The organism is Brevibacterium sp. (assembly GCF_031179145.1).
Classification (GTDB): Bacteria; Actinomycetota; Actinomycetes; order Actinomycetales; family Brevibacteriaceae; genus Brevibacterium.
Window position 1 is genome coordinate 114,355 of the sequence record NZ_JAPSIB010000007.1, and the last position, 43,726, is coordinate 158,080.

General features: G+C 66.8%; 38 protein-coding genes and 1 tRNA gene (1 of these 39 cut by a window edge). 9 read left to right on the forward strand and 30 right to left on the reverse strand.

Translation table 11 applies throughout. The annotated features are described in order from the left end of the window. From RIT73_RS07325 to RIT73_RS07345, 5 genes are all read right to left on the reverse strand, one after another. A protein-coding gene (locus RIT73_RS07325) for a HAMP domain-containing sensor histidine kinase (RefSeq protein ID WP_309131411.1) crosses the window boundary here: on the reverse strand, positions 1 to 205 show its 5' portion. 1,268 nt of this gene lie to the left of the window's left edge; 205 of the gene's 1,473 nt are visible here — the first part of the coding sequence; it begins with the start codon at positions 203 to 205; the stop codon falls past the left edge of the window. After that, positions 138 to 515 carry a hypothetical protein gene (locus tag RIT73_RS07330; protein WP_309131412.1) on the reverse strand — a complete coding sequence of 126 codons (378 nt, stop codon included), beginning with the start codon at positions 513 to 515 and terminating at the stop codon, positions 138 to 140. The genes RIT73_RS07325 and RIT73_RS07330 overlap by 68 nt, the downstream gene beginning before the upstream one ends. 79 nt (positions 516 to 594) lie before the next feature. Beyond that, on the reverse strand, positions 595 to 1,443 hold the full coding sequence (locus tag RIT73_RS07335; protein ID WP_309131413.1) for a shikimate dehydrogenase: 849 nt from the start codon (positions 1,441 to 1,443) through the stop codon (positions 595 to 597). A 2-nt stretch (positions 1,444 to 1,445) separates the two neighbouring features. Further along, on the reverse strand, positions 1,446 to 1,946 hold the full coding sequence (gene aroQ / locus RIT73_RS07340) for a type II 3-dehydroquinate dehydratase (protein ID WP_309131451.1): 501 nt from the start codon (positions 1,944 to 1,946) through the stop codon (positions 1,446 to 1,448). A 2-nt stretch (positions 1,947 to 1,948) separates the two neighbouring features. Beyond that, positions 1,949 to 2,698 carry an IclR family transcriptional regulator gene (locus RIT73_RS07345; RefSeq protein ID WP_309131414.1) on the reverse strand — a complete coding sequence of 250 codons (750 nt, stop codon included), beginning with the start codon at positions 2,696 to 2,698 and terminating at the stop codon, positions 1,949 to 1,951. 142 nt (positions 2,699 to 2,840) lie between these two features. Here RIT73_RS07345 and RIT73_RS07350 point away from each other — a divergent pair, with 142 nt between their 5' ends. Both RIT73_RS07350 and RIT73_RS07355 read left to right on the forward strand, forming a co-directional pair. Further along, on the forward strand, positions 2,841 to 4,208 hold the full coding sequence (locus tag RIT73_RS07350) for an MFS transporter (RefSeq protein ID WP_309131415.1): 1,368 nt from the start codon (positions 2,841 to 2,843) through the stop codon (positions 4,206 to 4,208). Positions 4,209 to 4,249: 41 nt separating this feature from the next. Further along, the gene (locus tag RIT73_RS07355; RefSeq protein ID WP_309131452.1) at positions 4,250 to 6,145 is read left to right on the forward strand and encodes a TIM barrel protein; all 1,896 of its coding nucleotides are present in this window, start codon (positions 4,250 to 4,252) and stop codon (positions 6,143 to 6,145) included. Between the two features lie 48 nt (positions 6,146 to 6,193). On the opposite strand, the gene RIT73_RS07360 is transcribed toward RIT73_RS07355, so the two are convergent. The 4 genes from RIT73_RS07360 to RIT73_RS07375 form a co-directional block, all read right to left on the reverse strand. Continuing rightward, a complete protein-coding gene (locus RIT73_RS07360) occupies positions 6,194 to 8,479 on the reverse strand; it encodes a heavy metal translocating P-type ATPase (RefSeq protein ID WP_309131416.1) in 2,286 nt (761 codons plus the stop codon). A gap of 190 nt (positions 8,480 to 8,669) precedes the next feature. Then, the gene (gene gap, locus RIT73_RS07365) at positions 8,670 to 9,665 is read right to left on the reverse strand and encodes a type I glyceraldehyde-3-phosphate dehydrogenase (RefSeq protein WP_309131417.1); all 996 of its coding nucleotides are present in this window, start codon (positions 9,663 to 9,665) and stop codon (positions 8,670 to 8,672) included. Positions 9,666 to 9,810: 145 nt separating this feature from the next. Then, positions 9,811 to 10,860 carry a helix-turn-helix domain-containing protein gene (locus RIT73_RS07370; RefSeq protein WP_309131418.1) on the reverse strand — a complete coding sequence of 350 codons (1,050 nt, stop codon included), beginning with the start codon at positions 10,858 to 10,860 and terminating at the stop codon, positions 9,811 to 9,813. Between the two features lie 39 nt (positions 10,861 to 10,899). After that, positions 10,900 to 12,450, reverse strand: a complete 1,551-nt coding sequence (locus tag RIT73_RS07375; protein WP_309131419.1) for a serine hydrolase — start codon at positions 12,448 to 12,450, stop codon at positions 10,900 to 10,902. Positions 12,451 to 12,960: 510 nt separating this feature from the next. Here RIT73_RS07375 and RIT73_RS07380 point away from each other — a divergent pair. Beyond that, positions 12,961 to 14,391: a YfcC family protein gene (locus RIT73_RS07380; RefSeq protein WP_309131420.1), complete on the forward strand. Its 1,431-nt coding sequence runs from the start codon at positions 12,961 to 12,963 to the stop codon at positions 14,389 to 14,391. 68 nt (positions 14,392 to 14,459) lie between these two features. Here RIT73_RS07380 and RIT73_RS07385 read toward each other — a convergent pair whose 3' ends face one another. Then, the gene (locus RIT73_RS07385) at positions 14,460 to 14,654 is read right to left on the reverse strand and encodes a hypothetical protein (RefSeq protein WP_309131421.1); all 195 of its coding nucleotides are present in this window, start codon (positions 14,652 to 14,654) and stop codon (positions 14,460 to 14,462) included. A gap of 23 nt (positions 14,655 to 14,677) precedes the next feature. Between RIT73_RS07385 and RIT73_RS07390 the strand changes: the two genes are divergently transcribed. Beyond that, the gene (locus RIT73_RS07390; RefSeq protein ID WP_309131422.1) at positions 14,678 to 15,178 is read left to right on the forward strand and encodes a helix-turn-helix domain-containing protein; all 501 of its coding nucleotides are present in this window, start codon (positions 14,678 to 14,680) and stop codon (positions 15,176 to 15,178) included. A 34-nt stretch (positions 15,179 to 15,212) separates the two neighbouring features. On the opposite strand, the gene RIT73_RS07395 is transcribed toward RIT73_RS07390, so the two are convergent. The 3 genes from RIT73_RS07395 to RIT73_RS07405 all read right to left on the reverse strand — a co-directional run bounded on the left by RIT73_RS07395 (position 15,213) and on the right by RIT73_RS07405 (position 17,591). Continuing rightward, positions 15,213 to 15,779, reverse strand: coding sequence for an isochorismatase family protein (locus RIT73_RS07395; protein ID WP_309131423.1), 567 nt, complete (start codon positions 15,777 to 15,779; stop codon positions 15,213 to 15,215). A gap of 21 nt (positions 15,780 to 15,800) precedes the next feature. After that, positions 15,801 to 16,265 (reverse strand): DoxX family membrane protein, encoded by a 465-nt coding sequence (locus RIT73_RS07400; RefSeq protein WP_309131424.1) that lies wholly within the window; start codon positions 16,263 to 16,265, stop codon positions 15,801 to 15,803. A 114-nt stretch (positions 16,266 to 16,379) separates the two neighbouring features. After that, positions 16,380 to 17,591, reverse strand: coding sequence for a CPBP family intramembrane glutamic endopeptidase (locus RIT73_RS07405; protein WP_309131425.1), 1,212 nt, complete (start codon positions 17,589 to 17,591; stop codon positions 16,380 to 16,382). A gap of 187 nt (positions 17,592 to 17,778) precedes the next feature. Here RIT73_RS07405 and RIT73_RS07410 point away from each other — a divergent pair, with 187 nt between their 5' ends. The 3 genes from RIT73_RS07410 (at position 17,779) to RIT73_RS07420 (ending at position 21,742) form a co-directional block, all read left to right on the forward strand. After that, positions 17,779 to 19,338, forward strand: a complete 1,560-nt coding sequence (locus tag RIT73_RS07410) for an APC family permease (protein WP_309131426.1) — start codon at positions 17,779 to 17,781, stop codon at positions 19,336 to 19,338. Between the two features lie 126 nt (positions 19,339 to 19,464). Beyond that, positions 19,465 to 20,886 carry an argininosuccinate synthase gene (gene argG / locus RIT73_RS07415; RefSeq protein ID WP_309131427.1) on the forward strand — a complete coding sequence of 474 codons (1,422 nt, stop codon included), beginning with the start codon at positions 19,465 to 19,467 and terminating at the stop codon, positions 20,884 to 20,886. Positions 20,887 to 20,995: 109 nt separating this feature from the next. Then, positions 20,996 to 21,742 (forward strand): DNA alkylation repair protein, encoded by a 747-nt coding sequence (locus tag RIT73_RS07420; protein ID WP_309131428.1) that lies wholly within the window; start codon positions 20,996 to 20,998, stop codon positions 21,740 to 21,742. A 54-nt stretch (positions 21,743 to 21,796) separates the two neighbouring features. On the opposite strand, the gene RIT73_RS07425 is transcribed toward RIT73_RS07420, so the two are convergent. From RIT73_RS07425 to RIT73_RS07455, 7 genes are all read right to left on the reverse strand, one after another. After that, positions 21,797 to 22,939 carry a cysteine desulfurase family protein gene (locus tag RIT73_RS07425; RefSeq protein WP_309131429.1) on the reverse strand — a complete coding sequence of 381 codons (1,143 nt, stop codon included), beginning with the start codon at positions 22,937 to 22,939 and terminating at the stop codon, positions 21,797 to 21,799. A gap of 36 nt (positions 22,940 to 22,975) precedes the next feature. Next, entirely contained in the window at positions 22,976 to 23,632 is a 657-nt protein-coding gene (locus tag RIT73_RS07430) for a TetR/AcrR family transcriptional regulator C-terminal ligand-binding domain-containing protein (protein ID WP_309131430.1), read from the reverse strand. A gap of 8 nt (positions 23,633 to 23,640) precedes the next feature. Continuing rightward, positions 23,641 to 24,435, reverse strand: coding sequence for a tyrosine-protein phosphatase (locus RIT73_RS07435; RefSeq protein WP_309131431.1), 795 nt, complete (start codon positions 24,433 to 24,435; stop codon positions 23,641 to 23,643). Further along, positions 24,432 to 25,268: a phosphonate ABC transporter, permease protein PhnE gene (gene phnE, locus RIT73_RS07440; RefSeq protein ID WP_309131432.1), complete on the reverse strand. Its 837-nt coding sequence runs from the start codon at positions 25,266 to 25,268 to the stop codon at positions 24,432 to 24,434. Before phnE ends, RIT73_RS07435 begins: the two co-directional genes overlap by 4 nt. Further along, complete coding sequence (phnC, locus tag RIT73_RS07445; protein WP_309131433.1) at positions 25,261 to 26,139, reverse strand: phosphonate ABC transporter ATP-binding protein; 879 nt, start codon at positions 26,137 to 26,139, stop codon at positions 25,261 to 25,263. Before phnC ends, phnE begins: the two co-directional genes overlap by 8 nt. 15 nt (positions 26,140 to 26,154) lie before the next feature. Beyond that, positions 26,155 to 27,078 carry a phosphate/phosphite/phosphonate ABC transporter substrate-binding protein gene (gene phnD, locus RIT73_RS07450; RefSeq protein WP_309131434.1) on the reverse strand — a complete coding sequence of 308 codons (924 nt, stop codon included), beginning with the start codon at positions 27,076 to 27,078 and terminating at the stop codon, positions 26,155 to 26,157. A gap of 216 nt (positions 27,079 to 27,294) precedes the next feature. Continuing rightward, positions 27,295 to 27,367, reverse strand: a tRNA-Arg gene (locus tag RIT73_RS07455). Positions 27,368 to 27,724: 357 nt separating this feature from the next. Here RIT73_RS07455 and RIT73_RS07460 point away from each other — a divergent pair. Further along, entirely contained in the window at positions 27,725 to 29,557 is a 1,833-nt protein-coding gene (locus RIT73_RS07460) for a phosphoenolpyruvate carboxykinase (GTP) (protein ID WP_309131435.1), read from the forward strand. A 444-nt stretch (positions 29,558 to 30,001) separates the two neighbouring features. Here the strand turns inward: RIT73_RS07460 and RIT73_RS07465 are convergent, their stop codons facing one another. The 4 genes from RIT73_RS07465 to RIT73_RS07480 all read right to left on the reverse strand — a co-directional run bounded on the left by RIT73_RS07465 (position 30,002) and on the right by RIT73_RS07480 (position 34,881). Continuing rightward, the gene (locus RIT73_RS07465; protein WP_309131436.1) at positions 30,002 to 30,238 is read right to left on the reverse strand and encodes a hypothetical protein; all 237 of its coding nucleotides are present in this window, start codon (positions 30,236 to 30,238) and stop codon (positions 30,002 to 30,004) included. Continuing rightward, entirely contained in the window at positions 30,235 to 31,632 is a 1,398-nt protein-coding gene (locus RIT73_RS07470) for an anion permease (protein WP_309131437.1), read from the reverse strand. Before RIT73_RS07470 ends, RIT73_RS07465 begins: the two co-directional genes overlap by 4 nt. 266 nt (positions 31,633 to 31,898) lie before the next feature. Continuing rightward, positions 31,899 to 33,356 (reverse strand): aspartate aminotransferase family protein, encoded by a 1,458-nt coding sequence (locus tag RIT73_RS07475; protein WP_309131438.1) that lies wholly within the window; start codon positions 33,354 to 33,356, stop codon positions 31,899 to 31,901. Between the two features lie 31 nt (positions 33,357 to 33,387). Next, positions 33,388 to 34,881 (reverse strand): CoA-acylating methylmalonate-semialdehyde dehydrogenase, encoded by a 1,494-nt coding sequence (locus RIT73_RS07480; RefSeq protein WP_309131439.1) that lies wholly within the window; start codon positions 34,879 to 34,881, stop codon positions 33,388 to 33,390. A gap of 95 nt (positions 34,882 to 34,976) precedes the next feature. Between RIT73_RS07480 and RIT73_RS07485 the strand changes: the two genes are divergently transcribed. Then, a complete protein-coding gene (locus tag RIT73_RS07485; protein WP_309131440.1) occupies positions 34,977 to 36,599 on the forward strand; it encodes a PucR family transcriptional regulator ligand-binding domain-containing protein in 1,623 nt (540 codons plus the stop codon). 102 nt (positions 36,600 to 36,701) lie between these two features. On the opposite strand, the gene RIT73_RS07490 is transcribed toward RIT73_RS07485, so the two are convergent. The 6 genes from RIT73_RS07490 to RIT73_RS07515 form a co-directional block, all read right to left on the reverse strand. Further along, positions 36,702 to 38,192, reverse strand: coding sequence for a gamma-aminobutyraldehyde dehydrogenase (locus RIT73_RS07490; protein ID WP_309131441.1), 1,491 nt, complete (start codon positions 38,190 to 38,192; stop codon positions 36,702 to 36,704). Continuing rightward, complete coding sequence (locus tag RIT73_RS07495; RefSeq protein WP_309131442.1) at positions 38,189 to 39,316, reverse strand: proline racemase family protein; 1,128 nt, start codon at positions 39,314 to 39,316, stop codon at positions 38,189 to 38,191. Before RIT73_RS07495 ends, RIT73_RS07490 begins: the two co-directional genes overlap by 4 nt. Then, positions 39,316 to 40,215 carry a dihydrodipicolinate synthase family protein gene (locus RIT73_RS07500; protein WP_309131443.1) on the reverse strand — a complete coding sequence of 300 codons (900 nt, stop codon included), beginning with the start codon at positions 40,213 to 40,215 and terminating at the stop codon, positions 39,316 to 39,318. Before RIT73_RS07500 ends, RIT73_RS07495 begins: the two co-directional genes overlap by 1 nt. A gap of 109 nt (positions 40,216 to 40,324) precedes the next feature. Next, positions 40,325 to 41,572 (reverse strand): FAD-dependent oxidoreductase, encoded by a 1,248-nt coding sequence (locus RIT73_RS07505; protein WP_309131444.1) that lies wholly within the window; start codon positions 41,570 to 41,572, stop codon positions 40,325 to 40,327. A gap of 285 nt (positions 41,573 to 41,857) precedes the next feature. Continuing rightward, the gene (locus RIT73_RS07510; protein WP_309131445.1) at positions 41,858 to 42,562 is read right to left on the reverse strand and encodes a GntR family transcriptional regulator; all 705 of its coding nucleotides are present in this window, start codon (positions 42,560 to 42,562) and stop codon (positions 41,858 to 41,860) included. Between the two features lie 211 nt (positions 42,563 to 42,773). After that, a complete protein-coding gene (locus RIT73_RS07515; RefSeq protein ID WP_309131446.1) occupies positions 42,774 to 43,367 on the reverse strand; it encodes a short chain dehydrogenase in 594 nt (197 codons plus the stop codon). Positions 43,368 to 43,726: the final 359 nt, after the last annotated feature.

Sequence of the window (43,726 nt, forward strand, 5' to 3'; positions counted from 1 at the left end):
TCGTCGAGATGTTGCGGCTTTCGACGTTGTTCGACTCGACGGTGTAGAGGACGAAGCCGACGATCGTCAGCGTGAGGACCGACAGGATGGCGACAGCGATGGTGAGCCGGTTCTGAACGGTCAGCCTGATGCGCCGTTCAGTCGTCATCATCGTCTCCGGCGTCCTCGACTTCTTCGCCGTCACCCACGTCGTCGTCATCGTCATCGCCGTCCGGAATCTCCCGCGGCGGGTTGGGCGCCGGTTCGTAGGACCGTTCGATCCTCCTCGGGGGCGTGCCCTCGGCGTCAGCGGAGCCCTGGGAATCACTGCCAGCCGAGGAGTCGGCGCCTGTGGGCTCGCCTCCGGGCCCCGGAGACTGCGGAGGGGTGGTTGAAGGGTGCGGAGGGGCGGACGAGGAGTGCGGGGTGACCTCGACCGGCGTGAGATCGGGAGGCTCGGGCTGGGCGGTGCTTCTGACGATGACGAAGGTCAGGGCTGCGAGCACGACGACTAAGCCGGTCACGATCCAGCCCATCGCCTGCGATTGTCCCCCCACTCCTCTCACACTGCCCAACCCGCTCTCCTTTGTCGAGCGAAAACGAATGAGAGTCTTCTTAGGCGCCGAAGGAGAGGAAGGTCTCGCGCATCCGCTCGGGCGAGGCGCTGACCCCGCTGAACAGCTCGAAGGCGTCGACCGCTTGGTTGACCGCCATCCCTGAGCCGTCGAGGGTCCGGCAGCCCTTGTCCCGGGCCTCCCGGAGCAGCTGGGTCTCGAGCGGGAAGTAGACGACGTCCGCCACCCACTTCCGCGGGTCGAGGAGGCCGGTGTCGCAGGGGGTCCCGGGGAAGGCCGCCATTCCGACCGGGGTCGCATTGACGATTCCGTCCGCCGAGGTGACCGCCTCCTCGAGCTCGTCCATCGAGATTGCACGGACGCCGGCCCCGATGTCGGAGGCGAGGCCCTCGGCCCGCTCGGCGCTGACATCGGCGATGACGAGTTCGCCGACTCCCAGCCCCGCCAGCGCGAAGGCGACGGCCCGTCCGGCCCCTCCGGCTCCGATCTGCACGACCCGCGCGGTGGCGGCCCCGGCGAGTCCCTCGGAGAACCCGCGGGCGAACCCGGTGACGTCGGTGTTGAAGCCGGTCGTCGTTCCGTCGTCGCCGATGACCACGGTGTTGACGGAGCCGATGCGCTGCGCGCCCGGGTCCACCGCGTCGAGGAGATCGAGCACCCGCTGCTTGAACGGGTGGGTGACGTTGAGTCCGTTGAAGCCCATTCTCACCGCGGCCGTGACCAGCTCGCCGAGGTCGACGCCCCGACGCGTGGGGGCGGTGACGTCGAGGATCCGGTAGGTGGTCCTGATTCCGTGGAACTCGCCTTCGGCTTCATGCATCCGCGGAGTGCGGGATGCGGAGATCCCCTCGCCGATCAGGCCCAGCAGCATTGACTCTCGGGTGGTCATCGTCACTCCCCCGTCCTCGCGGATTCGGATGGTGCGGTGATTGCGGTCGGCTGCGTCTCAGCTCTCGGCTCGTCCAGCGCCTCGGCGAGGATCCTGATCGCATGGGCGTACCCGGCTGCGCCCGCTCCCGCGACGATCACGTCGGCGACGAGCGAGACGTACGAGTGGTGGCGGAACGTTTCGCGCGCGTGGGGGTTGCTCAGATGCACCTCGACGATGCGGTGGTGATAGGACTTCAGCGCATCGTGGATGGCGAGCGACGTGTGCGTGTAGGCGGCGGCGTTGACCACGGCACCGACCGTCGTGTCCCTGGCGGCGTGGATCGCGTCGACCAACTCGCCCTCATGGTTGGACTGGAGGCAGCGGACCTCAAGCCCCACTTCGGCGGCCGTCGCGGCGCAGAGGTCGTCGATGTCGGCCAGGGAGGTGCGGCCGTAGATCTCGGGTTCGCGGGTGCCGAGCAGGTTGAGGTTGGGTCCGTTGAGGACGAGGATCTGGTTCATCATCACCTGGGCAATCTGGCCGCGACCTGCGTCGCGGTCTCCGTGAGTTGGGGGACGAGTTCGATGAGCTCGTCGAGGGAGCGGCGGAACACCGGGGCCGCCAGCGCCAGCGCCGCCAGAAGGCGTCCGTCGAGGTCGAGCACGGGCACAGCCAGAGCGTTCATGCCGATGTCGTTCTCCTCCGATTGTCCGGCCCAGCCGAGCTCCCTGATCCGAGCGACCTTTTCGCGCAGCCGCGCGGGATCGGTGATGGAGTTCGGCGTCCGAGGTGTCAGATCGAGTGCGTCGATGACCGCGTCGTGCTCGGGGTCGAACGCGAGGAGGACCTGCCCCAGTGCCGAGGTGTGCAGCGGCGCCTGGTCTCCCGGATCGGTGGTCGTCCGGTACTGCGGACCATCGACGGTCAGCACGGTCAGCGACGCGTTCCCCTGGCGGACGGAGAGAATGCTCGACTCCCCCGTCGTCCGGGTCAGGGTCCGCAGCAGTTCCTTCGCCGCCCCAGTGAAGCCGCGGCGATGGGCGACCTTCTGGCTCAGCCGGAAGACTTCGAGACCCAGTGTGTAGAGCTTGCTCACCGGGTCGAAGTCGGCGTATCCGGATTCGACGAGTCCGCCCAGCAGCCGGTAGCCGGTGCTGAACGGATGACCGGTGGCCTCTGCGGCGGCGGCGGCACTGATGCCCTCGGGGTGCTCACCGAGGAGTTCGAGCATCTGGAATGCCTTGGCCACCGTGTTCGATCCCTTCGCCGGCATCGGCATCTCCTTCCTCGGCTGTCGCCTGTTCGCCGGCCGGTTCGGTACCGGCGACGTTGACAGGTTATGTCATCTGCCTCACACTGTAAACCATAATGTAACAGTAATTGCCATATTATGGCAATTGAAGATTCGAGGAACCATGACTCAAGCGATCGACGACGCTCGCCCCGCGAAGACGCCGCTGCGTGCGGCTCTGTCGAGCTGGACGGGCTCCGCACTCGAGTACTACGACTTCGCGGTCTACGGCACAGCAGCCGCCCTGGTGCTCAACATTCTGTTCTTCCCGGAGACCACCGCACCCGGAATCGCCATTCTGCTGGCGATGGGCACAGTGGGAGTCGCCTACGTCGTCCGCCCACTCGGCGCCCTGATCATGGGACCGCTCGGCGACCGCTTCGGGCGCAAGTTCGTCCTCATGCTCACCCTGTTCATGATGGGCATCTCGACGTTCGTCGTCGGCTACCTGCCGACCTACGATCAGATCGGAGTCTGGGCGCCGCTGCTCCTCGTCCTGTGCCGCATCATCCAGGGGCTGTCCGCATCGGGCGAGCAGGCGAGCGCCATCAGCGTCTCGCTCGAGCACTCGGCCGAGCGCAAGCGCGCCTGGACGACCAGCTGGACGTTGCACGGCACCCAGTTCGGCACCCTGCTGGCCACCGCCGTCTTCATCCCCTTCACCGTCTTCCTCCCCGAGGACCAGCTGTTCAGCTGGGGCTGGCGGGTGCCGTTCTGGCTCTCCGCCCTCGTCGTGCTCACCGCATGGCTGATCCGTCGCGGGCTGGAGGAGCCGCCGGCGTTCAAGGAGGCCCGCGCCGAGGCGCCCCCTCTGATGACAGTGTTCCGCTGGCACAAGGCAGCCGTGCTGCGGGTCGCGGCCTGCGCGATGATCAACACCGTCAATATGGTCTTCACCGTCTGGTCTCTGTCCTTCGGCACCTCGATCGTCGGCCTCGAACGCTCGACCATGCTCCTGGTCTCAGTGGTCGCCAATGCGGTGGCGTTGCTCGCCATTCCGGCCGCCGCCCTGCTCGCCGATCGCATCGGCCGCAAGCCGGTCTTCATCACCGGCGCCCTGCTGGCCGGCGGAATGATGTTCCCCTACCTGGGTGCGGTCTCCAGCGGGAACTGGACCCTCATCTTCCTCTGCGGCGCGATCATGTCCGGCGGCTTCTACTCGATGGCGAATGCGATCTGGCCCTCGTTCTACGCGGAGATGTTCCCGACCAGCGTCCGGGTCACCGGCTTGGCGTTGGGCACCCAGATCGGCTTCGCCGTCTCCGGCGGCGTGGCTCCCGCCCTTGCCTCGGCTGTGGCCGGCAAGTCCGGCGAGAACTGGGTCTCGGTGGCTGCCTTCACCGCCGGCGTCTGCGTCTTCGTGGCGTTGGCGGCGCTGGCCGCGAAGGAGACGAAGCCGCTGGATCTCGACGAGATCGACGGCCTCCACGCGGACCGGTCGAAGTCGCCGTCGGACGCCGCCACGGTTCGCCCGCCCGCTTCGTCGAGCTGAACACCGAGCGACCTGACACCCGACCCCATGAAGGAGAAATGATGCGGACATCGATCGCCACCGTATGCCTGTCGGGCACGTTGGAGGAGAAGCTCCGGGCAGCCTCGGCGGCCGGCTTCGACGGGGTCGAGATCTTCGAACAGGATCTCGTCGTCTCCCCGCAGACTCCGGAGGACATCGCCGAGCTGGCACAGGAGCTGGGGCTGACCCTCGATCTCTACCAGCCCTTCCGCGACCTCGAGGGCGTCGACGAGGCCCTGTTCGCGAAGAACCTGCGGCGGGCCGAGGCCAAGTTCGCCCTCATGCGCCGGCTCGGGATGACGACCATGCTGCTGTGCTCCAACGTGGGAACGGCGACCATCGATGACGACGGTCTGGTCGCGGACCAGCTGCGCCGCCTCGGCGACCTCGCCGCGCGCTACGACGTCGCCGTCGCCTACGAAGCCCTGGCCTGGGGACGGTTCGTCTCGGAATACGACCACGCCTGGGATCTCGTGGCGGCCGCTGACCATCCGCGAATCGGGACCTGCCTCGACAGCTTCCATATCCTCTCTCGACGCACGGATCTCGAGACGATCGCGGGGATTCCCGGCGACAAGATCTTCTTCCTCCAGCTGGCCGACGCCCCGGCCCTGACCATGGACGTGCTCAGCTGGTCCCGTCACCATCGCGTCTTCCCCGGCGAAGGGTCATGGGACCTCACCGACTTCCTGAGCCGGGTCGTCGCCACCGGCTACTCCGGGCCGGTCTCCCTCGAAGTGTTCAACGACTCATTCCGCCAGGCCGACACCTACCGCACCGCGGTCGACGGACTGCGGTCGCTGAGGTGGCTCGAGTCCCGCGTCGCCGCACAGCTGAGCGCCGCGGGAGAGGATCCGGCCGCGGAGGGTGCCAGCGGCACCGCCCTCGACCTCCGACCTCTGCCCGAGGTGGCCGAGCCGCGCGCCGTCGACTTCGTCGAGCTGAGCACCGAGGACCTCGGCACCCTCACGCGGCAGCTCCACCAGCTGGGGTTCGACTTCACCGGCTTCCACCGCAGCAAACCGCACGTGCGGCTGTGGACCCGTGGACAGGCGAGGATCGTCATCAGCGAGATCGACTCCGCTGCCCTGGAGGCCGTTCGACCCCGATCACCGGGCACCTACCTGCGCGGCATCGGGTTCGACGTCGACGACGCCGATGCGGCGATGCACCGCGCCACCCTGCTCCACGCCATCGAGGTTCCGCGGGAGCAGTCCCACGACGAGGAGGTGCTGCGCGGCGTCTTCGCCCCGGACGGCTCCGAAGTGTTCTTCCACCGGATCACCGGGACGGCGCCGGCCTGGATCCGCGAGTTCGGCACCGACACCTCTGCGCAGACTTCACGCATCGACCATGTGAACCTCGCCCAGCCGGCCAGCCACTACGACGAATCGGTGCTCTTCTACACCTCGCTGCTCAATCTGCATGCCCAGCCCGCCCAGGACGTCCCCAGCCCGTCGGGACTGGTGCGGTCCCAGGTGATGTCCTCAGCCGACCGGTCCATCCGGATGCCGCTCAACGTCGCCCCCGTCCATTCGGAGCTCATCGGCGACAAGGCCCGAGCCCAGACCTCGGCCGATCCCTACCCCGAGCACGTGGCCATCAGCTGCGACGACATCTTCGAAGCGGCCGCCACCGCCCGTGCCCGCGGCCTCGAATTCCTCGCCGTGCCGCAGAATTACTACGAGGACCTCGACAGCCGCTTCGACCTCGACCCGGACTTCCTGGGCCGACTGCAGGAGCACCACGTTCTCTACGACGCCGATGCCTCCGGCGAGTTCCTCCACTTCTACACATCGACGATCGGTTCCGTGTTCTTCGAGATGGTCGAACGCCGAGGTGACTACCGGGGATTCGGCGCCCCCGACGCCCCCGTCCGGCTGGCCGCGCAGTACCGCCGCAACCTGCAGCTGTGACCGTCCTCCTGCAGTCGGATGTTCCTCGGCTGCAGGAAGACGTCCGAATCAGCGCTTCCGGGCGGCCAGCGCCTCCGGGCGGAGGTCGAGCCGACGCAGCAGCTGCGCATTGAGCGCGACCACGATGGTCGACACCGACATCAGCACAGCGCCGACGCTCATCGGCAGGATGAAGCCGATCGGGGCCAGGATCCCGGCAGCCAATGGAACCGAGATGAGGTTGTAACCGGCCGCCCACCACAGGTTCTGCTTCATCTTGCGATAGGACGCGAGGGAGAGCTCGATCACCGACAGGACCGCACGCGGATCGTCGGAGGCGAGGATCACTCCGGCCGAGCCGATGGCCACGTCAGTGCCGGCGCCGATCGCGATTCCGACGTCGGCCTGAGCGAGTGCCGGAGCGTCGTTGACGCCGTCGCCGACCATCGCGACTCTCCGCCCTTCGTCCTGCAGCTCCTTCACCTTCGCAGCCTTGTCTGCCGGCTTCACCCCGGCGAAGACCCGGTCGATGCCGAGTTCGGCGGCCACGGTCCGGGCCACCGCCTCGGCGTCTCCCGTGATCATCACGACCTGGGAGCCTGCGGCATGGAGGGCGTCGACGGCCTCGCGGGACTCGGACCGGATCTCATCGGCCAGGCGCAGAGCACCGATCACCTCCGAGTCCCGGAGCACGTGCAGGATGATCGCTCCCTGCTCCCGCCAGTCTTCGGCGATCGCCAGCTCCGACACCTCATGGGAGGCCAGCAGGTGAGGTCCGCCGACCTCCACCTCGGCGCCGTCAATCGTCGCGCTCACACCGACCGCCGGGGAGGACGAGAAGTCCGCAGCCCGCGGGACGTCGAGGTTCCGGGCGGCGGCGGCGCGGACGATGGCGCTGGCCAGGGGATGCTCACTGTCGGCCTCCGCGGCCGCTGCGAGGACGAGGACCGCATCGGCGGACAGGGATTCGGCGTCGGCCGCTTCCACCGCGGTCACGGTTGGCTCTCCCCTGGTCAGGGTGCCGGTCTTGTCGAAGAGGATCGCGTCGACGGTGCGCATCGTCTCGAGTGCGAGCCTGTCCTTGACGAGGACACCGGCGCGGGCGGCGCGCTCGGTGGCGATGGAGACGACGAGCGGGATCGCGAGTCCGAGCGCGTGGGGGCAGGCGATGACGAGCACCGTGATCGTGCGGATCACGGCCAGGTCCGGCAGCCCGAGGACGCTCCAGACGAACGCGGTGATGATGCCCGCGCCGAGTGCGAACCAGAACAGCCAGGCCGCGGCGGTGTCCGCGATGCGCTGGGCGCGTGAGGACGAGGACTGGGCGTCGGCGACGAGCTTCTGGATGCCGGCCAGCGCCGTGTTCTCTCCGGTGGCGGTGACCTCGACGCGCACACCGGAGTCCGTGGCGACTGTGCCGGCGACGACGGGGTCGCCGACGCTCCGGCGCACGGTCCTCGATTCGCCGGTGATCATGGACTCGTCCATGCTCGCCGCACCATCGACGATGCGGCCGTCGGCGGGCACGGCGGATCCGGGCCGGACGATGACGACGTCACCGATCGCGAGCTCGGCCGGAGATACGGTGACGATCTCGTCTCCGACGACCTTGTCCGCCTCGTCGGGCAGGAGGGCGGCCAGGGAGTCGAGCGCCGAGGTGGTCTGCGCCAGGGAGCGCATCTCGATCCAGTGCCCGGCCAGCATGATGACGATGAGGAGCGCCAGCTCCCACCAGAAGTCGAGCTCAGGATGGAGCAGCCCCAGCGACGCGCCCCAGGAGGCGATGAACGCGACCGTGATCGCCAGCGAGATGAGGAGCATCATCCCGGGTTGACGGGACCTGACCTCGCTCAGTCCGCCGGTCAGGAACGGCTTGCCGCCCCAGACGTACATTACGGTGCCGAGGACCGGTGAGACCCAGTTCAGCCACGCAAGTCCTGAGTCCTCTGCTCCATGGCCGCCACCCGAACCCGGAAGCTCGTACCCGACGAGATGGGCGAACATCGGGCTGAGCGCGACAACGGGAATCGCGATGACGAACATGATCCAGAACAACCTGCGGAACTGTCCGACGTGATCCCCGTGGCCGGCATGGCCCATGTGACCGGAGTGGTCTCCATGGTTCGCATGACCGGAGTGGTCTTCGTGGTGGTCTTCATGAGGGCCGGCACTCTCATCGTGATCGAGACCGGAATGGCCCTCGTGGCGCCGATGCTCGGCATGGTGCTCGTGCCGATGCTCGGCATGGTGCTCGTGCCGATGCTCGGAGTCGTGCGAATGCTCAGCATGGTCGGGGCGATCGGCTCGGACCGGCGTCGGCGAGTGGTTGTCATTGCGGGCGGGTTGTGTGCTCATGCCGCCACCATATACCCCCTAGGGGTATCATTCAAGGGGTCTTCGGCAGATTCTCGGAAGCCGGGCCCGCAACCTCGACGATGTGCGCTGACTGCGGGGCTTCTCAGCCCCGCAGTCACGCCGAAGGGCCGCTCGGCAACGTCTGCAGACGTTTCCGAACGACCCTTCCTCGACGCTTCGCTCTGCGCGGTCAGCCCTTCGCGATCAGCTCCAGATTGTCCACGACGCGGTTGGAGAAACCCCACTCGTTGTCATACCAGGCCACGACCTTGACGTGCCTGCCCTCGACTCGGGTCAGTTCCGCGTCGAAGATCGACGACGCGGGCTGACCGGCGATGTCACTGGAGACAACCGGTTCGGTTTCATAGACGAGGATCTCCTTGAGCGGACCCTCCGCGGCGTCACGGTAGGCGGCGAGCACCTCGTCGCGGGTGACCTCGCGGGAGACAGCCGCGTTGATCTCGACGATCGAGCCGACCGGCACCGGCACCCGGATCGCGTCGCCGCTGAGCTTTCCGTCAAGCTGCGGCAGCACGAGGCCGATCGCCTTCGCCGCGCCGGTCGAGGTGGGAATGATGTTGACCGCGGCGGCTCGCGCACGACGCGGATCCCTGTGCGGCCCGTCCTGGAGGTTCTGATCCCCGGTGTAGGCGTGCACGGTGGTCATGAAGCCCTGCTCGATCCCGGCCAGATCGTCGAGGACCATGGCCAGCGGGGCCAGGGCATTCGTCGTGCAGGAGGCGTTGGAGATGATCGTGTGCTCGGGCTTGTACGCCTCGGTGTTCACGCCATACGCGAGGGTGACGTCCGCACCCTTGGACGGCGCGCTGACGAGGACCTTCCTGGCCCCCGCCGCGATGTGGGCCCGCGCCTTGTCGGCCTGGGTGAACCGGCCGGTCGCCTCCAGGACGACGTCGACTCCCAACTCACCCCACGGCAGGTCGGCCGGGTCCTTCTCGGCGAGCACCTTGATCGGGTTCCCATTGACGACCAGGCCATCCGCAGATACCTCTACGGGGTATTGGAATCGACCCAGGGTCGTGTCGAACTTGAGAAGTCGAGCCAGTTCGTCGAGAGCGCCGAGGTCATTGATGGCAACCACCTCGAGGTCGCTGCCCCGTTCGATCAGCGCGCGCAGGGTGCTGCGACCGATGCGACCGAAACCGTTGATGGCGATGCGAGTCAATGTCACTCCTTGTGAAGGGGATTTCCGTGGGTACATCTCTATTCTCGGCAATAATGCGCCCCAACGACAGTGGCCTGACTGCCAGTCATCGAAAGTATCTCGCCAGTGTTAATGCCAGAAGTCGCAAGGTTCCGGCCAACCGGAATCAGGCTCGTGCGGCGGAGAAGATGTGTCGGTATTCGTTGGGCGTCGTCGAGAGGATCCGCTGGAAGTGCATGCGGAGATTGGCGCCGGTTCCGAGGCCCACCTGGTCCGCTATCTGCTCGATCCCCAGGTCCGTGTTCTCGAGCAGCTCCCGGGCGAGGTCGACGCGGGCCCGGAGAACCCATTGCATCGGGGTGTACCCGGTGTCTTCGACGAACCGGCGGGAGAAGGTCCGGACCGAGACTCCGGCGTTCGCGGCGAGATCCTTGAGCGTCAGCTCCTCCCCGATGTGCTCGAGCGCCCACTGCCGGGTGTCGGCGAAGACCTCCCCGAGGGGCTCGGGAACGCTGCGCGGCACATACTGGGCCTGGCCCGCGCTGCGGTAGGCGGCGGCGACGAGCCGCCTGGCCACCTGGTTCGACAGGCCGACCCCGTGATCCTGCCGGATGAGGTGGAGGCAGAGGTCGATCGTCGAGGCGGCTCCGGCCGACGTCAGCACCCTCCCCTCCGCGACGAAGAGGACGTTCTCGTCGACTCGGATCGCCGGATAGCGCTGCGACAGCTCCTTCGCGTATGACCAGTGAGTCGTGGCACGCGATCCGTCGAGCAGGCCGGTGCGGGCCAGCACGAAGGCCCCCGTCGAGATCGCCACGAGACGGGCACCGCGTTCGAACGCGGACAGCAGTCCGCCGATGACGGCTCCGGACGGTTCGGACTCCACCGCCGAGGCGGCACCCGGGATGAGGATCGTGTCGGCCCGGTCGAGCGCATCCAACCCGCTGCCGATCGAGTAGTCGAGGCCATCGGCGCCGGCGACGACTCCGGGACTGGGAGTGCAGACCTCGACGTCATAGGGCCAGCCCCCGGGGACCACGCCCCGCCCATCGGTCATCTCGGCACTGGCCACCAGGGTCGGGCTCGTTCCGGGTCCGAAGATCTGCGCCGGGGTCCCGAGGTCCATCGCGGACACCCCGGCAAGGGCCAGGACGACGATGCGGTGGGGCATCGGCTTGGCTCGCTCACGGGCGCCGGTCCGGGTGTCCATACTCATGCTGACGTCGAGTCCAGGCAATCGCTGCTGGGCCCAGGGTCAGGCGACGACCCGCGACGCCTGCGGGACCGCCTGCGCGGGAACCGCCTCGGCGATCGCTTCGAACATGGCCAGGGTGCCGTGCTGGGCGGCGAGCCGCACCGGCTCGGGATCGCTGGAGAACTTGACGCCCACGGTCTGGGTCGCACGGTCGATGTAGAGCATCTGCCCGTGGATGCCGATGCCGACGACGACGTCGCGGCCGGCGGATGGCACCCAGAACTGGCTGCGGTACATTCCGCCCGGGTAGGACGGTCCGGAGGCGGACTGGGCGAACGCCTCGGCGGAGTCGGGTCCGCCGGTGAAGATGTCATCGATCCAGGCCTGGCTCAGGACTCTCTGCCCGGTGGCGGTGACTCCTCCGCGGGCGATGACCTCACCGAAGCGGGCGAGGTCGCGCAGGGTGGCGCTGATGGCGCCATCGACGATCGAACCGCCCCAATGGTCCTGGCAGACCTGCGCGGAGTGCGCTGCGCCGATCTTCGACCATACGAACTCGCTAGCCACGACCGCGAACGGGCGCCCGGTCACGGCTTCGCAGATCCATCCCAGCACGTCCGTCTCGCAGCTGCGGTAGAGGAAGGGACCGCCGTGCTCGCGTTCGCTCGTGAGGCCGGTGAGGAACTCCTTGATCCCGTTCGCCGCCACGGGAGTGCGTGGCACCATGTCGACGGCCTCGAACAGGGCACGGATCTCGGATCCTTCGACGAGGTACTCCTCGGAGAACCTCACTCCCGAGCGCATGTCGAGGACGTCGCGGACGGTGGCACCGGCATAGCCGCTGTCGGCCAACCTCGGCAGGTAGGTGGTGACGAGTTCGCCCGGGCAGATCAGTCCGGCATCGGTGAGGCTGCCGACGACGGTGGAGACGACGGACTTGCTCACCGAGAACAGCATGTGGCGACGGGCCGGCTTCATCGGCCAGGCGTATTCCTCGGCCAGCGCCACGCCATCACGGGTGACGAGCCAGGCGTCCGTGTAGGTGCTGCTGAGCACGTCCCCGACACTCGTCCAGGAGTCGTCGATCCCGGGCCACTTCTCGCGATCGAGCGCGAGGGAGCGGAAGTCGTTCTCCTCGGTGACGAAGGTGCGGACCGGGCCGACCCCGCGCGGGATCCCTCCCGTGGGAAAGAGCTCTTCGATCCGGGTCAGGGAGAAGGCGAAGTAGGCCGGCCATTTCCAGGAGTTGAGGTCGATGTGTTCGAGCACCTGCTCGGAGGGGTCGACGATGGCGTCTTCGCTCGCCGAGGTGAGCGCCCCGATCTCCGGCAATGGCAGTTGCGCGGTCGAGTCGGATTCGCCCGACGAGCCGGATCCATCAGGGTCGGTCGGTGCGGACTGGTCGGTCACCGAAGTCTCTTCGGGTGCCGACGTCTCCTCGGTCGTCGCTTCGACGAGGTCGGAGACCCTCGGTCGTGCCGGTTTCGCGATTGTGGATTCCATGGAGTCGAAGGTGCCTTTGATCCCTTTCATATTGCCCGACAGGGCTCCGAGCCGGCGCATCGAAGGGTTGCCGGTCAGGTTGCGCAGGAATTTCCGCACGTCCGCCATGCTCCTCCTCCAAGGGACTCGATCAGAGGTCGAGCCTACCCTGCAGAAGTGAACTCGGACAGCAGGAATCCGTCGCCGCGGCCCCGTTCCGACAGGACGACTCGTCTCCACACCGGCCACCACCTGGCGCGAAGCAGTATACGGTTACCCGACAGTTATATGGGTTACACCGAGCGTCGGTGAGGATATTTCAGCGGCTTCGTTCGCACCAGCCGTCAGCTCCAGCGATCAGCGCTCAACCACGGCCCACAGTACCGCTCAATCCAAAGGGTCATCAGGGAAGCCGCTGAGCACCTCCGAAGCTGGTCCCTGGGCATCATCCGCATCAGTGCCGAAGCCGAAAGCCCCCACTGTCGAAGGCGGCTGCCTGCGGGTTTACGGGACAGCCGATTCACGCTACTGTTACGGAATTGCGGAAAGCACCTTCCGCAATACGGAATCGCCGCGGCTGGGTCGATGATGACCTCAGCCCCACCTCGGCTCAATGACGACCGAAGAGGAACCACCGATATGAGCGTTGCCGATCAGCCCCGGACCACACGCCGACGCCGCTTCGAGATGCCGCACATCTACATCATCCTCCTGTCCTTCATCGCCCTGGCCGCTGTCGCCACCTACCTGGTTCCCGGCGGCCGCTATGAGCGCGTCGAAGGCCCCGAAGGCCGCACCACCATCGACCCGAACAGCTTTGAGTTCATCGAGGCGAACCGCACCACCCTGACAGATTTCATGCTCGCCATCCCACAAGGGCTGATAAGCGCCGGTGAAGTCGTCTTCTTCACCCTGATGATCGGGGGCGTATTCATGGTTCTGCACGCGACCGGAATCATCGAATTGGCGGTCGCGCGACTGTCGCGACGGTTCGCCCGCAGAGGTCTGCTGATGCTAGGGATCCTGATGACGATCTTCGCGCTGATCGCGACGCTGATCGGCACCCAGGAATTGTCCCTGGTCTACGTTCCGGTCATCCTCCCCCTCATCATCGCGTTGAAATACGATTCCGTCGTCGCCGCCGCCGTTGCACTGTGTGCAACTACAGTCGGATTCGCAGCCGGCGTGCTCAACCCCATCAACACCGGACTCGCGCAAACACTCTCCGACGTCCCCCTGTTCTCCGGAGCGCTGATGCGAATCGCCGTGCTGGTGGCGGCGCTGGCCGTGGCCATGTTCTTCGTCATGCGCTATGCGACGAAGATCCGCCGGGACCCCTCGCGCAGTCTGCTCGCCGACGACGAGGCCGAAGCGATCAAACGGGAGGAGTACCAGAAGGACTCGAGCACGTTGCCGATCCCCGTCGCCACCGGACGACAGAAGGCCGCCTCTGTGGCTTCGCTGCTCTTCCTGGCACTTCTCGTCTACGGCGTCCTCGCCCAAGGGTGGTTCATGCTTGAGATGGCTGGACTGTTCATCGTCATGGGCGCAGTGGTGGGCGTCATCGCCGGACTCAACGGCACTGAGATCTGCGAAGCCTTCAACAAGGGATTCCGCGACGTTCTCGTCGGCGCCCTCATCGCCGGCGTGGCCCGCGGTGTGGCCGTCGTGCTGGAGAACGGCCAGATCCTCGACACCATCGTCCACAGCCTCGGCGTTGTCGTCGGCGGCCTGCCAGCGGCCCTTGCCGCCATCGGCATGTTCGTCATGCAGCTGCTGTTCAACTTCGTCGTTCCCTCCGGCAGCGGCCAGGCCCTGGTCACCATGCCGATCATGGCTCCGCTCGCAGACCTGCTCGACGTCACCCGGCAGACGGCCGTGCTCGCGTTCCAGCTCGGCGACGGATTCGGCAACATCCTCTATCCGACCTCCGGCTACTTCATGGCAACCCTCGCCCTGGCCGGGGTCCCCTGGCAGAAGTGGGTCAAGTTCTTCCTGCCGATGTTCGCCGGCTTCATTGTGGTCTCTCTCATCGCCCTGCTGGTCGCTCAGCTGATCGGCTGGAGCTGAGCGCGATCTACCGGGACTGAGCGCGAGCCCCTTGCTCGGCCGAGTTCCGAGAAGGCGGGTCCTCTCACTCACTTGCGGTTCCACAGCTGACGAGTCAGACCGTCGCCGGCGCTGGTGGTCTCAATGGCGAAGCGGTCCTCGAGTCCCTGCACTGCCGCACTGTCGTCGGTCCAGTCTCCGGTCTGCGGGCCGAATCTCCGTCGGCCCATCATGCACCGCCCCGGGTAGCCTTCTCCGATGAAGCAGTTGTAGAATGCAATCACCAAACCAGGCGGGAGGTGCTTCGGTGTCAAGGAGATCGGGTCAACCACGGTCCGGGTGTGCGATCAATGCGGCCGTCGAGGCCTTGGGCGACCACTGGTCGTTCCTCGTCTTGCGCGACATCATCTTCGGAGACCGCCGCTACTTCCGCGAGCTGCTGAACGGGTCGATCGAAGGGATCGCCTCGAACATCCTCAGCGACAGGCTGAAGAGGCTCGTCGACGCGGGGATTCTGACCAAGGAACAGGTCGCACGTGGGCAGAAGGCGCGCTACAGCCTCACCGAGGCCGGCATCCAGACCCTGCCGATCCTCTTCGCCCTCGGCAACTGGGGACTGGATTGGCGCGAGGGCACACCAGAGCTCCGCGTCCGCCAGGAGCTCATGCGCCGGGAGGGGCCGGAGTTCATCGAGGAGCTCATGGACGAGCTCCGTCTCCGCCACCTCGGCGCCCCCTCCCCGGAGCGGACGGGACCGGGGCCGCTCGAACGGCTGGAAGCCGCCTACGCGCAGGCGACGGGCGGCTGAGCTCGGACGAGCGTCGCGCCGATGGACCTTCGCCTCAGACGATCGTGGCGCCGGAAACCTTCATCTGGGTCAGCGCCCGCTCGCTCGACTCGACGCCGACTCCCGCGACGAGCTCGCGCAGCACGCGCACGGCCCGACCGGTGGCGAGCGCATCGAGGACGGAAGCGCGGACGCAATGGTCGGTGGCAATGCCCACGACGTCCACCTCGGCGATGCCGAGGTCATCGAGAACCTCACCGAGGCGCTGCCCCGTGTCCGTCATGCCCTCGAACGCGGAATAGGCGGGGACCCCCTGCCCCTTGCGGACATGGTGGGTCACAGCAGCGGTGTCGAGGAGGGGGTCGTACTCGGCGCCGGCGGTCCCGGCGACGCAGTGGGGAGGCCAGGTGTCGATGAAGTCCGGTGCATCACTGAAGTGGCCGCCGTTGTCATTGTCGGCGTCGTGCCAGTCGCGGGAGGCGATGACGGCGTCATAGCTCTCGGCTGCCCCGGCCAAGAAGCGCGTGATCTCGGCGGCGACGTCATCGCCGCCGGACACCGCCAGGGCTCCGCCTTCGGTGAAGTCGTTCTGAACGTCGACGATGAGGAGTGCCTTGACCATGTCTCTGAGCTTAGGCCGGATTCACTTCTGTTTCGACACTTTCTTCGCCGCTTTCCTGGCAGCTCTCTTCGCAGCCTTCTTTCCCGCATCGGCCCCGGCGACGAGCAGCAGTCCGCCGAGGGCGGCAACGTTCTTCTGGAAGTGGACCTTGTGCGCAGCCGCGCTCTCCTCATCCATCTCCCAGAACGCATGGCCGGCCAATGTGGTCGGCACCAACGATGCGGCGAGCGCAAGGGCAGAGAGCCGCGGCTTGATTCCCAGCAGCATCGTCGTGCCCGCCGCGAGCTGAAGAGCACCGTTGGCACGGACCAGGAGTTCATCGTCTTCGGGCAGGATCTGCACGTACTCACGCATGGTCTCGAGCACCTGGCCGGCTGCCTCGGCCCGCCCGCCGGGCTGCGTCAGAGCCGAGTACCCGCCGGTGATGAAGATCGGTGCGGTCAGCATCCGACCGGCGGACTGCAGCAGCGATGAACCAAGTGCCATGAGGGTCTCCTTTGCGAAACGGACCCGGCCCCTGTTGGGATCGGGCGTCAGTGGGCTTCGAGCCTAACGCATGCTCCTGTGCCGCTCAATGCACAAGTTCCCTGGTCACTGGGCTCAGCCGGAGCCCGGCTCCGGGCGGTTTGATTCGGGGCGGTTCGGTGCGGGGCGGCCCAGCTCGGGTCGGTGTCGAAACTGACCAGTGAGAACGAGCACGGCGATGATCAGCGCGGAGACGATCCAACCGGACACCCCCAATACAGTGACGAGGGCCATGTCGGGAGTCGCAGCCGAGGCATCGGCGAACAGCCCGAGGAGCATCGCCGACGATCCGTTGAGCGCGCCATGGGCGAAGACTGCCGGCCACAGCGAACCCGATCGCAGGCGCAACCACCCGAACAGGAAGGAGAGCATGACGCAGCCTCCGAGCATGAAGCCCAGACCCGAGATGTCGGTGCGTCCGAAGTTGTAGCCGAGCAGGATGAGCGGCGCGTGCCAGAGCCCCCAGATGACGCCGATGATGAGGAGCGCGGGCCAGGTCCCCAACGGCCGCAGACTGGTGAGCAGCCAGCCACGCCAACCGACCTCCTCCCCGAAGGCGAAGATCGCCGTCACGATCGAGTTGAAGACGATGATCGCCAGGTAGATGGCGATGGCGGCACCGATCGGGAGCTGATCGAGACCGGGCAGTGCGGACAGCTGTGCCTTGAACCCGGACAGACCGACGAGGTCGATCTCGAACCAACCGAACGCCGCCGCGAGCAGATATGTGGTCGCCACCAGCAGGTACGTGCCGAACAGCGCTGCAAGCGTCAGCCCGACGACTCGCCGAGCCGGCGTGAGCGGCCAGATCCCGAGGTAGCGAGTCACCGCAGACTGAGCTGCCGCGGGCTGCATTCCGATCACAGTCTGTGCCGGGGGCGCCTGTGCCCGGGCAGTCCGTGCCCGGGCAGCCCGTCTGCGTTGGACGATCAACGCGAGGATGGTCGCCAGGAGTGGCGTGAGCATGAGCGCCTGCCCGCACAGCTGCACCACGACCAGATTCTGCAGCCCGTCGCCGGAGAGCCACAGCGGCAGGCACACGAGCCACCCGAGGATCACGGCCGTCGCCACGAATATTCCGACCTCCAGCCACGGCACCCGCCTCGGGATGGGGTTGCGCGGGCGCCCCTTCGCATCGAGACCACCGGCAGATTTGCGGCCGGCAGGATCCACGCGGTCGGCACGGCCCTCGGCGCCGCCCGGGGCCTCGCGGCCGGGGCTCGCAGGACGCGTGGCCGGGTGCTCGACGCCGTTGCTCTCGTGGGCGATGCCTGTGTTGTCTTCCATGCCTCCAACATAAGCCGCACAAAGGCACCTTGCCTCCGCCTGCGGAGGGAAATACTCCTCTGTCCCGTGGCTGACCTGGAATCCCGACTTCCGGAAGCCGAGACACTTCGCATCCCACGCCTCTCGCGCCCCTGGGCTACGATGAGCAGATCCGAATCAACGCCGATTCCCAGACAAGGCACAGCCCATGACCCAGCACTCCCCCGATCCCCGGCTGCCCGACGACAGCCCCCGACTGCCCGCGGAGAACCGCCGCCCGACCCACAGCGATCCCCACCTGTCCGACGACGATCACCTCTCGGTCCTCGGCTACCAGGACTCCTTCGAGAGGTCGATGAGGCCGTGGGCGAACTTCGCTCTCGGTTTCACCTACCTCTCTCCCCTGGTCGGGGTGTATTCGCTGCTGGCAGTCGCCCTGTCGACGGGCGGGCCCCCGTCGATGTGGTGGATAGTCATCGTCGCCTGCGGCCAGATGCTGGTGGCACTCGTGTTCGGCGAAGTCGTCTCGCAGTTCCCCATCGCCGGCGGCATCTATCCGTGGGCGCGCAGACTGTGGGGAAGGCGGTATGCATGGATGGCCGCCTGGGTCTACATCTGCGCGATGATCGTGACGATCACCGCGGTCGCCGAGTTCGGCGCCGGCTTCCTTGCCGGCCTCTTCGGCCTCGAACTGACGCGGACCACGACGCCCTTCCTGGCCCTGGGGCTTCTCCTGCTGGCCCTGGCCATCAACTTCAGCGGCACAAGGTGGTTGGCCCGAATCGCGCGCATCGGACTCTTCGCCGAACTCATCGGCGTCATCGGCCTCGGGCTGTTCCTGCTCATCTTCGAACGCAAGCATTCCTTCAGCGTCTTCTTCGACTCGATGGGGATCGCCGGAGACGGCAGCTACCTCGGCGCATTCATGGGCGCCGCCGTCGCCGGGCTGTTCCTGTTCTACGGCTTCGAGGCCTGCGGCGACGTCGCCGAGGAGGTCTCCAACCCGGCCCGCGGCATTCCCCGGGCGATGATCATGACGATCGTCGTCGGCGCGGTATCCGCCCTGTTCTCCTTCGCCGGCTACGTGCTGGCCGCACCGAACCTCGAGCAGATCGTCGCCGGCGAGGTCGCCGACCCGATCCCGGCGATCCTCGACGGCAGCCTCGGCCCGATCGGCGCGAAGATCTTCCTCCTCGTCGCCATCCTCGCGTTCATCTCCTGCGTGCTCAGCCTGCAGGCCGCGGCCTCCCGCCTGATCTTCAGCTTCGCCCGCGACGGCATGATGCCCGGGCACCGGTGGCTCTCCGCGGTCTCCGGCACGACGAAGGTCCCCGGCAACGCCCTCATCGTCGCGTGCACGGCTCCGGCTCTCATCTGCCTGCTCATCTGGCTGAACGACGGGATCCTCGTCGCGGTCACCTCGTTCGCGATCCTCGGCATCTACCTCGCCTTCCAAATGGTCGTGCTCGCGGCTCTGCGGCAGCGCCTCAAGGGATGGCGGCCCGCCGGCCCCTGGTCGCTGGGCAGGTGGGGAACCGTCGTCAACGTCGCGGCGCTGGTCTACGGCGTCTTCGCGATGGTCCTCCTCGCCCGTCCCGGTGCATCGGGATCGTTCTTCACCGACTACGTCGTGCTCATCGGCCTCGTCATCGTCCTCGCCGTCGGATGCATCTACCTCTTCGTCGCGCGTCCGGACGCCAAGTCGGATGCGCCGGAAGGAGATGCCATCGTCGTCGCCGAGGCGATCCGCAGTCACCGCGGCAGCTGACCCGCCGACACCGCTTCGTCCCGTCGCCTCAAACATGCATAATCATTCGGTGAAATGCATAACAATTGGTCTCAGGGGCCGGTTTCAGTGCGACATGAGCCACAGTCGGGCAGTAGGCTGAGGGTCATGTCGAAAGTACTGTCTTCTCTCCCCATTGGTGAGCATGTTGGAATCGCCTTCTCCGGCGGACTGGATACCTCCTGCGCAGTCGCGTGGATGCGCCACAAGGGTGCCATCCCGTGCACCTACACAGCCGACATCGGCCAGTACGATGAGCCCGATCTCGACGGTGTGACCGCACGCGCGAAGGAGTACGGAGCAGAGATCGCCCGTTTCGTCGACGCGAAGCGGCTCCTCGTCGAAGAGGGCTTCGTCGCCCTCCAGTGCGGCGCCTTCAACGTCCGCTCCGGCGGCAAGACCTACTTCAACACGACCCCGCTCGGTCGCGCAGTCACCGGCACGATGCTCGTGCGCGCGATGAAGGAGGACGGCGTCGACATCTGGGGCGACGGGTCGACCTACAAGGGCAACGACATCGAGCGCTTCTACCGCTACGGCCTGATGGCCAACCCGAAGCTGCGCATCTACAAGCCGTGGCTCGACTCGGAATTCGTCGAGGAGCTCGGCGGACGCCAGGAGATGAGCGAATGGCTCGTCACCCACGGTTACCCCTACCGCGACTCCGCGGAGAAGGCCTACTCGACCGACGCCAACATCTGGGGTGCGACCCACGAGGCGAAGAGCCTCGAGTTCCTCAACACCGGCCTCGACATCGTCGAACCCATCATGGGCGTTCCCGCCTGGCGTGATGACGTCGACGTCGTCACCGAAGAGGTCTCCGTCCGTTTCGAAGCCGGACGCCCGGTCGCGATCAACGGTGAGGTGTTCGACGACCCCGTCGCCCTGGTCTTCAAGGCCAACGAGGTCGGCGGCCGGCACGGCCTCGGCGTCTCCGACCAGATCGAGAACCGGATCATCGAGGCGAAGTCGCGCGGCATCTACGAAGCCCCCGGCATGGCTCTGCTCCACATCACCTACGAACGCCTGCTCAACGCGATCCACAACGAGGACACCATCGCGCTCTATCACGAGGAGGGCCGCCGCCTCGGCCGGCGCATGTACGAGGGCCGCTGGCTCGACCCGCAGTCGCTGATGCTGCGCGAATCCATGCAACGGTGGGTCGCCTCGGCGGTCACCGGCGAAGTGACGCTGCGCCTGCGCCGCGGCGACGACTACACCATCGTCGACACCCAGGGCCCCAACCTCAGCTACCACCCGGAGAAGCTGTCGATGGAGCGCGTGGGCGATGCCGCCTTCGGCCCCGAGGACCGGATCGGTCAATTGACGATGCGCAACCTGGACATCGCGGATTCGCGTGCCCGGCTCGAACAGTACGCGGCCATGGGTCTCGTCTCGGGTCCGACCTCGGAACTCGTCGGCTCCCTCGAAGCCGGCGGCGCCGAGGAGATCGCCAGTTCGCCGGTCGATGTCGACGCCGCCAGTGACCTCGCCGGGTTGTCCGCCGCCTTCGACACCGGCACGGACTGACCTGCAGCGACAAGGCCGTGGACTCAGGCAGATGCGCTTGGGTTCGCGGCCTTTCGCGTCCTCGAGTGCCGTACCGTCAGGATCTGCTCAGCGGTGAGAAGATCGAACCATGGACGTCAATGCCATCGTCGAGGCGATCGACCGAGAGCTGCGCTCGTGCGGCAACGCTGAGCGCGCGGTCAGGGAACGGGTCTACCTCAAGAGCGAACTCGATCACCTCGGCGTCACCGTGCCGGAGACCCGGGCGATCGTCCGCAGCGCGCTTCGCGGCACGGATGTCGATCATGACGACGTCATCGCACTGGCCGAAGCGCTGTGGGCACCGCCCGCGACCGATCACGCTCGTTCCTCGGTCCGGCCGGTGCATGAACGGCGGACCGCGGCGACGATGGTGCTCATCCAATCGGCGGATCACCTCGGCGCCGGGGACGCCGATCTCGTCGAACGCCTGCTCCGGGAAGCGCGCACGTGGGCTCTCGTCGATCCGCTCGCCGCGGACCTCGTCGGTCCGCTGTCGGAACGCGAAGCCGGTTTCGACCGGATCCTCGATGTCTGGGCGCAGGACGACGACTTTTGGCTCCGTCGCTCCGCGCTGCTGGCCCACCTCGTTCCGCTGCGACAGGGGCGAGGCGATTTCGACCGCTTCTGCCGGTTCGCCGACGCCATGCTCGAGGAGAGGGAGTTCTTCGTCCGCAAGGCGATCGGGTGGGTCCTGCGGGACACTGGACGCAAGCGTCCGGACACCGTCTTCGCATGGCTGCTGCCACGAGCAGGTCGGGCGTCCGCGGTGACATTGCGGGAAGCGGTCAAGCACCTGTCACCCGAGCAGCGGGAGGCGATCCTCGCCGCGCGGTGAGGTTACGCGCTTGCCGGGCGGATCGGCCGCGTTCGCACTCGGCCGCGTTCGAGCTCAGGCGTGTTCACGCTCGGCTGCGAGGGTGTTCGCCGCGTGGGCCAGAGCGGCTGCCGCCCGTTCGATGTCGGCGGCCGCGGTGCTCCTCCCCAGGGACAGGCGCAGCGCTCCCAGAGCCACGTCGGGAGTGAAACCCATGGCCAGGAAGGCTGAGGACGGAGTATGGACGCCGGAATGGCAGGCGCTGCCCGTGGAGGCGTCGACCTCCTCCGTCCGTTCGAGGAGATCCGCACCGAGCATGGACGGCACCGCCACCATCAGCGTGTTGGGCAGGCAGCCGGCGGACGGGCTGATGCGCACCAGATCCGGAATCGCCGTTCGCATCCGGTGCCAGAGATCTTCTCGCAGCCCGGCCTGCCGTTCGGCTTCCGATGTGAGGCGCTCAGCTGCGAGCTCGGCGGCCGCGCCCAGGCCCACGATCGAGGCAACGTTCTCCGTGCCCGGCCGGATTCCGCGCTCCTGCCCGGCCCCGACCAGAACCGGGTCGATCCGGATCCCGCGGCGGATCCAGAGCGCCCCCACCCCTTTCGGCGCGTAGAGCTTGTGCCCCGCAATGCTGAGCAGGTCCGCACCCAGTTCGGCGACCGACACCGGGATCTTCCCGACCGCCTGCGCACCATCGGTGTGCATCAGGCCACCGGCCGTACGGACCGCCTCGGCGAGGTCGTCGATCGGCTGCACGGCGCCGACCTCGTTGTGCGCAAGGATCACCGTTCCCAGCCCCAGGTCACCTGCGGGCATGTCAGCGGCCGTGACGCGCCCCTCGGCGTCGACCGGGAGTTCGTCGATCTCCCACCCGTGGCTGTTGCGCAGATGCGCCAACGGCTGCACGGTGGCGGGGTGCTCGTTGACGGACGTCACCGCTCGCTTGACCGCCGCCACCGAGGCGGCTCCCCGGATGGCGAGGTTGTTCGACTCGGTGCCGCCCGAGGTGAAGACGATCTCATCGGGTCGGGCCCCGATCAGGGAGGCGAGCTGTTCACGGGCACGATCCACGCCAACTCTTGCGAGGCGACCCTGGACGGTTGCGCTCGATGGATTTCCGAAGCGCTCGGTGAGGTAGGGCCACATCGCCTCCACCACTTCGGGCGCGACAGGAGTGGTGGCATTGTGGTCGAGATAGATCGGCGCCTCGGGCATCGCAGTGTCCTTTCCTGGGTCACCCCCCAGATTAGGTCACATCATCGTCGACGCTTCTCGGCGCCCGAGCTCTTCCGACTCACGACCGGTTTCAGTCACCATTCCCCGCCAGATGATGTCCACGGCGCTGCGCACCCTCGCTCTCGCCGGAGCCTGGCTAAGGCTCTCACCGCGCACGACGTGCTGGTAGTACATCGCTCCGGCGATGGCGTCGAAGCACGCGGGCACGTCCAGGTCGGCTCGGAGCTCTCCGCGCTCGACTCCCGCCCGAATGGCCTCCTCGACCGGGGCTCTGCGCTTCGTGACGTGGGAGGCCCAGTACTCGCGCTGCAGTTCGACGTCGGCCATGACCAGCCGGATCCGCTCCCGGAACCGTGCCTCGTGCGAACTCACGCCATCGGCGGAGCCCAAAAGAGCATCGACGATCGCCCTCTTGAGATCCCGCTCCCGGCAGATCACGGTCGGGATCACGCGGCCGCTGTCCAAGGCGGCGGCGATCAGCCCGGTCAGCGACGGCCACCTGCGGTAGAGGGCCGAACGGCTGACCCCGCTGTCGGCGACGATGCGGGAGACCGTCACTCGCTCCCCCGAGTCGACGAGCCTCAGCGTGGCGGCGAAGATGCGCTCATCAAGCTCCTCGTCACGTGGTCGGCCGGGTCCTCGCCCCGTGCCCGAGGACGGCTGGTCGCTCATCGGAGTGCTCACCCCTCCAGTGCGCGTTCGCGCAGCCGGTCGACGAGCCCATCGGTGAGCCCGGCAGCGCGCAACAGTGCGAGTGGATCCGCGCCCGCCTCCGACAGGCTCCCGAGCAGCTCGAGCATCGGAGCAGGCGAGAACTCGCTCCGCACAGCCGCCCGGGCGCCGAAGTCAAGATCGAGGCCCCGGCTGCGCATGAGCGGTCCGATGACCGGAAGGATGCGCCGATGGATCGCGGCCGAGTTCTCACCGGTGCGGACATAGTCGGCGAGGATGACCTCGGGCTCCGCGCCGAGAGCGAGCAGCAGCGAGGCCGCGAGGACTCCGGTGCGGTCCTGCCCGGCGGCGCAGTGGAAGGCAACCGCACCTCGGGAGTGCGCGATGATCGCGAGCGCCGTCACGATCCGAGAGGCGGCACCCGAGTACATCCTGCGGTACATCCGACCGAAGCTGCTCTGATCGAAGGGATCGGCGGCCGGTGCCACCTCGGTGCCACCGGAGGCCTCGACCGCCTCGGCGAGGGTGGTGAGGAACGGGATGTGGTGGTAGACGACCGACCCGTGGGCGCTGAACGGTCCGCGCCCGGTGAGCGCGACCTCCTCGGGAGAGCGCAGGTCGATGACAGCGCTCAGCCCTTCCTCGACGAGCCCGTCCGCGGTGTCCGCGGTGACAGTTGCGAGGTCGTCGGCTCGGATCGCGAAGCCTGGGCGGATGACTCCGCCGGCGATCGCGATGCCGCCGAGGTCGCGCAGATTGACCGGTGCCGACAGTGGGATCTCCGGTGCGTCGATGATTGTCATGTGATCTTCCTTCGGATGACGGCGCTGGCCTGGTCGATGACGGTGACGAGCACGATGATGCAGATGACGATGGCGCTGAGGTGACCGTAGTCGTACATGCGCATCGCGGTGGTCAGTTCCAGGCCGATGCCGCCGGCGCCGACCATTCCGAGAATCGTCGCGCCGCGGACGTTGCCCTCGAACAGGAGCAGGGTGTAGGAGACGAGCATCGGGGATGACTGCGGCAGGATTCCGTACTGGACGGTCTGGCGCTTCGAGGCTCCGACGGCCTGCATCGCAGTGACCGGTCCGCGGTCCACGGCCTCCATCGCCTCGGCGAAGATCTTCCCGATCGACCCGATCGACCCGATCGTCATCGCGAGGATTCCCGCGAAGGGGCCGAGGCCGACTGCGGAGACGAACATCAGGGCGAAGACGAGATCGGGAAGCGAGCGGATGATGTTCATCAGCCACCGCGTCGGGTAGTAGAGCCACTTTGGTGCGATGTTCGACGACGCGCCGAAGGCGACGATGAGGGACAGGACGGTGCCGAGCACGGTTCCGACGATGGCCATCTGCAGGGTCTCGATGAGCAGCGTAACGATGGTCCCGAGCTTGTCCCATGTCGGTGGGAACATCTGTCCGAGGAAGCCGCCCATGTTCACAGCGCCTTCGCCGAGCTTCGCGAAGTCGAACTCAGCGCCGACGAAGGACCACAGCAGGACAGCGGCGGCAATGGGCAGGCCGAGGAGGAATCGGGCTCTGGGCAGGACGAATGCACGCTCCATCCGCAACCGGTCCCGCGGATCCAGAGCGGGATTCAGTACGGGTCCCTTCGTGGTGCTCTCACGCATCGACATCGGACTCCTCCTCGTCGGAGGCGTAGATGTCGGCCAGGTCCTCGGCAGCGAGCTGATCCGTCGGCGCGGAGACCAGCACGCGGCCGTGCCGCAGACCGACGATGCGATCGGAGTGCTGCAGCGCCAAGGGGAGCACGTGCAGGCTCACGAGCACGGGGATCCCGTCTTCGCGCGCGATCGAGTGGAGCAGTTCGAGCACCGAATGGGCCATCTTCGGGTCGAGGGAGGCGACGGGTTCGTCGGCGAGGATGAGCTTCGGGCGCTGCATGAGCGCTCTGGCGATCGCAACGCGCTGCTGCTGCCCGCCGGAGAGCGACCGTGCCTCGTCCTTTGCCTTGTGGGCGATCCCCACCCGCTCGAGGAGCTCGAGCGCGCGTTTGCGGTCCGCCGAGGTGAAGCCGCCGAGAAGGTTGATGGGTCCGGCCTGGTGGAGCGCCCCGGTGAGCACGTTCGTGAGCACGCTGAGACGGCCGACGAGGTTGAAGTTCTGGAACACCTGCCCCACCGAGGCGCGCACCTCCCGCAGCTGCCCGCGACGGAGGTTTCTCATGTCGCAGCCGACGGCGCGCACAGATCCCGAATCGATGGGTGCGAACCCGGTCAGGGACTTCATCAGGGTCGATTTGCCCGAGCCGGACGAGCCGAGCAGGGCGACCATCTCACCTGGGTAGAGGTCGAGGTCGACCCCATCGAGCACGACCGGACCGTTCCCGTAGGAGACGGTGAGGTCCTTGACCGAGGCGAGCGGAAGGTGCAGCAGCATCTCCTCCGTGGTCGGGGCCGCCGGTTCCGCGGCGGCGGACCGCGTCGGTGTGGACGTCGCCGCAGGCTGGCGAGTCTCGTCGGGCATGATCGAATTGGTCATGGTGGCGCTCCTCAACTAACCGAGGTCCGTGATGTCGACATCCGCGACTGCGGCGAGTTCGACGAAGGGGTCGAAGATGTCGGTCGAGGGCTCGAGGATCGGTTCGGAGCCCTGTGTGGCTTCGACGTAGGTGCTCAGGCGCGAACCGTTGTCTTCGGAGATGACCGTGGGGAGTGCCTCGAGCAGCAGTTCGCGCTTGTCCTCGGCGAGGTTCTGGTCCGCGAGCATCGACACCGCGACCGGCATCGGTCCGCTTTCGCCGATCGAACGGGTCTCGCCCTTCTCGAACGGGAACATCGGGTCGCCCTGACCGGCACGCTTCGGGAAGATGGTCGAGGTGCAGGAGACGTCGACCTGTCCCTCCTTGAGCGCGACGTTGCTCATGTCGTGGCCGCCGGACATCATCGGGGTGTAGTGCTTGTCCTTCTCCAGTCCGGCTTCGTGGAGCATGCCGACGGGCATGAAGTAGCCCGAACTCGAGGCCGGATCGGCGAACGCGACGACCGTCTCCGGGGTGATGTCCTCAAGGGACTGCAGCGGCGACTCGTCGAGCACGAGGCAGGTCGAGACGGGCTCCTGGCTTCCCGGCCAGGCAATGAGCGAGTCGACCTCGCCGGTATTCACGGCGAGGGCAGAGGGGAATCCGCTCATCATCCCGATGTCGACGTGGTGGTTGCGCAGGGCCTCCACCACGGCCGAGTAGTCGGGGACGTCGACGATCTCGACCTCTCGGCCCGTCTCCTCGGAGAGCAGCTCTTGCAAGGCGTCGGCCGGGTTCTCCGCTGAGGGGTCGTCCCCCACCGAGGTGGTCGCAATCGTGATCGGGGCATGCGGGTCGGACTTGTCGGGGCCTTCGGCCGAAGCCGGTCCGGAGCATCCCGAGAGGACGAGAGCACCGAGGCCGAGGAGTGCCGCAGCACAGAGAGCGCGAGAGCGCATGGAGTGACCTTTCAAAGAAGTGAACTGGCGCCGGCTGACTCCCCCGAATGGGGCGAGCGGCGATGGCAACAGTCAACTCAGTGAAAGTGACGAGCAATTACGAGACCGGTGTACCGGTAATCAAACCGATCCTGAACAGGGGATGAATCCGGCCCGGAACCGGGTACAGCAAAGGCCCCTCACCAGCTGAACATGCCGGTGAGGGGCCTTCTTCGGTGCGCCACGAGGGATTCGAACCCCCAACCTTCTGATCCGTAGTCAGATGCTCTATCCGTTGAGCTAGTGGCGCATGTCACCCGGGCGTTCGCCCTGCAACTCGATCAACTATACACACCCGCTTCGGCGATACCCAAATTCCGGGGACGTGCGCTTCACCACATCGGCTTGCCCGCGCCTCAGGCTCGCCGCCACAGCGGGAACCGGGTGTTTCAGTCAGGAAACAACCACCGCAATAATCCGTCACGTCTGTGCAATAACACGTCACCTCAAAGTCGAATCTACGTCAGAACCGTTGCTCTTGTGACCCAATGCACAGGTTCTGCGGCCGAAAACGCGGACTCGGCGAGCGGTGCCGAGACCTACGGTGGTTGAAGTACCACCCGTTCAGCAACGGTAACCCCGCACCCGATTGACCAGGAGACCACTCATGACTGTCCTCGACCATGATGTCGTCGCTGACCAGCTCAAGACTGCACCGACCACCGATGAAGCAGTGCTGTCGTTCGTCGGACGGATTGCCCGACTGACCACTCCGGACGAGATCGTCTGGGTCGATGGTTCTGCTGAGCAGAAGGCGCTCATCACGGATCAGCTCGTCGCCGCCGGCACGCTTGTTCGCCTGAGCGGCACCAAGGACTCATTCTACGCAGCCTCCGACCCGGACGATGTCGCCCGCGTCGAGGGCCGCACCTACATCTGCTCCGAGAAGGAAGAGGATGCCGGTCCGCTCAACAACTGGGTCGCACCTGCGGAGATGAAGGAGACCCTCAACGGGCTCTTCGACGGTTCGATGCGCGGTCGCACCATGTACGTCATCCCCTTCGTCATGGGTCTGGCAGAGGCTGATCACCCGATGTTCGGCGTCGAGGTCACGGATTCGCCCTACGTCGTTCTCTCGATGCTCATCATGGCCCGCTCGGGCAAGTACGCGCTGGAGGCCATCGAGAAGCAGAACGCACCGTTCGTCGAGTGCGTGCATTCGGTCGGCGTCCCGCTGGAGCCCGGCCAGGACGATGTGGCGTGGCCCTGCAACACCACCAAGTACATCACCCACTTCCCTGAAGAGCGCTCCATCTGGTCGTTCGGGTCGGGTTACGGCGGCAACGCGCTGCTCGGCAAGAAGTGCTACGCCCTGCGCATCGCCTCGGCGATTGCCCGGGACGAGGGCTGGCTGGCCGAGCATATGCTCATCCTCAAGCTCACCAGCCCCGAAGGCGCCGTCAAGTACATCGCCGCGGCATTCCCGTCAGCCTGTGGCAAGACCAACCTCGCCATGATCGAACCCACGATCCCCGGTTGGAAGGCCGAGACCCTCGGTGACGACATCGCGTGGATGCGCTTCGGTTCCGACGGCCAGCTCTACGCCGTCAACCCCGAGTTCGGTCTCTTCGGCGTCGCCCCCGGCACCGGATACTCGACGAACCCGACCGCGATGCGCGCCATCGAAGCCGGCGGCAATGTCTTCACCAATGTCGCCCTGACCGACGACGGCGATGTGTGGTGGGAAGGCAAGACCGACGAGAAGCCGGAACACCTCATCGACTGGAAGGGCAACGACTGGAATCCCGAGTCGGAGACCCCTGCCGCTCACCCGAACTCGCGATTCTGCACCCCGATCGCGAACGTTCCGACGCTGGCGCCCGAGTGGGAGAACCCCAACGGCGTGCCGATCTCCGCGATTCTGTTCGGCGGTCGCCGGAAGACGACCATGCCGCTGGTCACCGAGACCCAGGACTGGACCCATGGCGTGTTCATGGGCTCGGTGCTGTCCTCGGAAACCACCGCCGCAGCCACCGGCCAGGTCGGCGTCGTCCGTCGCGACCCGATGGCAATGCGCCCGTTCATCGGCTACAACGTCGGAGACTACCTGCAGCACTGGCTCGACATCGGCGACACCGAAGGCGCCCAGCTGCCGAAGATCTTCTACGTCAACTGGTTCCGCCGCGCTGAGGACAACTCGTTCCTGTGGCCCGGATTCTCGGAGAACTGCCGCGTGCTCAAGTGGATCTTCGAGCGCGTTGCCGGCACCGCCGATGCCGAGGAGACCGCGCTCGGCATGACCCCGACCCCGGGCGCTCTGGACATCGACGGCCTCGACATCACCGAGGAGCAGGTGCGCAAGGCACTCGAGATCAAGCCTGAGGAATGGGACACGGAACTCGCCTCGATCGAGGAATGGTACGCCGAGCTCGGTGACCACGTCCCCGCCGAACTCCGCGCCCAGGTCGACGAGCTTCGCGCCCGTCTCGGCCTCGCCTGAGCTTCCAGACTCGATGCTCGAGGCTGTCGCAGGGCGACTCGACGCCTGAGGTCCGCTCGATCCGAAGCCTGAGCTGAAGACGATCCCCCGATCACCGCCGAGGTGGTCGGGGGGTCGTCTTCTGTGCGAGCGTCTCGGCGCGGGCCGCCGCGTGAGGAGTGCCGCCCCCTCAGAGTTGCCCGATGCGCGGAAGCTGTCCGCGCGAGGAGTGTCGGATGAGGCACCCCCGGCAGCTGTGATTCACCCCATTGCAACGGTAGGAATCAGCGCTGCGGCGAAGAATCGCGGAGCTGAGGATGGGAAACGAAGTCAACGGAGCGAATTGCCGGCATCCGGGCGAATTGCCGCCGCCGGGATGGGCAGTAGCTGCAGAATTGAAATGCCGTCCTGCCGTAGGAACGGCAGGACGGCGCATCAGGTACGAGCCGCAGTCGAACCTCGGCGTCAGGCTCCGTGCAGGGCGGGGACGATGAGGTAGACCCCGAAAAGCACGACGAGACCGCAGACTCCGAAGACCGCCCAGTAGGCGAGCCGGTGAACCGGACTGCTCTGCCCACTCAAGTCGACCTTCTCCACGTGGGAGGCGCGCATTCGAACCGCGGTGGAGAAGAGCGTGATGACGATGATCGCAGACACCCAGGTCGCGATCGCAACAATGAGGAATGAGCTCCACTCGATCATTTCGCTTCTCCTTCATCGTTCGGAGCTTTGTAGGTCGGAACAGTGGGGTTCGCCGAGGTGGTATCCGCAGCTCGCGTCTCGGCCGCGGGGACTGCGCCAGCAGCGTCCTCCGCTCGGACAGCGGGCTTGACCTCCGATTCGGCAGCCTCCGCTCTGTCAGCTGCCTTGGCCTCGGCCTCGGCGGCCTTCACCTCGGCGATGCGCTTCGTCTCTGCGCGCTTGCGGTTGCGGTTCTTGCGCAGCTTGCGCTTGCGACCACGGATGTTGACGGCCTCGGCGACGGTGTCGAGATTCGAGATGTCAGTCTCCTCGACGGTGCGGGAGCTGAGATAGATCCAGAGCACGGCGATGACGGCGATGATGGTGTCGATGATGATGCCGACCATGCCGAAGTGCGCGATGCCGGCGGCGATGCCGCCGATCAATCCAGCGGCCGGAATCGTCAGCAGCCAGCCGGAGGCGATGCGGCCGGCGATCGACCACTTGACGTCAGCGCCCTTGCGACCGAGGCCAGAGCCGAGCACGGACCCCGAAGCGACCTGCGTCGTCGACAGGGCGAAGCCCAGGTGAGAAGACGCGAGGATGGCGGCGGCGGTCGAGGTCTCGGCGGACAGACCCTGAGCCGGCTTCACCGTGGTCAGCTTCGTGCCCAGAGTGTCGATGATGCGCCAGCCGCCGACGTAGGTGCCGGCGGCGATGGCGATCGCGCAGGTCACGACGACCCACAGGTGCGGCCCGGTGCCGGGCTCCTGCATGCTCGCCGAGACGAGCACCAGGGTGATGACGCCCATCGTCTTCTGCGCATCGTTGGTGCCATGGGCCAGCGCGACGAGGGAGGAGCTGAAGATCTGCCCGTACTTGAATGGTGCGCGATGAGCAGTGCGTCCTTCGCCCTTGCGCCGGGTGATGGCATAGGCCAGCCGCGTGCACAGATAGGCGCCGATGCCGGCGATGAGCGGCGCTGCGATGGCGGGGAGGAGGACTTTGGAGGTGAAGACGGCGAAGTCGACAGAGCCGAAGCCCGCGCCGACGATGGCAGCGCCGATGAGGCCGCCGAAGAGTGCGTGCGAGGACGAGGACGGAAGCCCGAACCGCCACGTCGCCATGTTCCACACGATTGCGCCGATGAGGCCGGCGAGGATGAAGCCCGGAGTGATCTGGACTCCCCCGCCGCCTTCCTTGATGATGCCGCCGGAGATCGTCTTCGCGACCTCGGTGGACAGGAAGGCGCCGACGAGGTTGAGCAGAGCCGCCAGCGTCACCGCCGCCTTCGGCTTGATGGCTCCGGTCGCAATGGGAGTCGCCATGGCGTTGGCCGTGTCGTGGAACCCATTGGTGAAGTCGAAGAAGAGGGCGAGCGTTATGACGAGGACAACGACGATGATGATTTCCACTGAGCGACCTTGGATGTAGACACAATGCGGGCCATGGATGAATGGGCCGGTGAAACAGCAAACTCAATCCCGAAAAAGTCTACAGCCACAAGTCACCGAAACTTCACCAGATCGTCGACTGAGCTTCACCCGGTTCACGCACCGGAAACTTCCCAGCAGGACAGATGCGCATCACCGGACCGGTGAATGTATGCACACTCACAGCGGTCCGGTGATGACAGTCCGGTGATGACAGGGAGGCGCAGGCTCCCCGCCGAGGCCAGCTCTCAGCTGACGAAGGAGTCCGCGACGTCGAGGGCGCGGTCGAGCGCTTCGAGGCCGAAGCGCACGTCTGCGTCCGGGGTGTTCAGCGGCGGCACCACGTGGATCCGGTTGAAGTTCGCGAACGGCAGCACTCCTTCGGCCTTGAGTGCCGCGATGACCTGGTTCATCTCCGGCGAGCTTCCGCCGTAGGCGGCCAGTGGCTCCCGGGTCTCACGGTTCTTCACGAGTTCGACGGCCCAGAAGCAGCCCATGCCCCGCACGTCGCCGACGGACGGGTGCCGCTCCGCGAACTCCCGCAACGTGGGCCCGATGATCTCAGCACCGAGGCGCTCGGCGTTCTCGATCATTCCCTCCTCGCGCATCGCGGTGATCGTCGCGACCGCGGCCGCACAGGCGAGCGGGTGGCCGGAGTACGTGAGACCGCCCGGGTAGGCGCGTTCGCGGAAGGTCTCGAAGATCGCCTCGGAGATCGCCACCCCGCCGAGGGGAACGTAGCCGGAGTTGACGCCCTTGGCGAAGGTGATGAGGTCCGGGGTGACGTCCCAGTGGTCGACGGCGAGCCAGCGCCCGGTGCGACCGAACCCGGCCATCACCTCGTCGGCGATGTACATGATTCCGTAGCGCGACGTCAGCTCCCGTACGCCCTCCAGGTATCCGGCGGGAGGCCCGTAGATGCCTGCGGTGCCGGGCACGGTCTCGAGGATGAGAGCGGCGATGTTGCTCGGACCCTCGAGCACGATCATGTCCTCGAGGTGCTGGAGCGCCCGCTGGGTCTCCTCCGCCTCCGAAGTGGAACCGAAGTACGAGCGGTACTGGTACGCCGGCATGAAGTGGACGATGCCCTCGGCGGAGTAGTCGTTGGCGAACCGGCGCGGGTCACCGGTGACGTTGACGGCCAGCTGCGTGCCGCCATGGTAGCTGCGGTAGGCGGAGAGCACCTTGGTCCGACCGGTGTGCAGGCGGGCCATCCGGATCGCGTGCTCGTTGGCGTCGGCTCCGCCGTTGGTGAAGAACACATGGTTGAGATCGCCCGGGGTGATCTCGGCGATCAGCCGCGCGGCCTCCGACCGGGCATCGTTGACGTGCTGCGGAGCGATCGTGCACAGGCGCGCGGCCTGCTCTTGGATCGCGGCGACGACCTTCGGGTGCTGGTGTCCGATGTTGGTGTTGACCAGCTGCGAGGACATGTCGAGCAGCTTCCGGCCCTCCCCGTCCCAGACGTACGGCCCCTCCGCGGCGAGCACGGTCATCGGGGTGAAGGGCCCCTGCGCCTGCCAGGAGTGGAACACGTGCTCACGGTCGAGGTCATGGGCGCGTCGACCTACCTCGATCTGTTCGTCGGTGATCGTCGCCTGCGCCGGCTGCGCCTCGGCGGGAGCGGATGCCTCGGCCGCAGTCACTGCGCCGGCTTCCGCGGAGGCCTGCGCGTCGAGGTTGAGGTCTTCTTCAGTCGTGGTCATGATCGTCCTTCACGTTTCGATGTGGGTCAGGTCAGCCGTTGGTGGGGAATCCGAGGTTGATTCCGCCGTGGCTGGGGTCGAGCCAGCGGGTGGTCACGACCTTGCCCCGGGTGAAGAAGTGGACTCCCTCGATTCCGTGGGCATGGGTGTCGCCGAACAGCGAGTTCTTCCAGCCGCCGAAGGAGTAGTAGGCCATCGGCACCGGAATCGGCACGTTGACGCCGACCATTCCGACCTGGATCTCGTTCTCAAAGCGACGGGCCGCTCCCCCGTCGTTGGTGAAGATCGCGGTGCCGTTGCCGTAGGGGTTGGAGTTGATGAGCTCGATGCCGTCGTCGTAGCTCTCGACGCGGACGACGGAGAGGACTGGCCCGAAGATCTCATCTGTGTAGATCGACATGTCGGGGGTGACGTGGTCGAACAGGGTGGGGTTGAGGAAGAAGCCGTTCGGGTCCGCGTTCTCGCTGACCTCACGGCCGTCGAGGACGAGAGTGGCGCCGGCGTCGACTCCAGCATCGATGTAGCCGGCGACCTTGTCGCGGTGGGCGGCCGTGACCAGCGGTCCCATGTCCGAATCCTTGGCACCATCGCCGATCTTCAGTGTGCGGGTGCGCTCGGCGATCTTGGCGACGAGTTCATCGGCGATCGACTCGACGGCGACGACCGCGGAGATGGCCATGCAGCGCTCACCTGCCGCGCCGTAGCCGGCGTTGACCGCGGCGTCGGCGGCGAGGTCGAGATCGGCGTCGGGCAGGACCAGCATGTGGTTCTTCGCACCGCCGAGAGCCTGGACCCGCTTGCCGGTGGCCGTGCCCTTCTCGTACACGTACTGGGCGATCGGGGTCGAGCCGACGAAGGACACGGAGTCGACCTGCGGGCTCTCGAGCAGAGCGTCGACCGCTTCCTTGTCACCGTGGACGACGGTGAAGACGCCGTCGGGGAGCCCTGCTTCCTTCCACAGTTCGGCCATCCAGTTGGCTGCGCTCGGGTCCTTCTCGGAGGGCTTGACGATCACCGTGTTGCCGGAGGCGATGGCGACGGGGAAGAACCACATCGGGACCATGGCGGGGAAGTTGAACGGGGAGATGATCGCGGAGACTCCGAGGGGCTGCCGGACCGAGTGCACGTCGACCTTGGTCGAGGCGTTCTCGGTGTAGCCGCCCTTGAGCAGGTGGGCGATGCCGCACGCGAACTCGACGACCTCCTGTCCGCGGCTGACCTCGCCGAGGGCGTCGGAGACGACCTTGCCGTGTTCGGCGGTGATGATCTCGGCCAGCTCGCCCTTGCGCTGGTTGAGCAGCTCGCGGAACGCGAACAGGATCGTCGTCCGCTTCGCCAGGGACGTGTCCCGCCACCCGGGGAACGCTTCCGCCGCCGAGGCGATCGCGGAGTCCACGGTCTCCCGCGAGGCGAGGGCGACCTGGGCGGTGGCTGCGCCGGTGGCGGGGTTGGTGACCTCGGCGAAGCGGGAGTCGCTTCCGGCGTCGACGCCTGAACCGTTGATCCAATGCGAGACGGTGCGCATGTGTCGTCCTCTTTCGGTGGTGAGTCTGCGGTGACTCCCTCCATGGTGGGTCAGGGCGAACGGTAAGAACAGTGACAATCTGTCACAATGGAGCCGTGACCTCTTACACAGTGTCGGACGCTCCGCATCACTTCGCCGAACTCACGATCGGACACCTGCTCGACTTCGAGGAGATCGGGCGCGGCTCACCCGAACTCGTCACCGGGCAGGAGAACCTGGACCGCATCGTACGCTGGGTGCACATCGCGGATTCCGAGCAGGTCGGACGGTTCCTCGAGGGTGGGGAGTGCGTGCTCAGTACGGGCCTGTCCTTCCGGTCCTCCGCCGAGGCGGCGAACGCATTCTTCGACCAGCTCGAGTCCGTGTCCGCCGCCGGGGCGGTGATCGAGCTCATCGACGCCGATGGCCGGCCCGATGACGACGCCCTCGCGGTCCTCCGTGCGGCAGCCGCCGGCAGGCAGCTGCCGATCATCCTCCTGAGCCGGCGGATCAAGTTCGTGCGCGTGACGGAGCTCGCCCACCAGGAGCTGCTCAACCGGCAGCTGGCGCGGAAGGAGCGAGTGCGACGAGCACATGAGACATTCACCCAGCTGAGCCTCGAACGCGCCGGCGCCGAGGACATCGTCGAACGTACGGCCGAACTGCTCGCCTCCCCCGTCGTCCTCGAGGACGTCGGTCGACGCATCCTCACCCACGCCGACGGCGGGCAGGACACCACACGGATCCTGCGGGAATGGGGGCAGCCGGGCAACCGCCTCGGCGAGGGTGAGGCCGGCCAGCGCTGGCTGCAGACTCCGGTCGGGCTGCGGGAGCGGCGCTGGGGGAGGCTGGTCGCTCCGGGGCGCACCGCCGACGACGAGGAGGCGGCGCAGATCATCGAGCGGGCCGCACAGTCGCTGACACTGGCGCGGATGGCCGAACGCGATGAGCAGGACCTTCTGTTCCAGGCCCAGGGAGGGCTCATCCGCGAGATCGCGGACTCGACCGAGCTCGACGAGGACAGCGCGAGAGCCCGCGCCCGAGCCCTCGGGTTCACCGCCCGCGGGCACATGGTGGCGGTGGTCGTGCGGATCGACCGCAGCTCGGCGACGGACCCGACGAGCCTGCAGTTGCAGGAGAGGTCTCTGCTCCAGCTTCTCGTCGAGACGTCCGCCCAGCACCGCTGCACCACTCTGGCGGCGGGAATGCAGTCGGGATCCTTCGGCGTCGTCCTCGCACTGCCCGCGGGAATTGATGAGGACACGGCGCTCAAGCGGGTGCTCACCGGTCTGCCGCATCGGGAGACGACTGTCGGGGTCGCGCGGTCGAGCACTTCGCTGCTGACGGCAGCGCTGCGCCTCGAATCCGCGGCACAGGTCGCCGAGATCGCCTCGACTCTCGATCTGCGCCAGCGTCTCTACTACCGCTTCTCCGACGTCAGGCTGCGCGGCCTGCTCACCTCCCTGGCCGACAACCAGGCTCTGAACGCCTTCGCCGAGGCGGAGCTCGGACCCCTGCTCGAGACCGAGGACGAGGAGATGCTCGACTTCCTCGAGCTGTTCCTGTCGCACGGCGGCAACAAGTCCGCGGTCGCTCGCGCCGGGTATCTGTCCCGCCCCGCGCTCTACGCGCGGATCGCGAAGCTGCAGGACCGCCTCGGCGTCTCCCTCGACGACGCCGAGTCGCGCACGGCTCTGCATGTGGCGCTCCTGTGGTGGCGGGTGCGCGGCCGGCGGTGACTTCCTCCCGCGGCGAGCCAGAGTAGCGAAACTCCGGCAGCGCCGGTGACGATGACGGTTCTCTCGGCAAGCTCCATTGCAGCGCGCTCCTCCGGACTGATCTCAGCCCCGGTCGGTGGTGAAGATGAGATCCTGCCACTCCTTGTGGGCGGCGGCCGTGATGTCGGAGACGATGTGCTTGACGTTCGTGTACTCATCAAAGGAGTACTGGCTCATGTCCTTGCCGAAGCCCGAGGCTTTGTAACCGCCGTGGGGCATCTCCGAGAAGATCGGGATGTGGTCGTTGATCCACACGCATCCGGCCTGGATCTCCCGCGAAGCCCGCTGCGTGCGGAAGACCGACGTCGACCACGCCGAGGCGGCCAACCCGAACGGGGTGTCGTTGGCCAAGGCGATGCCCTCGTCATCGGTGTCGAAGGGCAGAGCGACGAGCACAGGACCGAAGACCTCCTCCTGGACGATCGTCGAATCCTGCGCGGCGCCGGTGATGAGTGTCGGCCGGTAGAAGGCGGTGTCCTCGGGTGCATCGGCCGGGACCTCGCCGCCGCAGACGACCTTTGCACCATTGTCCACGGCGTCTTCGACCATTGCCGCCACTTTGTCGCGGTGAGCGACCGAGATCAGCGAACCGAGGTCCGTGCTCGGTTCTCCGGCGGCACCGATCCGCACCCGCTCCATCAGTTCGGCCACACGGGCGACGAAATCGTCGAACAACGGGCGCTGCACATAGGCACGAGTGGCAGCGGTGCAGTCCTGCCCGCCGTTGATGAGCGAGCCGGCCACGGCGCCGCGAGCGGCAGCCTCGAGGTCGGCGTCGTCGAAGACGAGGAAAGGCGCCTTGCCGCCGAGTTCGAGATGGACGCGCTTGACGGCGCCGGCCGCCTTCGCTCCGATCTCCCGGCCCACCCGGGTCGAACCGGTGAAAGAGACCATGTCGACATCAGGATGCTCGACCAGGGCCGCACCGACCTGCGCCCCGCTGCCGGTGACGACGTTGAAGACTCCCGCGGGCATTCCGGCCTCATGGGCGGTCTCGGCGAAGATCAAAGACGTCAGCGGGGTGAGTTCGGAGGGCTTGAGAACGATCGCGTTCCCGGCGGCGACCGCCGGGAGTGCCTTCCACGCCGCCATCTGCAGTGGGTAGTTCCACGGGGCGATCGACCCGACGACTCCGACAGGTTCACGGCGGATCGACGAGGTGTGGTCCGGTGAGTACTCGGCGCTGGCCTTGCCCTCGAGGTTGCGAGCCGTGGCCGCGAAGAAACGGACGTTGTCGATCGAGCCCGGGATGTCGAATCCCTCAGCCAGCCGGATCGGCTTGCCGCCCTGGCGGGATTCGAGAGCGGCGATCTCCTCCGCCCGTGCCTCGAGCAGGTCCGCCCAGGCGAGCATGATGTCCGAGCGCTCTCCCGGGGTCTTCGCCGACCATTCGATGAACGCGCGACGCGCGGCGGCCACCGCCTCGGCGACATCCTTGGCATCCGCCGCGGTTCCGGTGGCGACGGTCTCACCCGTGGAGGGATCGACGACGGTCAGGGTCTCGGCGCCGGAGCCGGGACGGCGTGCGCCGTCGATGAAGTTGAGATCTGTCATGGTGATTCCTCTGTCTCGGTGATGATTGGTTCGACGGCGTCGTTCTCGGCGGTCGTGCGGCCGACGCCGAAACCCCAGATGTCGCCGACCGTATAGCCGACGGGGAATGGATCGTCGCATTCGAGGACGAGCTGCTGGAAGCCGGTGATCCATCCCCGGCCGGAGATCGAGGGGATGACGCCGGAGTGGGGCCCCACCTCGGCGGGCGCTTTGACCTGCGCGGTGAACGTCGTGCCCATCATCGATTCATGGACGAAGTCCTCGCCGATCTCCAGCTCGCCCCGCGCGAACTTCGCGGCGACGCGGCCGCTCGTGCCGGTCCCGCAGGGAGACCGGTCGAGCGTGCCCGACCAGGTGCTGGCATCATCGAGGTCGACCTCGCCGTTGGGAAGCACGACGGCGTTGCGACCGTCGGTACCTTGGGTGCGGGCCGCCCCGTGGATCATCGGCAGGGCGATCGTGTTGATCTCCGGCAGCAGCGGGTGGCTGACGTCGAACGCCTCGTCGGCGGCCTTGCGCATGATGCTGGCGGCGCGGATGATCGCCTTGGCGTTGCCCGGTTCGAGCTCGACGCCGAGGTTCTCCTCCCTGGTCTGGACGTAGAACTGTCCGCCGAAGACGATGTCGACGGGGATGGTGCCGTAGCCGGGGACGTCGAGCGGAAGGTCGAGTCCGACGACGAACGACGGAACGTTGTCGAACGTGACGTTGACGGCGCGGCCGTCCACGACGTCGACGCGCACCGCGACGATGCCGGCCGCGGTGTCGACGCGCAGCCGGGTGACCGGCTCCTCGACGTCGATCGCGCCCGTCTCCACCAGCGCGGTGACCGCGCAGATGAGGTTCGAGCCCGACATCGGTCGGAAACCGCCCTGCTCCATGACGATCATCCCGAAGTCACAGGTGGGGTCGGTGGGAGAGACGACGAGCGGCGAGCACAGACCCGGATACCCGCGCGGCTCCTGCAGGACCAGGGTTCGCAGGTCGTCGAGGTGGGTCTCGCAGTAGCGCAGGCGCTCGGCCATCGTCGCGCCCTTGACCCTCAGCCCGGTCCCCATCAGGACTCTGCCGGGTTCACCGGCGGCATGGACGTCGACGGCGTTGATGCGCTGGGTCTTGTTCATCAGGAGATGGTCGTGACTCCGGCGGCCTCGAGCAGGCCCCGCAGCTCTTCACGGTACTCGTCGGCAAGCGGCTGGATCGGCGCGCGGGTCGGTCCCGCGGGGACCCCGACGAGCTCGACGCCGGTCTTGATCGCGCAGGCATAGTTGTGCGACTCGAGGAAGACGCAGATGGGGTTGATCTTCGCCCACAGTTCGCGGGCCTTGGGCAGGTTCTCGTCGACGGCGAGTGCCTGGTAGAGCTCGCTGCACAGTGCCGGGATGACGCTCGCCGCACCCCAGACTCCGGCCGTGGCCCCGAGTGCCAGCGCGGCGAAGGTCAGGGTGTCCCAGCCGTTGAGCGCGACAATGTCGTCGGCGTGACAGAAGTGGACCTCGGTGAACTTGGGGAAGTCACCGCCAGTGTCCTTGTAGCAGGTGATACCGGTTTCGGCGCCGAGGCGACCGAGGTCCTCCGCGGTCAGCTCGAGTCCCGTGGCGGCGGGAATGTTGTAGAACATGATCGGGAGGCTGACGGCTTCGCTGATCGCCGTGAAGTGTCCGAGCACCTCGTCGAAGGATGGGGTGTCGTAGAACGGGGGCACGATCATCAGGGCGTCGGCTCCAGCGGCTTCGGCGTCCTTGCTCAGTTCGATCGTTTCGGCGGTGCTCAGCGCCCCCGTTCCGGCGACGACGGGCACCCGCCCGGCGGCCGCTTCGACGTAGGCACGGTTGGACGCCTTGCGTTCGTCGATCGACAGGGCGGTGAATTCGCCGGTCGAGCCGCCGGGGACGAGTCCGTTGACTCCGTTGGAGACGATGTGCTCGACCTGGGCGTTGATGCCCTCGACGTCGACCTCGGAGCCGTCGGCGGTGAAGGGGGTGACGCAGGCGGCGAGGATGCCGCTGAATTCCGTGGTCATGAGTCTGCCTTTCGCGGGGTATCGGTGGGTGCTCGGAAATGGTTGGGTGTCAGAAGCGGTTCGGCAGCGGTCGGGCGTCGGTGCCTGCCCGGGCCGCTCCCGCTCGGGTTCAGAAGCGGTTGGGCGAGACCCGGGCCAACAGCTCGGGGCTCAGGCTGGGTGCACGGTCGAGCATGATGTCGGTCAGGACCTTCGCGGAGCCCGGGGCCAGGGTCAGACCGAGCATGGAGTGCCCGGAGTTGACATAGGCATTGCGGGCGACATCGAGTCTGCCGATGACGGGAAGCCCGTCGGGAGTCATCGGTCTTGAACCGGCCCAGGCCTCGCGCTCCCCTGCGGGCTCACCCCAGGAGTGGAACGCCTCGCGAGCGGCACGACGGATCGCCTCCACGCGCACTTCGTTGATGGAATCGTCCTTGCTGCCGAATTCCATGGTGCCGGCCAAACGCAGCATTCCATTGAGCGGAGTCACGGCCACCCGCGCGTCCTCGAGCGTCAGGGACGTCCGCAGCTGGATCGGGGCGGGAGAGTAGTCGAGGCTGTATCCCTTGCCGGAGTAGATCGGCAGCCTCTGGCCCAATGAGGCGAGCAGCTGACCGGTCGGCACGCCGGCGGCCACGACGACGGCGTCGGTGGCGAGCACCTCGGCGTCGTTTGTCACGACGGCGGTGACAGTCTCACCACTGCGCACGAACCGGATGACGCTGACTCCTTCTCGGACGGTGGCACCGAGCTCATCCAGCTTGGCGAGCAGACCGCGGGTGAGGGAGTCGGGTTCGATCTGACGGTCATTGGGGAAGAACAGGCCGTGCTTGAGCCGGTCGCTCAGCGCCGGCTCGGCCGCCTGTACGGCGTCCCCGTGGAGGTGCTCGGCGATATGGCCCGCGGATTCGAATGCCTCGAGGCTCTCCGAGTGCTCATCGAACCTCTCCCGGGTCTCGAACGCCAGGAGGACTCCCTTGGTGTGCATCTCGAAGTCGATGCCTGCTCGCTGATAATCGTCGAAGAGGTCGTTGGCGTCGGCGCCAAGACGCAGGTGGAGGTCGAGTCCTGCCTCGAAGTCGCGGACGTTGCAATGCATCGCCATGCGGAGCAGGAACTTGATGTAGCCGGGAGCCAGCGAAGGCCGGATCGAGAGGGGGCTGTCGGGCTTGAGCATCCACTTGATCCCTTGGAGAAGGACGCCCGGGGCAGGCACCGGATTGCTCTCGGCAATCGCGATTTTCGCGGCGTTGCCGTGCGAGGCAGCGGCCCCGCACTTTCCGGCTTCGAGGACAGTGACCTCGCACCCAGCAGAGGCGAGTTCATAGGCCGTGGTGAGCCCGACGACTCCCCCACCGACGACGACAGCTTTCATCCAAGATTCCCTTTGTTCTTCTCCGAGTCCCGCCCCGGGCACGGACCGGGCCGTCAGGTCGTGATTGTATGACAATCCGTTGGGGCTTACGCTACGCGTATGACGCGGATCACGTCAACAGCTTTTCACTGGGCAAGATCGCCCCGCAACGGTGGGCGGCCGACTGGGACCGGACTGGCCCTGAGGGGTCGGGGCTCGACGGAGGGCGGGAGCTCGGTGGAATCCAGGGCTCTGCAAAGGGAGGCGGCCCCGTGCGCGAGACTCCGTCGCTTGTCGAGCGAGGCTCTAACGCTTGTCGAGCGAGCCTGTGATGAGGAGAGCGAGCTCCTGAGCACTGTCGATCGTATGGACCTGCAGTGCCGTCCGGATGCGCGCGGAGTCACCGCTGCGAATCGCATCCATGAGTGCAGCATGGACGGCGTGGGCGCGCTGGGCGTCGCGGCGGGTGAACTGGTCATAGGCCAGAACGATGGTCATCTGCGCCTCGACCACGGGCCAGATGCGCATGAGCAGATAGTTGTCGGCCGCTTCCCAGACGCCCCGGTGGAAGCGGATGTGCGCCTCGTGGAGCGCGAGGGGGTCCGAGTCTTCTCCTGCCGACTCGAATTCCATCCAGGACCTCTCGAGCGCCGCCATCCGGCGCCCCGTGCCGTCAGCAAGGATCTCGTTGATCGCCTCGGTGTCCAGTGCGACACGGACATGGGCGATCTCGAGCAGGGAGTCGACCTCGATGTCGGCGACGCGGAGACCGCGGTAGGCCTCCTGAATCAGGAAGCCGTCACGGGCCATCTGATTGAGGGCCTCGCGGACCGTAGGTCGGCTGACCTCAAGGGAGGAGGTGAGCTCGGCCTCGATGATGCGCTGCCCGGGTCGGATCTCGCCGAGGACGATCCTGCGTTTGATCTCATCGATGACCCGCTGCCGGCGCTCCGTGTTCGATGCAGGCTGACGCACGACCGTCGTCTCAGTCGAATCCGTGGTCTCAGGCATCGACTCCACAGCGCTTCCTTCTCGGTTCTCCTGCCCCGCCGGGCGCTTCCCAGCCGCCCTCACGGGGCACGTCTGCTCGTGCAGAATTCTACCGAGCGTAGCACCAGCGGGCGCTTTCGAATTCCACCTCGCCGCAGTGCGGGCCGTACCCCGACGAGGCCGGGGCCGAGCGGCGCCGCATGCCCGGGTCAGGGCATGCGGCGCTGGGAACTCAGACCGTCAGGACCCGGCCGGTCACGTTGCCCTCGACCGAACGTACGAATGCAGCGGCCACCTGCTCGTCCGTGACAGGCACCATTCCGGCGAATGCCTCATGGTAGTGCGGGGAGTTCGCCAGCACATTGGGGCTCACCGCGTTGATGCGGATTCCGCGCGGAAGCTCCGGAGCAGCCGCCATGACGAACGACTCGACCGCGCCGTTGGCCATTGCCGCAGCCGCCGCTGTCGGCACGGGTTCCCGGCTGAGCACTCCGGTCGTCACCGTGATCGATCCGCCGTGGTTGAGAGATTCCAGGCCCTGAGTGACGAATTCGATCTGGCCCAGCGTCTTCGAGGTGAAGGCGGCCGTATAGTCCTCGCGGGTCAGCTCGATCACCGGTTTGAAAGCTGCCGAGCCCACAGCGATGACGATGGCGTCGACCCGGCCGACCGCGGAGAGCAGCGACGAGATGGATTCGGGATCCGAGGTGTCCACGCCAGGTTCGGTGGAGCGCGAGACGGCGATGACCTCATGTCCGCGAGCTTCGAGCTCGGCGCGGGCGACGCCGCCGACATGCCCTCCGGCCCCGACCAGCAGTATCTTCATGACAGACCTTCCTCGTTCTCGGATTGTCAGACGATTTCGGATTGCCTGACATCAGCGAGGCTAATGGACCCGGGCGGATCACACCACCCCTGAGCGGACAACCGCACCGGAAAGCAGTCGGACGCACCGGGCAGCTTTCACTCCCGGGCGCAGGTCCAGGCGTCGAGCACGACAAGACCCCCGCCTTCCCAGTGATTTACTGGTCAGACGGGGGTCTCACATAACGCGGAGCCGGTGGTGTCTGGTTTCACGACATCGTTCACTGATGTCTCTCGACATCGATCACCTCATGTGTCACGACATCATTCACTGCCTGTGTCGAGACATCCTTCACCACATGTCTCACGACATCGTTCACT

Bases quoted from the DNA above. Each gene is read 5' to 3' on its own strand.
- RIT73_RS07330 (WP_309131412.1), bottom strand. From the start codon at position 515: ATGGGCTGGATCGTGACCGGCTTAGTCGTCGTGCTCGCAGCCCTGACC.
- RIT73_RS07335 (WP_309131413.1), bottom strand. From the start codon at position 1,443: ATGACCACCCGAGAGTCAATGCTGCTGGGCCTGATCGGCGAGGGGATC.
- aroQ (WP_309131451.1), bottom strand. From the start codon at position 1,946: ATGAACCAGATCCTCGTCCTCAACGGACCCAACCTCAACCTGCTCGGC.
- RIT73_RS07345 (WP_309131414.1), bottom strand. From the start codon at position 2,698: ATGCCGGCGAAGGGATCGAACACGGTGGCCAAGGCATTCCAGATGCTC.
- RIT73_RS07350 (WP_309131415.1), top strand. From the start codon at position 2,841: ATGACTCAAGCGATCGACGACGCTCGCCCCGCGAAGACGCCGCTGCGT.
- RIT73_RS07355 (WP_309131452.1), top strand. From the start codon at position 4,250: ATGCGGACATCGATCGCCACCGTATGCCTGTCGGGCACGTTGGAGGAG.
- RIT73_RS07360 (WP_309131416.1), bottom strand. From the start codon at position 8,479: ATGAGCACACAACCCGCCCGCAATGACAACCACTCGCCGACGCCGGTC.
- RIT73_RS07370 (WP_309131418.1), bottom strand. From the start codon at position 10,860: ATGAGTATGGACACCCGGACCGGCGCCCGTGAGCGAGCCAAGCCGATG.
- RIT73_RS07375 (WP_309131419.1), bottom strand. From the start codon at position 12,450: ATGGCGGACGTGCGGAAATTCCTGCGCAACCTGACCGGCAACCCTTCG.
- RIT73_RS07380 (WP_309131420.1), top strand. From the start codon at position 12,961: ATGAGCGTTGCCGATCAGCCCCGGACCACACGCCGACGCCGCTTCGAG.
- RIT73_RS07395 (WP_309131423.1), bottom strand. From the start codon at position 15,779: ATGGTCAAGGCACTCCTCATCGTCGACGTTCAGAACGACTTCACCGAA.
- RIT73_RS07400 (WP_309131424.1), bottom strand. From the start codon at position 16,265: ATGGCACTTGGTTCATCGCTGCTGCAGTCCGCCGGTCGGATGCTGACC.
- RIT73_RS07405 (WP_309131425.1), bottom strand. From the start codon at position 17,591: ATGGAAGACAACACAGGCATCGCCCACGAGAGCAACGGCGTCGAGCAC.
- RIT73_RS07410 (WP_309131426.1), top strand. From the start codon at position 17,779: ATGACCCAGCACTCCCCCGATCCCCGGCTGCCCGACGACAGCCCCCGA.
- argG (WP_309131427.1), top strand. From the start codon at position 19,465: ATGTCGAAAGTACTGTCTTCTCTCCCCATTGGTGAGCATGTTGGAATC.
- RIT73_RS07420 (WP_309131428.1), top strand. From the start codon at position 20,996: ATGGACGTCAATGCCATCGTCGAGGCGATCGACCGAGAGCTGCGCTCG.
- RIT73_RS07425 (WP_309131429.1), bottom strand. From the start codon at position 22,939: ATGCCCGAGGCGCCGATCTATCTCGACCACAATGCCACCACTCCTGTC.
- RIT73_RS07430 (WP_309131430.1), bottom strand. From the start codon at position 23,632: ATGAGCGACCAGCCGTCCTCGGGCACGGGGCGAGGACCCGGCCGACCA.
- RIT73_RS07435 (WP_309131431.1), bottom strand. From the start codon at position 24,435: ATGACAATCATCGACGCACCGGAGATCCCACTGTCGGCACCGGTCAAT.
- phnE (WP_309131432.1), bottom strand. From the start codon at position 25,268: ATGCGTGAGAGCACCACGAAGGGACCCGTACTGAATCCCGCTCTGGAT.
- phnC (WP_309131433.1), bottom strand. From the start codon at position 26,139: ATGACCAATTCGATCATGCCCGACGAGACTCGCCAGCCTGCGGCGACG.
- phnD (WP_309131434.1), bottom strand. From the start codon at position 27,078: ATGCGCTCTCGCGCTCTCTGTGCTGCGGCACTCCTCGGCCTCGGTGCT.
- RIT73_RS07460 (WP_309131435.1), top strand. From the start codon at position 27,725: ATGACTGTCCTCGACCATGATGTCGTCGCTGACCAGCTCAAGACTGCA.
- RIT73_RS07465 (WP_309131436.1), bottom strand. From the start codon at position 30,238: ATGATCGAGTGGAGCTCATTCCTCATTGTTGCGATCGCGACCTGGGTG.
- RIT73_RS07475 (WP_309131438.1), bottom strand. From the start codon at position 33,356: ATGACCACGACTGAAGAAGACCTCAACCTCGACGCGCAGGCCTCCGCG.
- RIT73_RS07480 (WP_309131439.1), bottom strand. From the start codon at position 34,881: ATGCGCACCGTCTCGCATTGGATCAACGGTTCAGGCGTCGACGCCGGA.
- RIT73_RS07490 (WP_309131441.1), bottom strand. From the start codon at position 38,192: ATGACAGATCTCAACTTCATCGACGGCGCACGCCGTCCCGGCTCCGGC.
- RIT73_RS07495 (WP_309131442.1), bottom strand. From the start codon at position 39,316: ATGAACAAGACCCAGCGCATCAACGCCGTCGACGTCCATGCCGCCGGT.
- RIT73_RS07500 (WP_309131443.1), bottom strand. From the start codon at position 40,215: ATGACCACGGAATTCAGCGGCATCCTCGCCGCCTGCGTCACCCCCTTC.
- RIT73_RS07505 (WP_309131444.1), bottom strand. From the start codon at position 41,572: ATGAAAGCTGTCGTCGTCGGTGGGGGAGTCGTCGGGCTCACCACGGCC.
- RIT73_RS07510 (WP_309131445.1), bottom strand. From the start codon at position 42,562: ATGCCTGAGACCACGGATTCGACTGAGACGACGGTCGTGCGTCAGCCT.
- RIT73_RS07515 (WP_309131446.1), bottom strand. From the start codon at position 43,367: ATGAAGATACTGCTGGTCGGGGCCGGAGGGCATGTCGGCGGCGTCGCC.